General features: G+C 41.0%; 42 protein-coding genes and 1 pseudogene (1 of these 43 running past the window's edge). 34 read left to right on the top strand and 9 right to left on the bottom strand.

The annotated features are described in order from the left end of the window. The 4 genes from I6E11_RS05880 to I6E11_RS05895 form a co-directional block, all read right to left on the bottom strand. Positions 1-1,498, bottom strand: a 1,498-nt coding sequence (locus tag I6E11_RS05880) for a DUF5114 domain-containing protein (RefSeq protein ID WP_235336972.1), incomplete at its 3' end; no start/stop codon positions are given. Positions 1,499-1,593: 95 nt separating this feature from the next. Continuing rightward, on the bottom strand, positions 1,594-3,198 hold the full coding sequence (locus I6E11_RS05885; RefSeq protein ID WP_235336973.1) for a RagB/SusD family nutrient uptake outer membrane protein: 1,605 nt from the start codon (positions 3,196-3,198) through the stop codon (positions 1,594-1,596). Positions 3,199-3,378: 180 nt separating this feature from the next. Next, the gene (locus I6E11_RS05890; protein WP_235336975.1) at positions 3,379-6,339 is read right to left on the bottom strand and encodes a SusC/RagA family TonB-linked outer membrane protein; all 2,961 of its coding nucleotides are present in this window, start codon (positions 6,337-6,339) and stop codon (positions 3,379-3,381) included. 133 nt (positions 6,340-6,472) lie between these two features. Beyond that, a complete protein-coding gene (locus tag I6E11_RS05895; RefSeq protein WP_235336976.1) occupies positions 6,473-10,351 on the bottom strand; it encodes a hybrid sensor histidine kinase/response regulator transcription factor in 3,879 nt (1,292 codons plus the stop codon). 190 nt (positions 10,352-10,541) lie between these two features. On the opposite strand from I6E11_RS05895, the gene I6E11_RS05900 reads away from it, so the two are divergent. Next, the gene (locus tag I6E11_RS05900; protein ID WP_235336977.1) at positions 10,542-11,075 is read left to right on the top strand and encodes a hypothetical protein; all 534 of its coding nucleotides are present in this window, start codon (positions 10,542-10,544) and stop codon (positions 11,073-11,075) included. A gap of 124 nt (positions 11,076-11,199) precedes the next feature. Here the strand turns inward: I6E11_RS05900 and I6E11_RS05905 are convergent, their stop codons facing one another. Beyond that, entirely contained in the window at positions 11,200-13,308 is a 2,109-nt protein-coding gene (locus tag I6E11_RS05905; RefSeq protein WP_235336978.1) for an HRDC domain-containing protein, read from the bottom strand. Between the two features lie 300 nt (positions 13,309-13,608). Between I6E11_RS05905 and I6E11_RS05910 the strand changes: the two genes are divergently transcribed. From I6E11_RS05910 to I6E11_RS05990, 18 genes and pseudogenes are all read left to right on the top strand, one after another. Beyond that, the gene (locus tag I6E11_RS05910) at positions 13,609-14,742 is read left to right on the top strand and encodes an N-acetyltransferase (protein ID WP_235336979.1); all 1,134 of its coding nucleotides are present in this window, start codon (positions 13,609-13,611) and stop codon (positions 14,740-14,742) included. Positions 14,743-14,835: 93 nt separating this feature from the next. Continuing rightward, positions 14,836-16,776, top strand: coding sequence for a DNA topoisomerase IV subunit B (locus tag I6E11_RS05915; protein WP_235336982.1), 1,941 nt, complete (start codon positions 14,836-14,838; stop codon positions 16,774-16,776). A 5-nt stretch (positions 16,777-16,781) separates the two neighbouring features. Beyond that, complete coding sequence (gene coaD, locus I6E11_RS05920) at positions 16,782-17,240, top strand: pantetheine-phosphate adenylyltransferase (RefSeq protein ID WP_235336983.1); 459 nt, start codon at positions 16,782-16,784, stop codon at positions 17,238-17,240. Between the two features lie 121 nt (positions 17,241-17,361). Further along, positions 17,362-18,924 (top strand): S41 family peptidase, encoded by a 1,563-nt coding sequence (locus I6E11_RS05925; protein WP_235336984.1) that lies wholly within the window; start codon positions 17,362-17,364, stop codon positions 18,922-18,924. Positions 18,925-19,168: 244 nt separating this feature from the next. Then, positions 19,169-19,858, top strand: coding sequence for a succinate dehydrogenase/fumarate reductase cytochrome b subunit (locus I6E11_RS05930; RefSeq protein ID WP_235336985.1), 690 nt, complete (start codon positions 19,169-19,171; stop codon positions 19,856-19,858). 34 nt (positions 19,859-19,892) lie between these two features. Beyond that, positions 19,893-21,875, top strand: coding sequence for a fumarate reductase/succinate dehydrogenase flavoprotein subunit (locus tag I6E11_RS05935; RefSeq protein WP_235336986.1), 1,983 nt, complete (start codon positions 19,893-19,895; stop codon positions 21,873-21,875). Between the two features lie 65 nt (positions 21,876-21,940). Next, on the top strand, positions 21,941-22,306 hold the full coding sequence (locus I6E11_RS05940; protein WP_235336987.1) for a four helix bundle protein: 366 nt from the start codon (positions 21,941-21,943) through the stop codon (positions 22,304-22,306). A 44-nt stretch (positions 22,307-22,350) separates the two neighbouring features. Further along, positions 22,351-23,106 carry a succinate dehydrogenase/fumarate reductase iron-sulfur subunit gene (locus I6E11_RS05945; protein ID WP_235336988.1) on the top strand — a complete coding sequence of 252 codons (756 nt, stop codon included), beginning with the start codon at positions 22,351-22,353 and terminating at the stop codon, positions 23,104-23,106. 484 nt (positions 23,107-23,590) lie between these two features. After that, on the top strand, positions 23,591-25,216 hold the full coding sequence (locus I6E11_RS05950; RefSeq protein ID WP_235336990.1) for a helix-turn-helix domain-containing protein: 1,626 nt from the start codon (positions 23,591-23,593) through the stop codon (positions 25,214-25,216). Positions 25,217-25,451: 235 nt separating this feature from the next. Beyond that, on the top strand, positions 25,452-26,582 hold the full coding sequence (locus I6E11_RS05955) for a DUF3575 domain-containing protein (protein WP_235336992.1): 1,131 nt from the start codon (positions 25,452-25,454) through the stop codon (positions 26,580-26,582). Further along, complete coding sequence (locus I6E11_RS05960; protein ID WP_235336995.1) at positions 26,579-27,595, top strand: DUF5119 domain-containing protein; 1,017 nt, start codon at positions 26,579-26,581, stop codon at positions 27,593-27,595. The genes I6E11_RS05955 and I6E11_RS05960 overlap by 4 nt, the downstream gene beginning before the upstream one ends. 50 nt (positions 27,596-27,645) lie before the next feature. Continuing rightward, positions 27,646-28,641, top strand: a complete 996-nt coding sequence (locus I6E11_RS05965) for a fimbrillin family protein (RefSeq protein WP_235336998.1) — start codon at positions 27,646-27,648, stop codon at positions 28,639-28,641. 93 nt (positions 28,642-28,734) lie between these two features. Beyond that, the gene (locus I6E11_RS05970) at positions 28,735-29,748 is read left to right on the top strand and encodes a fimbrillin family protein (RefSeq protein WP_235337000.1); all 1,014 of its coding nucleotides are present in this window, start codon (positions 28,735-28,737) and stop codon (positions 29,746-29,748) included. 12 nt (positions 29,749-29,760) lie between these two features. After that, entirely contained in the window at positions 29,761-32,022 is a 2,262-nt protein-coding gene (locus I6E11_RS05975; protein ID WP_235337003.1) for a DUF4906 domain-containing protein, read from the top strand. Between the two features lie 483 nt (positions 32,023-32,505). Continuing rightward, positions 32,506-32,598, top strand: a pseudogene (locus I6E11_RS15045) (Rpn family recombination-promoting nuclease/putative transposase); the annotation flags it as partial. Positions 32,599-32,654: 56 nt separating this feature from the next. Then, complete coding sequence (locus I6E11_RS05980) at positions 32,655-33,041, top strand: HEPN domain-containing protein (RefSeq protein WP_235337005.1); 387 nt, start codon at positions 32,655-32,657, stop codon at positions 33,039-33,041. Beyond that, positions 33,020-33,316 (top strand): nucleotidyltransferase domain-containing protein, encoded by a 297-nt coding sequence (locus I6E11_RS05985; protein WP_235337007.1) that lies wholly within the window; start codon positions 33,020-33,022, stop codon positions 33,314-33,316. The genes I6E11_RS05980 and I6E11_RS05985 overlap by 22 nt, the downstream gene beginning before the upstream one ends. Then, positions 33,313-34,200, top strand: coding sequence for an Rpn family recombination-promoting nuclease/putative transposase (locus I6E11_RS05990; RefSeq protein WP_235337008.1), 888 nt, complete (start codon positions 33,313-33,315; stop codon positions 34,198-34,200). The genes I6E11_RS05985 and I6E11_RS05990 overlap by 4 nt, the downstream gene beginning before the upstream one ends. Positions 34,201-34,226: 26 nt before the next feature. Here I6E11_RS05990 and dprA read toward each other — a convergent pair whose 3' ends face one another. Together dprA and I6E11_RS06000 are read right to left on the bottom strand one after the other, a co-directional pair. Further along, positions 34,227-35,342 carry a DNA-processing protein DprA gene (dprA, locus tag I6E11_RS05995; protein ID WP_235337009.1) on the bottom strand — a complete coding sequence of 372 codons (1,116 nt, stop codon included), beginning with the start codon at positions 35,340-35,342 and terminating at the stop codon, positions 34,227-34,229. A 7-nt stretch (positions 35,343-35,349) separates the two neighbouring features. After that, positions 35,350-35,754, bottom strand: coding sequence for an acyl-CoA thioesterase (locus I6E11_RS06000; protein ID WP_235337010.1), 405 nt, complete (start codon positions 35,752-35,754; stop codon positions 35,350-35,352). Positions 35,755-35,915: 161 nt separating this feature from the next. On the opposite strand from I6E11_RS06000, the gene I6E11_RS06005 reads away from it, so the two are divergent. Next, positions 35,916-36,857 carry a tRNA-dihydrouridine synthase family protein gene (locus tag I6E11_RS06005; protein WP_235337011.1) on the top strand — a complete coding sequence of 314 codons (942 nt, stop codon included), beginning with the start codon at positions 35,916-35,918 and terminating at the stop codon, positions 36,855-36,857. A gap of 118 nt (positions 36,858-36,975) precedes the next feature. Here I6E11_RS06005 and I6E11_RS06010 read toward each other — a convergent pair whose 3' ends face one another. Beyond that, positions 36,976-38,238 (bottom strand): DUF2851 family protein, encoded by a 1,263-nt coding sequence (locus I6E11_RS06010; protein WP_235337012.1) that lies wholly within the window; start codon positions 38,236-38,238, stop codon positions 36,976-36,978. An 82-nt stretch (positions 38,239-38,320) separates the two neighbouring features. On the opposite strand from I6E11_RS06010, the gene dapB reads away from it, so the two are divergent. The 10 genes from dapB to secDF all read left to right on the top strand — a co-directional run bounded on the left by dapB (position 38,321) and on the right by secDF (position 51,684). Then, entirely contained in the window at positions 38,321-39,076 is a 756-nt protein-coding gene (dapB, locus tag I6E11_RS06015) for a 4-hydroxy-tetrahydrodipicolinate reductase (RefSeq protein ID WP_235337013.1), read from the top strand. A 122-nt stretch (positions 39,077-39,198) separates the two neighbouring features. Next, positions 39,199-40,623: a signal peptidase I gene (gene lepB, locus I6E11_RS06020; protein ID WP_235337015.1), complete on the top strand. Its 1,425-nt coding sequence runs from the start codon at positions 39,199-39,201 to the stop codon at positions 40,621-40,623. A 145-nt stretch (positions 40,624-40,768) separates the two neighbouring features. Further along, a complete protein-coding gene (gene lepB, locus I6E11_RS06025; protein ID WP_235337018.1) occupies positions 40,769-41,677 on the top strand; it encodes a signal peptidase I in 909 nt (302 codons plus the stop codon). Between the two features lie 9 nt (positions 41,678-41,686). Continuing rightward, positions 41,687-42,328, top strand: coding sequence for a WbqC family protein (locus I6E11_RS06030; RefSeq protein WP_235337020.1), 642 nt, complete (start codon positions 41,687-41,689; stop codon positions 42,326-42,328). A gap of 425 nt (positions 42,329-42,753) precedes the next feature. After that, complete coding sequence (locus tag I6E11_RS06035) at positions 42,754-43,371, top strand: HU family DNA-binding protein (protein ID WP_235337022.1); 618 nt, start codon at positions 42,754-42,756, stop codon at positions 43,369-43,371. A 398-nt stretch (positions 43,372-43,769) separates the two neighbouring features. After that, positions 43,770-44,447, top strand: a complete 678-nt coding sequence (locus I6E11_RS06040) for a rhomboid family intramembrane serine protease (protein WP_235337025.1) — start codon at positions 43,770-43,772, stop codon at positions 44,445-44,447. Continuing rightward, on the top strand, positions 44,422-45,315 hold the full coding sequence (locus I6E11_RS06045) for a rhomboid family protein (RefSeq protein WP_235337028.1): 894 nt from the start codon (positions 44,422-44,424) through the stop codon (positions 45,313-45,315). The genes I6E11_RS06040 and I6E11_RS06045 overlap by 26 nt, the downstream gene beginning before the upstream one ends. Next, positions 45,312-46,385, top strand: a complete 1,074-nt coding sequence (locus I6E11_RS06050; RefSeq protein ID WP_235337030.1) for an endonuclease/exonuclease/phosphatase family protein — start codon at positions 45,312-45,314, stop codon at positions 46,383-46,385. Before I6E11_RS06045 ends, I6E11_RS06050 begins: the two co-directional genes overlap by 4 nt. A gap of 53 nt (positions 46,386-46,438) precedes the next feature. After that, positions 46,439-48,532: a M3 family metallopeptidase gene (locus I6E11_RS06055; RefSeq protein ID WP_235337033.1), complete on the top strand. Its 2,094-nt coding sequence runs from the start codon at positions 46,439-46,441 to the stop codon at positions 48,530-48,532. Between the two features lie 176 nt (positions 48,533-48,708). Further along, positions 48,709-51,684 (top strand): protein translocase subunit SecDF, encoded by a 2,976-nt coding sequence (secDF, locus tag I6E11_RS06060; protein WP_235337036.1) that lies wholly within the window; start codon positions 48,709-48,711, stop codon positions 51,682-51,684. Between the two features lie 290 nt (positions 51,685-51,974). Here secDF and I6E11_RS06065 read toward each other — a convergent pair whose 3' ends face one another. Continuing rightward, positions 51,975-54,032, bottom strand: a complete 2,058-nt coding sequence (locus tag I6E11_RS06065; protein WP_235337038.1) for an HD family phosphohydrolase — start codon at positions 54,030-54,032, stop codon at positions 51,975-51,977. A gap of 85 nt (positions 54,033-54,117) precedes the next feature. Between I6E11_RS06065 and gltX the strand changes: the two genes are divergently transcribed. The 4 genes in view from gltX to I6E11_RS06085 are tightly spaced (at most 50 nt apart) and all read left to right on the top strand, a layout consistent with a single transcriptional unit that may run on beyond the window. Next, positions 54,118-55,644: a glutamate--tRNA ligase gene (gltX, locus tag I6E11_RS06070; protein WP_235337039.1), complete on the top strand. Its 1,527-nt coding sequence runs from the start codon at positions 54,118-54,120 to the stop codon at positions 55,642-55,644. Positions 55,645-55,651: 7 nt separating this feature from the next. Continuing rightward, positions 55,652-56,518 carry a lysophospholipid acyltransferase family protein gene (locus I6E11_RS06075; RefSeq protein WP_235337040.1) on the top strand — a complete coding sequence of 289 codons (867 nt, stop codon included), beginning with the start codon at positions 55,652-55,654 and terminating at the stop codon, positions 56,516-56,518. Between the two features lie 50 nt (positions 56,519-56,568). Further along, positions 56,569-57,561: a stealth family protein gene (locus I6E11_RS06080; protein ID WP_235337041.1), complete on the top strand. Its 993-nt coding sequence runs from the start codon at positions 56,569-56,571 to the stop codon at positions 57,559-57,561. Positions 57,562-57,587: 26 nt separating this feature from the next. Further along, positions 57,588-57,671: the 5' portion of a glycosyltransferase family 92 protein gene (locus I6E11_RS06085; protein ID WP_235337044.1), read on the top strand. It continues 789 nt past the right edge of the window; the window shows 84 of its 873 coding nt (coding positions 1-84); the start codon lies at positions 57,588-57,590; its stop codon lies off the right edge, out of view.

Below are 57,671 nucleotides of genomic sequence, written 5' to 3' on the forward strand. Positions count from 1 at the left end.
GTTCAGGATAGTAAACCATATATACTTTTTCAGGATAATTCACATCTGTTCCAGAATTTTCGTCTGTTACTTGTGAGTTTATATTATAGCTCCAACTTAATTCTTTCAAATTTACAGTTATTGTAACATTTATGCTTGTAACATTGTCTTCAGCATCATTAAAGTAGAACTTATTAAGAGAATTATTACTTATTGCCAATTTGGAATTATCACTTGCGTCTGCTCTATACCATATTCCATCTGCTATAAATTCAAATCCGTAATAATCATTCTTCTGATAAGGTCCATCATAAGTACCCTCATATATTCCATTCTCAGAGTCAATTCTTTGGAGTAGTATCATACTTTCCATTGATGTACCATTCCATCTTTGCATATCTATTGTTGCAGGATATGAGGACGGAATATCTGTAGCATCATTAGTAGCTGTTATATATGGTAATTCTTCAGGAACATTCATATATAGTATTATGGAATTTTCACCTTGTTCTACATGCAGGGTTATATTATCTGATGTTTTTCCAAATACTAATCCATCATTGGAGTTTGCAAAACCGAATGTATCTGATATTCCTTCGGTACTACCGGTAGTAGCATTGAAAATTCTTGATGTTCCACTAAGAGTAATATTAATATCTTTAGAAGAATCTGATGTATAATTACATATCCAACGGTTATTTTCAATGTCAAAAGACATATCATCTTGTATGTCACCATTTATAGTTATTGTCGATAATAATGTAGCACTCCATTCTTCGGCTTGTGTATCAATTACTGTATAATAACATCCTGCTATATCCGGGAACCAGAAATTCCATTGATTTGAAGGATCAGAAGAAATCACAAAAGCCTTCTCACTATCTGCAATGTTTCCCCAAATAGAACCATCTCCTTCTTTTAACCAGAAGTTCTTGTCAGCTATTTTAATACCCAAGAAGCCTCTGTATATACCATCTGCGTTTTCAGAATATAATGTCTTTCCGTTTTCTGTCTTATCTGCGGCAAGAAGTACTCCCGTATTCATATCCATAACATACGGCGTAACATCAACTTTCACCACATTGCTGTAAGCATAAGGAATATTCTCGCCTGTTGCGCTACCAAGGCGGAAGAATACATTATTTACTTCACCAACTTTTGCTCCAAGGCCGTTTACTATTGAATTGAGTTCGCCACCTTTATAAGCTATTGAGTTTGAGGTTGTTTCATCCTTATATATTTGTCCGGAGAAATCTTCTGACAATGAAATCTCCATATAGTTTTTAGCTTTGGCAGCTGTACCTACAGTTGTATCGTTTATCTGTACGTCCTGTCCTTTCCATGCAAATGAAAGAACTACTTTCTGTGATGTTTCAATAGATAATACTACATTATCTGTGGTGGCAATAAGTTCATCTGAACCTAAACTCTGGAGATAAATCTTCTCTCCGTCCTTCTCGCAAGATATTAATGCAAGGATTGATGCGAGGGTTAGTAATATTTTATTTAAAGTTTTCATGTAATTGAGTTTTTAAGTTTTTGAGTTCTATAGTTTTTAAGTTTATTGGGTTAAGTATCTATTAACTGATAAACTTACCTACTTATAAACTAATATTAATACTCTTCATTCTTCAGATTTGGATTGGCTGTAAGTTCTGCCGACGGAATAGGATAGTAATTGTATTTACTTTCAACAGATGTTCCATCACTTACACCACCCTTGAACTCCCACAAATAGTCAGCGGTAGTAAAGAGGTTGAAGCGTATAAGGTCTGTACGTCTGGTGCATTCCCAGTAAAGCTCACGTGCACGTTCGTCAAGGAAGAAGCGGAAGTTATTTCCTGTGAGAACTGTTTCCGCTACATTTTGGCTGTTATCACCAAAGGCACGTTCTCTCAAAGCATTTACATATCCTACAGCAGTAGCCATATCTCCGTTTCCGCCACGAGCGGTAGCCTCAGCATACATCAGATATACATCTGCCAGCCTGAATAACGGATAGTCTGTATTTACACCTCCTATATCTGTATTTGAGGCAGCTTCTCCATTGTCGTTCAGATTTGTCCATTTTTCAACAAGCCATCCGGTAGAAGCATCTTCCAGAGAGGTTACTTCTTGTGTCTGTCCGTCTTTATAGAAACATCTTCTGCTGTCACCGTCCTCAAACAGGTTTGAAACAGCCTGACATATTCTCATTGACCCCCATCCTTTAGTCACTCCATAATCAGCAGGATTCTGTGTGGCTGATGTTTGGCTAATAGCACCACATACCATATATGTTGATGAACCCCAGGAAATGGTGGTATTTGCATCTACAGGAAGAGTAAAAATAATTTCATTAGTACGCAGATGGTTGTCTGCATTGAAAAGTCTTCTGTAACAATCTATAGTATAGTCATTATTTACATCAACTTCCAGTGAATATCCTTGACCTATAGCACTCTGGCATGCTGCAACACATTCGTTATATCTTGGTTCACCAATATAAGTCTGGGCATTCAGATATAGTTTTGCAAGCAGTGTATATGCAGCACCTTTCGATGCACGACCATAAGGACATTCGTCTTTGCTCAGAAGGTCATTTTCTATCGCTTTAAGTTCAGATTCGATATATCCGAACATATCCTTTGCCATATAGCGTGGAGGAATGTAGCTTCCCACAGGGTCGTTTTCTGTTACGAAAGGAATGTTTCTGAACAAGTCCATTGCATGATAGTAGAAAAGGGCACGCATGAAACGGGCTTCTGCACGATAATGTACTATTTCGTTGCGTTCGCTTTCTGTGAAACCGTTTATCTTTTCGTCTGTCGCATTACGCAGAAATTCGTTGCAGAGAGCAATGTTATAGTATATACGATAATACATGTCGGCTACCCAAGGATTGTTGGCATCCCATGAAAGGTTGCTTATATCGGCCAGATTATCACCACTGAGCCATGTATATGCCACTTCATCTGTTCCTACTTCCTGAAGATTGAAATAGCAACGTATATAATCATGTCCGTAATTGCTTGAAAGGTCAAGGTTACCGTCTTTTCCTTGTCCTGTTGTTACCATTGATGTATATATCTTACCAAGTACGCTTTTATAGTTCTGCAGGTTGGTATATACACTTTCCGAAGTAATTTCTTCATGTGGATACTGGTCAAGGTCACCTACGCAAGATGTAGCAAACATTGCGGCAGTACACATTGACAATATGTAGATATATTTTTTCATGAGTTTATGAGTTTATAAGTTTAACTTCGTTGACCGTTGGTTGTTAGTTTTTTTAAGTTACAAGTTGACGAGTTGACAAGTTGACGAGGTTTCCTATTTCCTAGTTTCTAGTCCCTGATATCTAAAACCTTGTTTCCTTGTAACTGAAACCTTGTCAACTAATAAATCGCCTTGTCAACTTTAGAAATTAAGACCAATGTTTAAAGAGAATGTTCTTGGACGAGGATAGAACGTATTGTCCATTCCGTTCGGTACTTCCGGGTCCACTCCGCTGTATTTTGTTATGCAGAATACGTTCTGTACCATTGCACTGACATTCAAATTGCAGGTATTGAATATCTTTCCGAAATTATACCCCAAAGTAAGGTTATCCATTTTCAGGAACGATGCATTCTCTACATAATAGTCAGACAAATGCTGGCGTGTCTGGAAACCTGTTTCAAGATAACTTGCCGACAGATTGTTGAGCTGTGCAGCATTGTAGCTCATTGTTTCCATAGCTCCGGTGTTCATAGCCATTCCGTTATATACATAGTTGCCTATGTTGGCTCTGAAACTCATTCCGAGATTCCAGTTCTTCCAGTTGAGCGATGTGCTCAGTCCCATGATATAGTCTGGTGCCGGAGAGTGATAACGGTATAAGTCGTCTGAGTTTATCACACCGTCCTTGTTGAGGTCCGCATATGCTCCTTCGATAGGCTTTCCTGTCTTTTCATCGTAAAGTTGTTTGTAAACGTAGAACATGTAAGGTTCATATCCTTCAGTAAGTGTCTGGAACTGATATCCGTCTATTGAAGGACCTACAGGAGTGTTTGTCACTTCCCCTCCTTCGACGATAGAAAGATTCTTAACCTTCATTTTCTGCCATGTCATGTTGAAACTGATATCCCAGCTGAAGTCCTTTGTCTTTATAGGAGTGGCATTCAGTGAGAATTCTATACCCTGGCTGTCAACATTACCTACGTTTGTTGTGATAGTCTTGTCGAATGTAGAACCTGCTGCTGCCGGAACAGTGGCGATAAGGTCTTTAGTCTGACGTGTATAATAGTCGAAACTACCTGTGATACGGTCTTCAAGGAATCCGAAATCGAAACCATAGTTCCATGAAGTTGTAGTTTCCCATTTCAGGTCTGATACATACGATTCAGGACGATAAGTATAAATATATTCATCTCCCATTATAGCCTGTGCGCCGTCCTGGCTCAGTGTATATACCGGAAGATAGTTATAGTTGCCTATACCGTCCTGCTGTCCTGTAACACCATAGCTGGCACGCAGTTTCAATGTGCTCAGCACATTCTGGTTCTTCATGAACTCTTCTTCTGAGATTCTCCATCCCAGAGCTACAGAAGGGAATGTACCCCATCTCTGTTCTTTTGCAAAACGTGAAGTGGCATCACGGCGTACAGTAGCTGTGAGCATATATTTTGAGCCGAATGAATAATTCAAACGTCCATAGTATGACAGAAGAACGTGTCTTTCGTCTGTAGCCTTATACGAAGTCTGTATTTCGCCTGCCGCATTCATGCTTGCCGAAGCCGGATTTACAGATTTCCAGTACTGATAGTCGTAACCTACAGTCGCGTCGAAACTGCTGTTCAGCGACTCTACCATCTTGTTATAGTTGGCATAGATTGTAAGAAGTCTGTTTTCATTCTTCTGCGGGCCGTACGGATAGTAGTAACCGCCTGTAGTATAATATTGTGCAGCTTCAGGATTAACATAGTCTGAACCTTCACCCTGCGCATAGTCGTAACCTAATGTAGCATGTAGTTTCAATTCCGGAAGGAAATGCATACGATAGTCAACATCGAAGTTACCTATGAAACGTATGACCTTACTGTGCGCATCGCGCTGTTCCAATAATCCGAGAGGGTTCAATACACCACCTGTTACAGGCTTACCGTCGCTTGCAAGTCCTTCGGTATATCCACCGAATGCGTCATTTCCGGAATAAACCGGTATGGTAGGATTCATGGTAGAAGCTCCCCATATTGCACTGGTGTTTGCAAACTGGTTCTTGTTCATTGATGCCTTGGCATTGATATTGAATTTCAGATGGTCGTCAAAGAATGACGGCGACAATGACAAGCTACCTGTTACTCTGTTTGCGTTGTCAGTCTTGAGCAGACCGTCCTGATTGTAATATCCTACAGAAACACGTACAGGAAGGTTAGGAAGAACCTTGCCGGACAGACTAAGATTATTATCAGTACCGAATGCATTATGATAAATATAGCCGTTCCAGTCAGTTCTTTCAGAGCCCAACAAAGCCTGTTGTGCAGCTGTTCCCTGAGTCTTTACTACATTTACGAATTCGTCATAACTCAGCATATCGGCCATGCGTGTGCGTGTCTGGATAGAGTTTGTTGTGCTGAATGTCACTTTAAGCTTGTCTGATGTTCCTTTCTTTGTAGTAATAATAATGACACCGTTCGATGCACGCGAACCATAGATGGCTGTAGAAGAAGCATCCTTGAGGATTGTCATGCTTTCAATGTCGTTAGGATTGATGAGGCTAAGGAAATTTCCGTCATTACCGCTGATACCACCCTGTTCCAAAGGTACACCGTCAAGAACGATAAGAGGATCGTTGCTGGCATTAAGTGAAGCACCTCCACGTACACGTATTGTACTGCCGGCAGTAGGCGAACCGCTGTTTGACATAATCTGTACTCCTGAAATTTTTCCGTTGATAAGCTGCTCAGGAGAACTTACCAGACCAGTGTTGAAATCTTCGCTTGAAACGTTGGTTACAGAACCTGTAAGGTCGCTTTTTCTTTGCGTTCCATATCCTATAACTACTACATCACTAAGCATCTGAGTGTCCGGCACAAGTTTTACACTCATAGTCTTCCTGTCAGAGGACAATACTTGAGTATTATATCCTATATAAGAAAACTGGATATTGCTTCCTTTCGGAACTTCAAGAGTAAACTTCCCGTCAAAGTCAGTGATAGTACCTGTTTTTGTACCTACTGCTAGAACACTTGCTCCGATAAGCGGCTCGTTGTTTTCGTCCAAAACTGTACCTGTGATGATTACATTCCCTGCCTGTTGTGCCAGGATTGTGAAAGTATTTCCGGCGCAGATTACCGAGAGTAATAATACTTTCAGAAAAAATTTAATGTTGCCTTTCATATAAGTATTAATTTTTTGTTATTGCAAAAATATAAAACATAGGAAAAGCAAAGGGAAAAATATTGGACATATAAGGATATAAATCAGACAATCTTATTTTTTGTCCTATTTATATCCTTTTTCAGCCATTATATTACTGTCCGTTGTCCGAAATATACTGCTTTGGAGTTTTCCCGAACACGCTTTGGAAACACTTTGAGAAATAAGACGGGTTTGAATATCCCACCATATACATAACCTCTGCTATTGTAAATTTCTTCTGTTGTAGTAGCATTGCCGCTTTTTTCATTCTTATTGATTTTATGTATTCCACGGGTGACATTCCGGTTAGTTGTTTTATTTTTCTATATATCTGTTTGCTTCCTGTACCGGACAATTCACATAATCCGTTCACATTAAGATTACTGTCAGCCATATGATCTTCTATAATCTTAGTGATGTTTATCAGGAATTTTTCATCAGATGATGTACTTTCCTCCATCTGTTTAGGCGAACCGATAGTTTCTATTCTGGCCTGTGCCTCAAAAGTCTCTTTTTTGTGTATGAGCATTTCTATTTTTCCTATCAATATTTCTGCATTGAAAGGTTTCTGTATGAAAGCATCTATCTGTAACTTTATACTGTTCTTTATTGTTTCTGTATCGTCCTTTGCCGAAAGCATGATTATCGGTATAGTGATAGTAGGCATATTCTTCTTAAGGATTTTGCACATCTCCAGTCCATTCATTACAGGCATCATATAGTCTGTGACTATAAGATCCGGTCTCACAGTCTCTATTATATTCAATCCTTCTTTACCGTTCGAAGCATATATACATCTGTATTTACCGGCCAGTATATGTTTTATCATATTGTATACATCTTTATTATCGTCTACAATAAGTATTACCTGCAGGTGTGAATCTGTATCATTTATATTTTCATTCTTTTCAGATTCTGTACAATTCAATTCCTTGTCGACAGGGAATGTCAGTGTAAAGGTAGTTTCTCCGTTTCCCGACGATACATCCACACTTCCTTTATGCAGTTCTGTGTATGTTTTAACCAGATAAAGTCCTATTCCTGTACCTTCAAAATGGTTCTTTGTGGCCGACGACTGGAAAAATCTCTGGAAAATATACGGCAGTTCATTCTCCGGTATTCCTATTCCATTGTCCGAGACCCTTATGTCCACCTTGCTGTTTTCCTCGCTATAGTCTATTGACACAGATATGTTTCCTTCCGAAGGAGTATATTTTATGGCATTTGTCAGCAGATTGCTCACTATGGATTCCAGTTTTATGACATCCATATCCACAAACAGCTTGTCTGTATTCGATGTAAAGTTCCAGTTATGCCTGTTTACACTTTCTTCATCCCTTAATTTCAGATATATCTCTCGGGTAAACGATACGAGTTCTATTCTGGAGGTTATGAGTATATGCTCACTGTCCTCCATTCTGTTCATTTCTATCAGTTTATGTATCTTGGCATTCAGATTTACCGCATTTCTGTACACTATATCCAGCATTTCCTTCTGTTCCGGGTCCTTTACGTCGAGCAGCAGTTTGCTTACAGGTGTAACTATCATTCCCACAGGACTTTTCAGGTCATGCGAGAGGTTCGACATAAACTTTATCTTTTGTCTGGTCTGTTCCAGTATCTTCTTCTTTTCCAGTTTCTCCAGATGCAGCCTGTTCTTGACAATAAAGAAATTTATTACCCAGCAGACTAATCCTACAGTCAGCAGAAAATATATAACTTTGGCTGCTACAGACAGATACCATGGCGGCAGAATATTTATTGAAGCTATTCTGTATCCGGCATCATCGTTCTCGCTATGTTTGACATATAGCTCAAACTTGCCGTAAGGCATATTATTATAGACTATTATATTTGAATTGCTGTTCACATAATGCCATTCGGAATCTATTTTAGGCATCATATACATGAATCCGCTTCTTTGTGACTCGTTATATCTGAAATCGGAAAACTCAAATACAAGGTTATTCTCCGTATGGTCGAGCGTAAAACTATTGTTCTCTATAATACCTTTCGATATATAGTTGTTGTTGGCGGACAATGCTGTCAGATATATCCGTGGAGCGTAGTCTGTGGTATGTATTATTTCAGGCTCGCAGAAACCTATACCATCATAACTGCCCATATAAACCTTCCCTGCAGGCTTGTCATAATATATACTGCTGAATATCTTATCGTTGATATTTATTCTTTTTATTCCGGCTGTTTGCCTGTTTATATAGTACAGACCTTTGGCAGATGCTACCCATATGTTGTCTTCCACCTCTACCAGATGCAATATATTATTATCCTTCCAGTCCGTATCAATCCTTGTCATGTTTCCGGAGTACGGGTCTATCTTCGATACGCTGATGTTGGTACTTACCCATACCATACCGTCCGAATCGCAAATAAGAAATTCCGGAAACTCGTCATTCTCCGTACATACCGAGTAGTTATATATCTTTTTGTTGTTTCTGCTTATCCTCTGTATCTCTTTAGTGTTATACATCAGGACCCACGCATCTCCGTTTTTGTCTATCAGTGCCTGTTTCACGAACATGCTTTTCAATCCGTTGTCGGTCGAAAAATTCCTGTCTGCAATACATATTCCTGATTCCGAAGCCTTTAATTTGTCCTTGTTTACTACAAACAGCCCTCCCAGGCAACTGCTTATCCAAAGGTTATTGTCATTGTCCTCCGAAATATAATAAGCCCAGTTGGAATTGCATGTATGCGTAGAATCCATAATAGTATAATGCACGAACTGCCTGGACCTTTCGTCATACCGTTCTATGCTGCCGTCTGTGGCAATCCACAGATTCTGCGAGCTGTCCTCGAATATGTGTCTTATTCTGTTATGAGATAACTCCGAACCCTTCTTCCCGACCTTGAACCATCTGCTGTTGGCCGTATCTTTATACCCTTCGGTCATAAGAAGTCCGTCAGTACCACCAAACCAGTTTCTGCCTCTACTGTCCGTAAGAATGGTGTAAAACATATTACCGTCGTTGGTATTGCTCAGCTCCCATACAGGTATGAATGTGTATTGTCTGTTATTGTCGGTAAATGAAATGCCATTATCGGTTCCCAACCATATATTCTGTTTGTTGTCGGTAGTTATACACCATATTATATTGTTAGGTATGGAATTGCTGTTTCTTGAATCGTGCAGATAATGTCTTTGCGTATTTCCATCGGCCGAATAGATATATAGTCCATTGTCTGTTCCGATAAGAAGATTCTTTTCCGAGTCATAGTTCAGCGACTTTATTGAGTTGTCGGCAAAGTATGGCACAAGCTCTGCACTCTGCTTTTGCACATCATAGCAAAACAGATTACCCTCAGTGCCAATCCATATACACTGCCTGCCCTTGTCCTCGAAAAGGACATTTACAAATATGTTCTTCCATTTATTGTCAGACGGGATATTTATAATCCTTACATCATTGTTTTCATCTATACTGCACAATCCATTATAAGTACCTACATACACCGTACCGTTTTCAGACCTTATAATCGAATAGACAGCCTTATGAGGTAGTTTTTCTGAAGGGAATTCATAAACCTCAGCCGTTTCAGTGTTATATCTGAACAATCCGTTCAGCGTACCTATCCACAGTTCGTTGCCGGATATTGCCAGACATCTTATATCCTTAATATTCTCCGTAGCCGGATTATGGTATTTCCCCAATCTCATGTCATATGAAATCAGCCCGTTATCTGTACCTAGGAATATAGAATCGGAAAATATCAGTCCGCAATATATTCTCATCTCATAATTCCCTTTATCCTCTTTGTGTTTAAAAAAAGAATAACCGTCGTAACTGAAAAGACCTTTGTTTGTTCCTACCCATATCATGCCAATAGAATCCTGCATTATGCAGCCTATTACAGATGCATCCGTATTGGTATGCATCCTGTTGAACTGCATATATGGGGATGACTGCCCGTAAAGTGCTGATATAGCAACGGTTATGAATATTATAACTGCGGTAAGGATATTTCTCATCGATATGTGTCTTTATGTATGGATAATAGTTACAAACACAAAAATAGAAAATATATTTCGTATTTCTGCAGTTTACCACTACATTCTGTATGTTTGCCACCATATCAGTCAAGTCTGTTTTCTTAGAACATTTTTATTACTACATTTGTATCAGACAATTAAAAGTTAAACATCTAAATTTTATACGATTATGAAAACAAGATTAATGACATTGGTAGTTATGATAGCTGTTTCTATGGGCAGCTTCAGTGTGATGGCACAGAATACTCAGGATGCACCGGCACAGAAACGTGCAAAGCAGAGACCTACACCGGAACAGATGATGGACAAACATGTGAAGATGATGGAGAAAAAACTTGTGATGGACGATGCAACAGCTGCTAAATTCGCTCCATTATATAAGGAATATCTTCAGGCCATGAAGGATTGCCGTCCAGCTGTGAACAAGGATGTAAAAAAGGCGGAAATGACAGATGCCGAAATAGAAAAAGCTATTCAGGACAGATTTGATGCAAGACAGAAAGCATTGGATGTGCAGAAAAAGTATTTCAAGAAGTTCAAAGAAGTGCTAAATGCAAAACAATTGCAGAAAGTATTCCAACAGCCATGTATGTATGGAAAGATGAAACCTGATATGAGAGGTCATAAAATGATGAAGCGTGGTGATAAACCTGGATGTATGAATCGTCCTCACTGTGACAAGTGTCCTATGCAGGCTAAATAAAATTTTTTCATAATATAACTTAGAAAAAGATCCTGTCAATCAAATATAGTGGTGACAGGATCTTTTCTGATATGAAGGTGCGTTTTCTCCAAAAAAAACATCTGTTTTTGGTGCGTTTTCCCTGTTATCTGTATCTTTCAACTATCTCCATAATATCCTTGCCATATTTCTCCACAGTCTTCTTGCCGATACATTTGACGCGGAGAAGTTCGCGCTCATTCTTGGGAAGTAGGTTAGACAGGCCGATAATGGCTTTCTGCTGGAGCACTGTATATGCCGGCAGTCCTTGGTCGGCAGCCTCTTTTCTGCGCCATTCCACCAGTGCACGATACAGTTCCATATTTCCGATGTCGCTGCTTTCAAACGGAATTTTCTTTTCTGTTTTTTCACGTTTTTTGCCTGCTGTGGCTTTTGTCTCTTCCATACTTAGTATGGCACGTTTGCGAAGAAAATCCTGTAAGTGGAAGCCTTTGTCGTGTACGTGTTCCATAAGAGCGGATTTTATCCTTACGGCATCTGTCAGTTCGTCGAAAGACGTTTCTATCCTTTTTCTGATTTCCTTGTTGTCGGACGTAATGTCTGTACTGTCCAGCAAATCCTGAAGCGGTTTCAGCATTTCAGCGAAGTATTGTGACGCGCTGTATATACGGTCTTGAAGTGATGTGTCAGTTTCGCAATCGGCAGCCTGCGCTGTCATACGGGTATATTGACTCTCGAATTTCATGCTTACTTCCGTTATCGCCTGTTTGAAACGTTCCGCCTCGTTCTTGTACATCTCCAGCTGTTTGGGATATGTCCTGTACAGATGCTCGTCTATCAGACGGATATAATGGTTTAGTGATATTTCCATCTGCCTGAATCCGAAGAGTTGTTTCAGCAGGTCGTTGAAATATGCCCTTTGCATGGCCGTACATTGTTCTATGGTAGGAGTAGACTTTCGTTGTTCGTCAGTGAATGAGTCTATCACTCTGTCGCTTATCACAGCATTGGCGGAGATGGGAGAGCTAAGTATCAGCCCTTCGAGAGTCCGGCACCGGCTTAGTGCCACGTATGCCTGACCGTGGGCAAAGGAAGATGATACGTCTATTATTGCCTTGTCGAATGTAAGTCCCTGGCTTTTGTGAACTGTTATTGCCCATGCGAGTTTCAAAGGATATTGCCTGAATGTGCCTTCCACTTCCTCCACTATCTCTTTTGTTTCCTCGTCCAGACGGTATCGGGCGTTTGCCCATTCGGCTTCTTCAAGGTTTACTTTCGTTCCTGTTTCGTTTACAATGACTTCTATCCCTTCGTTTGAGATGTTACTGATGCGCCCTATTGTTCCGTTTGCGTACCGGTGCATTCCGGATATATCGTTTTTTACGAACATAACCTGCGCGCCTTTCTTCAGTTCCAGTTCCGGATCGGTGGGATAGGAATATTCAGGAAAGTTTCCTTCTATCGTAGCCTTGAACTTATAGCTTCGGGTGGGAAGTTCGTCCAATTTTCTTTGGTTGATTCTCTGTGCCTGTATGTTGTGTGTCGTAAGGCGGATATAACCTTCGTCGTTACCCACGTTAAAATCCGGAATATATCGGCTGTTAAGTGCTTTCAGGTCGTTGCTTGTACATCTGTTTTCCCTTATGGCATTCAGAAGTGAAAGGAAACGCGCGTCGTTCTGCCGGTAAACTTTCTTAAGTTCTATGGTACAGAAAGAAGTTTCTTTGAGCGCATGGCTCGAGAAGAAGTAGGGTGAGTCATAGTATTCCGAAAGCATTTGCCATTCATCGTTTTTTGCTACCGGTGGAAGCTGCTGTATGTCGCCGATGAGCAGAAGCTGTACGCCACCGAAAGGTTTGCTGTTGCGTCTGAACCGGCGAAGAACATCGTCTATGGCATCCAGAAGGTCGGCACGCACCATACTTATCTCGTCTATCACAAGCAGGTCAATGCTCCGCATGATATTAAGTTTCTCTTTCCCAAAACGGAAACGGTATTTGGCATCACCGCCGAATGCTGTACCGGGGATATATGGGGCAAAGGGAAGTTGGAAGAATGAGTGTATGGTCATACCTCCTGCATTGATTGCAGCTATGCCTGTGGGTGCGAGGATAATCATTCTCTTTGGCGATTCTTTTACCAGTGTGCGTAGGAATGTAGTCTTACCTGTTCCTGCCTTACCGGTCAGGAATATGTTGGTACCTGTCTGTGCTATTAGGGTATTGGCGAGTTCAAGTTCCGGGTTTGTATTCATGTGCTATTCGCTTTAATTCAAGTCTATATGGCAAATATAGTTTATTTGTTTCTTCTACCTGTGGTAAAAATGTTTTTTATGCTGTAGAAAAGATATTTTCCTCCTTTTATAATCTGTAAGTGTAACTGTTGTTTAAAGAATTATTAAGCTTATAATATAGAAATAATATATCTTATTTGATAGTTTCATCGTTTCTATTTTAAACTTCGATTGTATATAGAAAACTTACTTTTTACCATAACAATCATGAAATAAGCGCAAAAAATATTAACTTTACGCCGAAATTTCAATTTAACAAAAATGGCCATTATCATTAAGAAAGTCAGGACGAAGAAAGATTTTCACACTTTCATTCGTCTCAATTACGAATTATACAAGAATAACCCTTACTCCGTACCCGATTTGTACGACGACATGGTGAACACCCTCAGCAAGGATAAAAATGCTGCTTTCGAATTTTGTGAAGCTGAATATTTCCTTGCATATAAGGATGATAAGCCTGTGGGACGTGTGGCTGCCATTATTAATAACCGTGCCAATGATACCTGGAACAAGAAAGAGGTACGTTTCGGATGGATTGACTTCGTTGACGACACAGAGGTGTTGAAAGCCCTTATCGATGAAGTAGAGAAATGGGGAAAGGAGAGAGGTATGGAATATGTGGTAGGCCCGCTGGGATTTACCGATATGGACCCGGAAGGTATGCTGGTGGAAGGTTTCGACCAGTTGGGAACAATGTCTACTATCTATAATTATCCGTATTATCCTGAACATATAGAAAAACTTGGTTTCGAGAAGGAAGCCGACTGGGTGGAGTTCAAACTTAAAGTGCCTGAACAACTTCCGGAGAAGTTTGTGCGTATCTCGGAAATAATTCTTCAGAAATATAATCTCAAAATTAAGAAAATTACCCGTAAGGAGCTTAAAGAAAAGAATTATGGTCAGAAGATATTCGACCTGATAAACGAGGCATATGCTCCGCTTTACGGATTTTCGAAGATGACCCAGGGACAGATAGACCAGTATATAAAGATGTATCTGCCTGTGATAGACCTTCGTATGGTGTCGTTGGTGGAAGATGCTGCGGGTGAGCTTGTGGCTGTGGGAATATCAATGCCATCGTTGTCGGAAGCTTTGCAGAAGGCAAAGGGTAAGATGTTGCCTTTCGGTTGGTGGCATCTGCTTAAGGCTTTGTTTATCAAGCGACCAAAGATTCTTGACTTGCTGCTGGTAGGGGTAAAACAGGAATATCAGAGCAAGGGGGTAAATGCCCTGTTGTTTTACGATCTGGTGCCAGTGTACAAGGAAATGGGATTTGAATATGGCGAAAGCAATCCTGAACTGGAAGAGAACAAGAAGGTACAGTCGCAATGGAGTGCGTTCGAATCTGAACAGCACAAGCGCCGCCGTGCTTATAAGAGAAAGATTAATTGATACAGTTGACTAGGGGCTAGATACTAGGAACTAGGTACTAGGGAAACCTGGTCAACTAGTAACTCGTCAACTAGTAACTAAAATAAAAATACAATGGATGAACTGAATCAGAATATTAATGCTTCGGAACCTCAGGTGTCGTATACGGAAGAGAATATCCGCCACTTGAGCGACATGGAACATGTGCGTACCCGTCCGGGTATGTACATCGGACGTCTGGGCGACGGTTCGCAGGCGGAGGACGGTATTTATGTATTGCTCAAGGAAGTGGTGGACAACAGTATCGACGAATTCAAGATGGGGGTAGGAAAGCGTATCGACATCACTCTGGAGGATAATCTCAGAGTGTCCGTACGCGACTATGGCCGTGGTATTCCTTTGGGAAGTCTTGTGGATGCAGTGTCCATGCTGAATACCGGAGGTAAATACGATACCAAGGCTTTCAAGAAAAGTGTGGGACTTAACGGTGTTGGTGCAAAGGCCGTGAACGCCCTCAGTGTGAAGTTTATTGCACGAAGTGTGCGCGACGGACAGATGCGCGAGGCTGTTTTCGAAAGAGGAGAGCTGATAAGCGACACTACTTCGGCCACTGACGAGGATAACGGTACATTTATCTTCTTCGAACCGGACAACACTCTGTTTCTGAACTATCATTTCCGTCCGGAGTTTATCGAAACGATGCTCCGTAACTATACTTATCTGAATACCGGACTGTCTATCTATTACAACGGACGACGTATCGTGAGCCGAAACGGTTTGGAGGATCTTCTGAACGATAATATGACGGCGCAGGGCATCTATCCGATAGTTCACCTCACTGGCGAAGACATCGAAATAGCTTTTACACACAGTCCTCAGTATGGAGAGGAGTATTATTCATTTGTCAACGGACAGCACACCACGCAGGGTGGTACGCATCAGAGTGCGTTCAAGGAACATATAGCCCGCACAATAAAGGAATTCTATGGCAAGAATCTGGAGTTTCAGGACATACGAAACGGCCTGGTGGCTGCCATAGCTATAAACGTGATAGAACCTACATTCGAGAGTCAGACAAAAATCAAACTCGGTTCGCTTACTATGGCTCCTGAAAAAGATACCGATGGCAATCCGTATCCGCTTTCTGGTGTGAGTGTGAATAAGTTTGTTGGCGATTTCATTAAGGAGAATGTAGATAACTATCTTCATAAGCATCCTGATGTGGCAGAAGTGTTGCTGCAGAAGATACAGGAATCGGAGAAAGAGAGAAAAGCCATTGCCGGAGTGACAAAGATAGCCCGCGAAAGAGCGAAGAAGGCTAATCTGCATAACCGTAAGTTGCGCGACTGCCGTATACACCTGAATGATGTGAAATCCGGCAAGAAGGACGAAGAAAAAGACCCGCGTCTGGACAGCGCTATCTTTATCACCGAGGGAGATTCTGCAAGTGGTTCAATAACAAAGAGCCGCGATGTGAATACACAGGCTGTTTTCAGTTTGCGAGGTAAACCGCTCAACTCTTTCGGACTTACCAAGAAGGTGGTTTATGAGAATGAGGAATTCAATCTCCTCCAGGCTGCTCTCAATATCGAGGACGGACTGGACGGACTGAGATATAACAAGGTGATTGTGGCTACCGATGCCGATGTGGACGGTATGCACATACGTCTGCTTATGATAACCTTCTTCCTTCAGTTCTTCCCAGATTTGATAAAGAAAGGTCACGTGTATATACTTCAGACTCCTTTGTTCCGCGTAAGAAACAGAAAGAAAGGTACTTATGTGACACGCTACTGTTACACTGACGAAGAAAGGCTGGCTGCAATAGAAGAACTCGGACCTAATCCGGAAATAACCCGATTCAAAGGATTGGGAGAAATCTCTCCTGATGAGTTCCGCAACTTTATAGGCGAAGATATGCGCCTGGAGCAGGTAACTCTGAGAAAGACTGATGCCGTGAAGGAACTTCTGGAATTCTATATGGGAAAGAACACTATGGAACGACAGAACTTCATTATTGAGAATCTGGTGGTCGAGGAAGATGTAAATTTATAAATGAAATGAAAAAAGCAATATTCCCCGGTACTTTCGATCCGTTTACTATCGGACATTTCTCGGTAGTGAAACGAGCCCTCACCTTTATGGACGAGGTGGTGATAGGTATCGGTATAAATGACAGTAAGCGCACATGGTTTCCTACGGAGAAACGCGTGGAGATGATAAGCCGCCTTTATGCGGACGAACCGAGAATAAAAGTCGCAGCATATTCCGGTCTGACAATAGATTTCGCCCGCGAGTGTGGCGCGCAGTTTATAGTGCGCGGCATACGCACCGTGCGTGATTTTGAATACGAAGAAACCATTGCCGACATTAACCGCAAGATGGCAGGTATAGAAACCATCCTGCTGTTTACCGAGCCGGAACTTACTTCGGTTAGTTCTACCATCGTGCGCGAACTTCTACAATTTGGCAAGGATGTAAGTCCTTTCTTGCCGGAAGGTATGGATTTAGGTGATTAGGTTTCAGTTACAAGTTGACAAGGTTTTGGGTACTAGGAACTAGATACTAGGAAACCTCGTCAACTTGTCAACTAGTACCTAAAAAAACCTCGTCAACTCGTCAACTAGTAACTAAAAAAATATGAAACTGAAACTCTTTTTTACATTATCCTTATTGTTCGGACTAACTTCTATTGTTGGGGCTCAGAATAAGATATTGAATTCTCCTGCCAGAAAACTTCAGTTGGCTGAGTTCGCCATTGCCAATCTCTATGTAGACGATGTGGATGAAGACAAGCTTGTGGAAGATGCCATAATCAAGATGCTTGAGGAACTGGACCCACATTCCACTTATTCTAATCCGGAAGAAGTCAAGAAGCTGAACGAGCCTCTTGTAGGTAATTTCGACGGTATCGGAGTGCAGTTCAATATGGCTACAGATACATTGTTCGTAATACAGCCTGTGTCGGGAGGCCCATCGGAGAAGGTTGGTATTCTGGCTGGCGACCGTATAATAGAGGTGAACGACACTGTGATAGCCGGAGTAAAGATGAGCACAGAGGAAGTTATGCGACGTCTGCGTGGTCCGAAAGGAACTAAAGTAAATCTTAAGATTATGCGTCGCGGTGTGAAGGAGCTGTTGCCTTTTACTGTCAAGCGTGACAGAATACCGGTTTACAGCCTCGATGCTTCGTATATGATGACCAAGACTACCGGATATATACGTATCAGCCGTTTTGCAGCTACTACGGCGGAAGAGTTCGAGGATGCCCTTCATAAACTCCAGAAAGAAGGTATGCGCAATCTTATTCTCGACCTTCAGGGAAACGGAGGAGGTTATCTGAATGCTGCCATCGAGATAGCAAACCATGTGTTGGAGAAAGGCGAACTTATAGTCTATACCGAAGGTAAACGTAATCCGCGTACAGAGTTCAAGGCCCGTGGAAACGGTGATTTCCGCAAAGGGAAACTGGTAGTGCTGGTAGATGAGTTCTCTGCTTCAGCAAGTGAAATTGTAACGGGAGCCATTCAGGATTGGGACAGAGGAACTGTAGTGGGCAGACGTACATTCGGAAAGGGACTTGTGCAAAGACCGATAGACCTTCCTGACGGTTCTATGATACGTCTTACGGTGGCACGCTATTACACTCCTTCGGGCAGATGTATTCAGAAACCGTACGAAAGCATAGAGCAGTACAACAGAGACCTTATAGAGAGGTATAACCGTGGCGAGATGCAGAGTGCAGACAGTATTCATTTCCCGGATTCTCTGAAAACTAAGACTCTGAAGAAAGGACGCATAGTATATGGAGGCGGAGGTATAATGCCTGACTATTTTGTACCTATCGACACTACATATTATACAGACTATTATCTGGCGTTGCGCGACAAGGGAGCTATTGTTCAGCAGAACCTGAAACTGATAGATACTTATCGCAACGAATGGAAAGCGAAATACAAGACATTCGACCGCTTCAACAAACGGTTTGAGGTGACAGACAAGATGCTGGACGACCTGATAGCCCTTGGCAAGACAATGGGAATAGAATATAAGGAAGAGGAATACAAAACTGCCCTCCCGCTTATAAAGACACAGTTGAAAGCACTCATTGCACGCGACCTGTGGGATATGAACGAGTATTTCCAGGTTATAAACTCTATGAACGAAACCGTGCAGAAAGGACTGGAGCTGATTGAAGATTAGATACTAGTTACTAGGTTTCAGATACTAGTCCCTAGTTTCTAGTTTCTAGTCCCTAGTTTCTAGTCCCTAGTTTCGAGTCTCTAGCCCCTAGTTTCTAGTCTCTAGTCTTGTTTCCTCAAATTAAAGAATTATTTCCTTAATTGTTTGTAATAATGATGGAAATAGTCTAACTTTGCCAAGTCAAAATACCTTTAATGGAGACTATTTTAGTTTTAATAATTAAATAATTTAAAATCAATCATTTATGTGGTTAAGTAATTCATCTATTGGTAGGAAAGTGGTGATGAGCGTTACAGGTATCGCCCTTGTCCTGTTTCTGACATTTCACATGGCGATGAACCTTGTTGCATTGTTCTCGGGTGAGGCATACAACATGATTTGCGAATTCCTGGGTGCTAACTGGTACGCATTGGTTGCAACAGTAGGTTTGGCTGCCTTGTTTGTAATTCACATCATTTACGCTTTCTGGTTGACTATCCAGAACCGTGCTGCACGTGGTAACGAACGTTACGCAGTTACAGTTAAGCCAAAGAACGTAGAATGGGCTTCACAGAACATGCTTGTTCTTGGTATCATCGTAATCTTGGGATTGGCACTTCACTTTGTCAATTTCTGGTACAAAATGCAGTTTGCTGAAATCATCGGCGACCCTATGTTAGGTGGTCTTCATGCAACAGACGGTTACGGTTACATCATGCAGACATTCTCTAATCCGGTATTCTTCGTATTATACCTGATTTGGTTGGCAGCTCTCTGGTTCCACCTTACTCACGGATTCTGGAGCTCTATGCAGTCATTGGGTTGGAACAACAAGACTTGGATCAACCGTTGGAAATGCATCTCTAACATCTATTCAACAATCATCGTGTTGGGATTTGCTGTAGTGGCAATCGTATTCTTCCTGAAGAACATGATGGGTTGCGGTGCTTGCTAATTGAAAAGTGTAACTGATTAAATTGAAAAACATTATGACTAAAGTTTTAGATTCTAAGATTCCTGAAGGCCCAATAGCTGAGAAATGGACTAACTATAAAGCTCACCAGAAATTGGTGAACCCGGCTAACAAACGCCGCTTGGATATCATCGTTGTAGGTACAGGTTTGGCAGGTGCTTCTGCTGCCGCTTCACTTGGTGAAATGGGATTCCGTGTATTGAACTTCTGTATCCAGGACTCTCCACGCCGTGCACACTCTATCGCTGCACAGGGTGGTATCAACGCTGCTAAGAACTATCAGAACGACGGTGACTCTGTATATCGTCTTTTCTACGATACAGTGAAAGGTGGTGACTATCGTGCTCGTGAAGCTAACGTTTACCGTCTTGCCGAAGTTTCAAACAATATTATCGACCAGTGCGTGGCACAGGGTGTTCCTTTCGCTCGCGAATACGGTGGTACACTTGCTAACCGTTCTTTCGGTGGTGCACAGGTATCTCGTACTTTCTATGCTAAAGGTCAGACTGGCCAGCAGTTGCTTCTAGGTGCATACTCTGCATTGAGCCGCCAGGTAGGTGTAGGTACAGTTAAATTGTACACTCGCTATGAAATGCTTGACGTGGTTTTGGTTGAAGGCCGTGCTCGCGGTATCATCGCTAAGAACCTCGTAACAGGTAAGCTTGAACGTTTCGCTGCTCACGCAGTAGTTATCGCTACTGGTGGTTACGGTAACACTTACTTCCTTTCTACTAACGCTATGGCATGTAACGTAACAGCTGCTATGTCTTGCTACCGTAAGGGAGCTATGTTTGCTAACCCAGCTTACGTTCAGATCCACCCAACATGTATCCCTGTACACGGTGACAAGCAGTCTAAGCTTACACTGATGTCAGAATCACTTCGTAACGATGGTCGTATCTGGGTTCCTAAGAAACTTGAAGATGCAAAAGCACTCCAGGCCGGAACTAAGAAGGGTAGCGATATCCCAGAAGAAGACCGTGACTACTATTTGGAACGCCGTTATCCAGCATTTGGTAACCTTGTTCCACGTGACGTTGCTTCACGTGCTGCCAAGGAACGTTGCGACCACGGATTCGGTGTTAACAACACAGGTCTTGCCGTATTCCTTGACTTCTCTGAAAGTATCGAACGTCTCGGTCTTGATGTAGTTCTTCAGCGTTACGGTAACCTCTTCGATATGTACGAAGAAATCACAGACGTTAATCCGGGTGAACTTGCAAAAGAAATCAACGGACGCAAATACTACAACCCAATGATGATTTATCCTGCTATCCACTATACAATGGGTGGTATTTGGGTTGACTACGAACTTCAGACTACTATCAAGGGTCTGTTCGCAATCGGTGAATGTAACTTCTCTGACCACGGTGCAAACCGTCTTGGTGCATCTGCATTGATGCAGGGTCTTGCAGACGGTTACTTCGTATTGCCATACACTATCCAGAACTACTTGTCAGACCAGATTACTGTTCCTCGTTTCTCTACAGATCTTCCTGAATTTGCTGAAGCTGAAAAGGCTGTTCAGGCTAAGATTGACCACCTGATGAACATCAAGGGTAAGAAGTCAGTTGACTCAATCCACAAGGAATTGGGCCGCGTAATGTGGGAATATGTAGGTATGGGACGTACTGCAGAAGGCTTGAAAACAGGTTTGGCTCGTCTGAAAGAAATCCGTAAGGAATTCGAAACAGAACTGTTTATCCCTGGAGCTAAAGAAGGTATGAACATCGAGCTTGACAAGGCATTCCGTCTTGACGACTTCATCACAATGGGTCAGCTTATCGCTTACGATGCTTTGAACCGTGAAGAATCTTGCGGTGGTCACTTCCGTGAAGAGCACCAGACAGAAGAAGGTGAAGCTAAGCGTGATGACGAAAACTTCTTCTATGTAGCTTGCTGGGAATACCAGGGTAGCGACGACAAGGCTCCTGTACTTTATAAGGAACCATTGGTTTACGAAGCAATTAAAGTACAGACTCGTAATTACAAATCATAAGTTTAATTAGTTGACAAGGTACTAGTTGACTAGAAACTAGTTGACTAGGTTAAAGAAATGAATATATGAGTAGTCATAAAAGTTTGCTCGTTTGGAATAGAAGTATTGCAATGGTTAAATCTTTGTATTTGATTACTCAGAACTTTCCTTCATGTGAATTATATGGTATCACCTCTCAGATGCGACGTGCTGCCATATCTATCCCTTCAAATATAGCAGAAGGGTATGCTAGGGCACATGACAAAGAGTTATTACATTTTCTTTATATATCATTAGGGTCTGCATCCGAGTTAGAGACTCAATTGATTATCTGTAAAGATATTGGGTATCTTACCGAAGAACAATATGTGGAGCTTGAGATTATGAACAGTGAAATAATGAAAATGCTGACATCACTGATAAATAATAAAAAGAAAACCATAACCTCCTAGTATCTAGTACCTAGTATCTAGTCAACTCAAATAAAAGAAGTAAAATGGATAAAAATATATCATTTACGCTGAAAGTATGGCGTCAGAACGGACCTAAGGATAAAGGTCATTTCGATACATTCCAGATGAAAGACATTCCGGGTGATACTTCATTCCTCGAAATGCTTGATATCTTGAATGAAATGTTGATTGAAGAAGGTAAAGAACCTATAGTATTCGACCACGACTGCCGTGAAGGTATCTGCGGTATGTGCTCATTGTACATCAACGGACACCCACACGGACCTGCAACAGGTGCTACTACTTGCCAGATCTATATGCGTCGTTTCAATGATGGTGATACTATCACAGTAGAACCTTGGCGTTCGGCAGGTTTCCCTGTAATCAAGGACTTGATGGTAGACCGTTCAGCATACGACAAGATTATGCAGGCTGGTGGTTTCGTAAGTGTAAATACAGGTGCTCCACAGGATGCTAACGCAATTCTTATCCCTAAGACAATTGCTGACGAAGCTATGGATGCTGCTACATGTATCGGTTGCGGTGCTTGTGTAGCTGCTTGTAAGAACGGTTCTGCTATGCTTTTCGTTTCTGCAAAAGTTAGCCAGTTGAACCTTCTTCCACAGGGTAAACCAGAAGCTTTGCGTCGTGCTAAAGCTATGTTGTCAAAGATGGATGAACTTGGTTTCGGTAACTGTACAAACACTCGTGCTTGTGAGGCTGAATGTCCTAAATGCGTTTCAATCAGCAATATTGCCCGTTTGAACCGCGACTTCATCAAAGCAAAACTGAAAGACTAATAACAGTCTATATAATAGAATCAAAATCCGGCCTCATTAATTTGAAGCCGGATTTTTTGTATCTTTTGCTCTGACTTAACCTATGTTTAAGACTTTAATTATAATGTGCATAATATGTATAATGTGAAATATTTTTAAATGTATAACTTTTATTGGCTAAATATTTGCATATTATATGTGTATATTATACATTTGTCATGTGATTTTTTTCATAGTATTAGATTTAAGGTTAACAAGGTACGGGGACAAGGCGTTGTCCCCTTTTTTATTTATACAGTTAGTGTTCTGTTTCATAATTAATAATCGCTTTTTACTTATCTACTAATGTGATAGTTAAAATGCTCGTTTCAGTGTTAACGATGGTTAATACGTGGGGGGGGGGTAAATGGACTTTCAATATATTTGTTCTTACGAAACAAATGGTATTAAATCAACTATTATAATATTTGTTTCGTAAGAACAAGAAAGATTTTTAGCGGTAAATATGAAACTGATTATTTCTATAATATTTATGCTCTTATCCTCTTCGATATGGGCTATAAGCGAAGTTTCAGGAATATTACAGCTTCGTGATATAAATGTAATGCCAGAGAAATTGTTGCAAAGACTTGACAGCCTGGATAAGAATAAGTTGGAATCCGATTATAAGATTCAATATCTTCGTAGTTATGCATATTATTCATTGTCCAGGTTTAGTGTGGCGTACGAATATGCATTGTCTGCTTTCAAGGATGAAGATATAAGGAAAGATACGGCAGTATTCGACCGTACTTTGATTCTTCTTGGCGAGAATGCAATATTCTCGTATAGAATAGAAGATGCTTGCAAGATTGTTTCCAACGGTTTGCAATATGCATATAATCGTTCGGACTCTAACCTTATAGCCAATATGTTATTTATGGAGGGATTGCTTTACAGGAAAGTGGATAATCTGAAGAAAAGCTATGAGTATTTTGATAAAGCCATTAGAATTTTGAGTAAAAATTCTGACTCAGGTTCCCGATTGAGAATATCTCAAATTAAAGGTTTCTTGTGTGAAGCATATATCTCGGACAACATGCTGGATGAAGCGTGGAATGTGGCTTTGAAGAGAGGCTCTTTGTTGAAGCTACTTCGTGAGGAAGGGGAATCACATATGCTCGTCGACAAGCAGGAAGCCGATTTTTATAGTAAAGTGGCATTCCTGGCACATAAGCAAGGGCGTTACATAGTAGCAAACGAATACTATGAAAAATTTCTTACGACAGATTTTTCGAAAACAAATTTAGGATTACTAGATATCAACGATTATCTGTTGGAGATAGGTAAATATCGGGATGTGATAGAAAACAACAAACGTTTTTTCCTTGGTGTAGATTTGGATGATGCAATATCAGTGGTTTATCAAAGAGCCCTGCTTCAAAGTGCAAGAGCATATCAGGGAGAAGGGATGTATGAATCTGCCTATAAAGCATTGAGTAAGTTATCCGAGATAAAGGAAAGGCATCGTCTGGATATAAACCGTCAGTTGGTGTTAAATAGAGCAGATACTACAGAGCTTTTGCAATATAAATTGGATTTGCATAAGGCTCAGCATGAGTTGGAAAGCCGGCAGAAGCTTATAGTTCTGTTTATAGCATTGATACTTATAATGCTGGTGTTGCTGTTATGGCTGCTATACGAACGTAGGACACTTAATAAGAAAAATAAGAAGATTTCGTCATTGCTAGTCGAGCTGAGTGATGCCCGCAGTAGTGCTGATGGTGTAAACTCGGAGGATGATACAGAATCAGATCCTGACTATAAGATATTCCTGAGGTTTGATGAAAAGGTAAGAGAAGAGCACCTTTATCTGAAATATCAGTTGCAAAGGGATGATTTTGCCCGTATAATGGGGGTAGACAGAAACCGTTTTGCAGCTATAATCAAAGAGTATACCTGTGGTGGAAATCTTAATTCATATCTTAATGATATGCGTCTTGAGCATTCCATTTATCTTTTCAAGAATTACCCGGAAATGTCAATACAGGAGATAGGCGATGCAAGTGCTCTTCCTAGCTCTACTACTTTCTATAGGCTGTTCAAAGAAAAATTCGGTTTAAGTCCAAAAGCTTTTAGGGAGCAGTTGTAACTATTGATTCCCCAAAAAATATTTTGATATTCCCAAAAAGTCAATCTACTCTTTAACAACTTGTGATAGAGTGGATTGACTTTCCATATTATATATGACAAACTGAAAACACATTTTGACTAATCGGGAATTTGTAAATATTACAGTTTTGTTTTAGCTTTATTAAATTTGCACTGAAAAAAGGTAGAAGAACCTTGAGATGTTTTTAGGTAATAAGCTGTAATAAGTAATAGTCATGAAATTTTTTTTCAGGAAACACCCGGTCTTATTGCTGTTGTTTATACTCTTCTATAATATAACTGCATTTGCTATGGGTGATGGAAAAGTTTCTTCAGATTCCATGATTGTTTTCAGATTTATCCCAAACGACTTGATGTTCTACGATTCAAAGAGACTTGGTTTCAGGGAGTCTCTGTTCCGTTCGTTGGACTTGATAAACAATCATAAAGAAGATATAGAAGCAGGTAAGGCTGTGGTTGTGATACATGGATACTGTACCTCATTCCCTTCATATGCGGCAAACAGATATGCTGCCAAGAATCGCAGTAACCAGGTTAAATCGTATTTTATCACCAACTACTGGATGAAAGAGCAATTCTATAAGACCCGCAATCATGTAGAGGCATACAAAGGCCAGAAGGATATAGTGGCTGTGGTGGGTATAGAATATCTTCCCGGATATGAGCCGAAAAGAGAAGAGCCAAAATTCGAACCGCTGGTTTCGGATAGCAGTATTCCAGTATACGGAATCCCTGCCGATATTATGCCGTCAGAACTGCCGGTAGCATGGGTTGTTCCTCAGAGGATGGAATCTGTAGACGAGGAACGTCCTTCATGGATTAAACTCCCTATTATCCTTAAATCAAATCTTATATACGATGCAATGCTTGCCCCATCGTTGGAAATAGAATATGTGATAAACGACCGCTGGTCGGCCGGAGTGGAAACTTCTATAGCATGGTGGCACAACGTCAAGAAACCTTGGTATTATCAGATTGCCACACTTATCCCCGAGGTGCGTTACAGAATAGATGCACGCAGACCGGGACATTATCACACAGTAGGATTGTTCGGTGGAGCCGGTTGGTATGACCTGCAGTATAAAAAGACAGGCTATCAGGGTGAACTCTGGATGGCAGGAGCAAGCTATTCATATTCATTTCCAATCAATAAATTGCTGGGATTTGAGGCAGGAGTCGGAATGGGTTTCATGAGTGCCAAATACGAGGAATATTTTCCGCAGGACGGACACTTTGCATATATGCAGACCACGCGTACAAACTTTTTCGGTCCGCTACGCCTTAAGTTTGCTTTGGTATTTGATTTAAACAAGTATTTCAAATCAATGAAAGGAGGTGCAAGATGATACGCCCGGACAGAATATTATTATTATGCCTCTTCGCCGTATCATTGTTGTCGGGATGCAGGAAAGAATTATGCTATAATCATGAAGAACATTCGCTGACGGTGAAATTCAATGCCGTCGCATCATGGATGTGTGAATGGGAGGTAGCCGGATTTAAGGATTGGAGTACCGAATGGAATCCTGCATGGCCTAGAGAATACGATGAGTTTCGTCCGGATCCGGCAGAAGGAATCAGGGCTGTAGTCTATACCGGCGATAAGGCTGTAGAATACAATATTGGCACTGAAGGCGGCAGGGTACAGATGTCGGAAGGTACACACTCTATACTGTTCTATAATAACGATACGGAGTATATCGTGTTCGACCAACTTAACTCCTCCGGAACAGCTTCGGCAACTACGAGAACACGTACACGCAGCGGTTTCAAAGCCTTGCACGAAGGCGAACGAACCATTACACCGCCTGACATTCTCTATAGTGAATATATAGAGGAGTATGTAGCCGAGAAAACGCTGGAACCGATAGATATTCCGATAACGATGCATCCGCTTACATTCAAATATCTGGTGCGTTACCGCTTCAAGTCCGGTCAGAAATATCTGCTGCGGGCACAAGGAGCATTAGCGGGAATGGCAGAGAAAGTATATCTGCAGGACGGGCATACAGACGGAACAGCCTCTACTATATTGTTTGACTGCAAGGTAGACGATTTGGGTTGTACAGCCACAATACAGTCGTTCGGTGTACCCGATTACTCCGTTACCGAAGGATATACAACAGACCAGAGCGATAAACGTTACACCCTCACGCTGGAAGTACAGTTAAAGAACGGAAAGAAACTTGATTTCGAGTTCGATGTAACAGATGAGGTGAAAGCACAACCACGCGGAGGAATCCTCCAAGTGACGGACATTGAGATAAGCGATGAGGACGGACAGCAAGGTTCCGGAGGATTCGACCCCGACGTAGACGACTGGGGGGATGAAATAGAGATTCCGCTACCAATAGGTTGATAAATGATAATGTGAAATAAAAATTTGTATAACATTTAATATTAAAAATTATGAAGAGAAATCTATTATTTTGTGGAGTAGCAGCTTTGGCATTTGCAAGCTGTACTCAGAATGAAGTTCTCAATGTAAACGAGAACAGGGCAATTGGGTTTGATGCATTCGTGGGAAAGGCTACTAAAGCAGGTGAAGTTGTACAAGCAAGTTTCAGTAAGTTTGCCGTATATGGTTCATATACGACTGACAATTCAAATTGGACACCTGTATATCAGAATGTAACAGTTAATGGTACTAATAACTCTAATTGGACGCCAGAGAAGCAAGCTTATTGGCAATCAGGAGCAGACTATAGTTTCTGTGCTTATTCTAATGGGAATGATGTTTTGGCAGATAATAAAGTTACTTTTGATGCTGCAACGACAAAACTTTCTTTTACTAATTATGAAGCAGGAGAAAATGATTTAGTAGTAGCTTCGAATAGTACAATTAGAAGTGTAAATCCATCTAGTCAAGGTGAAGTCCAGCTAAGTTTTAAACATATGCTTTCTAAGGTGAAGTTTACATTTAAAACTGATGCTAGTGATAACTATACTATGAAAGTAAATTCTCTGAAAATTAGTAATGCTATAAAAACAGGTAGCTGTGATTATACAAACGGTACAATTGGAGATTGGACTGGTAGTGCTGATGGAGAATATATTTATACAGTTACTGGTTTAACTGATTTTGCGGCAACATCTGGGGCTCCATTTGAAACAGTAATGTATTTAATTCCTCAAGCTAATGCTTCTTTAGAAGCAACAATATCGGTTAATGTCACTGATGGTGGTGCATTGGATAAGACAAAAACTTTTAATGTTCCATTAAAATATACACCAGCAACGGTTGATGGAAAAGGTACAGCTGATAAATGGACAGAAGGATATGTTTATAATTATATTGCGACAATAAATCCTGATGATGTAACAGATGAAGTAAATGAAATAACATTTACTACTGAAGTTGGTACTTGGACTGAATCAAATGACCAGAATTGGCCGGCTAATTAATATTATAGAAAGTCTAACTACTATAGGTTATGAGGGGTTGAATGTTCCCCTCATAGCCACAATCTAGCAAACAACTTATAAAAACGACTAAGAATGAAAGTAATCCTACGTATAATATTCGGAATATTGGGTGGTGTGGTTATGACATCATGCGTAAGCACTGTCAGTGAGCCGGAAACATCGCACACTCCAATACAATTCGGGACATCCGTTAGTCGCGCTGCCGTGAATACAGCAGACGACCTGTCCTCGTTTTCCGTGTGGGGCGGCTATGAGAATGTGAGCTTGTTCGATGGAACGGAAGTGAGCAAAACATCAGACGGTTGGACATACGAGGGAGGAACCAGATATTGGGTTCCTGGTAAGACTTTCAATTTTTATGCAGTTTATCCTTCAGGTAAAGCTACATCTGAAGATTCAGGTCAAACATTGAAGGTTTCTGACTTTCAATGTCCTCGTAGCTTTGAGGAACTTTCGGAAGTTACGGATCTTATGACAGCATATAATAGTGTTAATGCAACAGTAAATCAGGGACCTGTAGACCTTATGTTTAAGCATGCTCTAACACGAGTAAATCTTGCTGTGAAACTGGCAGATGATATACCAGCCGGTTACAAAGTAGATATCCTTTTCTTGAATTTTGGAGCATTTACTAAAGGAAATATGACATTGTCCCTGAATACACAATCACCAATCCCGGAATGGACTGTAGATAATACATCGTTTCAGGTATTCTCTTTCTCTGGTACAGGTGGAACGCTTGTGAATCATACTGATATAACAGCGAGTGGCGGACAGAATGTTTCAGTAGATATAACTCCGGAGGAGTATGATATGTATTTTATTCCTCAGACAATCCAGGAAAAGGGGCAGAATATGAAAATAAGATATGTTCTTAAGAATGATAAACCGGAGACGGATCCGGGATATAGATATATTGAAAACGAAATAGAAATTCCATTATATAATGCTTCTATAACGAAATGGAACCCCGGTGATTATATTACATACACTGTAACAATAAGCAGGTATAATGTCACAGTAGTATTGAATGTGGGAGACTGGGAAGATGGAAACTTAGGAAATGAGAATATTGATTTTGAATAAAAAATATAGGTTATGAGACTTAAAGATATTTTCGTTTATTGGGCACTTATTATTATGGGAACATCGTTGTTCACTTCATGTAATTATGAAGGAATTGATGATGTAGCCGGTGTAACAGATGGCGATATGGTGTATTTGGGAATTAGTCTTCCGGATGCAGAAAATATAGAAGTTACGCGTGCTGCAGCCACAGATATAGAAAAAGTGATATATACTGTCCGTGTTTTGGTATTTGATGCTGGTGGCAATTGTTTTTATAATCAGCAGATATATGACGGATATAGTCAAAAGGAATCGTATAAGACAAGTCAGGCTTTGGGAATACCTAAACAGACAGGTGATAACTATAAGAACTGTACTGTTTGGGTCGTGGCAAATGTCGGTAAGCAGACAGGAGTATCAGGTGGTTCGTTTGATTTCTCAAAAGTAGCTAACATCGATGATATGAATGAAATGTACGGATACCTTGTTTTGCAAGAGAAAAAGTTGCGTGACTGCCTTCCGATGACAGGAAGTGCTACAGTGGATATGACTGTCCCAACCTCTGTAGGTAGTCCTGTGGCTATTACAATGGAACGTATTTTGGCAAAAGTGTCTTTCACAATAAATACAAGCTCTGATTTGGAGTTTTATTTTAATAACTGGTCTGTAGAAAGTTTGCCAAGATATACGTATGTGATATCACAGGGCGATGACTTGACAGTGAAACCATCGGGAGGATCTTTTGAACTGTATTATCCTGGAAATACTACTGAAAAGGATCTTGTAACTAAGCAAGTAGGTCATTGGCTTGATGAGTTACCAGCTGAAAAAAAATCATTTGGTTTTTATATGTATGAAAATCGTAGGGGAGGTCGTTTGGAAACTCCTAATATAAATAATCTTTATGGAGATTCAGATAGCTATCCTGCTGGAATTAAAACCATGACTGACGGTAGTGGAGCAAGTGGAATTAATCCAAATTTCAAGACTTTATATGCTCCGGATAATGCTTCTTTCCTTATTATTATAGGAGTGATACGTAACAAAACGACTTTGAATTTAACATCGTTTACGTATAAGATAGCTCTTGGAGCGAATAACTATAACGATTATAATATCGAACGTAATCATAATTACGTGTATAATATAAATATCAACGGAGTGACTCATGATGATGTTACTGTGGATGTCAATGCCTTTGATTCACGGGTGCATAAGGACTATGCTTTGCAAATAACTGCACGTGCCAGTGAAAAAATGGATGCTCATTATGATAAACGATATATAGAAATAACAGCTTCTACAGGTGAACTGAAATTGCAATTTTATAATACAATGGAAGATGCCCAAATTGATCGCACTCCTATTACTACAAAAGATTGGATTGCATTGTCTGAATTGAACACTTATAATATAGATATAGACAAAAACGAAAGTACTTCAAAAAAGTTCAATATGTCATCCGATCTTGAACATCTAAGATTATATATCTATGCAAGAGAGAATAACACTACATCACCACGTTCTGTTGTGTTAAAAATTACTCATACTCCACCATCGGATGATAGTGGTATAGAACAGGAATCAGTACATCGTTATTATACATATACACAAGCAGGGCTTATAGAGGTAAATGGACTGTATGTGGAAAGTTATGAGGAGTATGGTATGGATTTAGACCCAAGTTCTGATGAGTTACCAAGTGCTCAGGGATTACAGTGGGGATGGCATGGTACGGAGATAGGTGCTTATTCTACTTCAGACGGTTTGAACAATACTAAAACTATTGTAACAATGAGTGGAAATCCTGGAAGTTTCACTAATGGCTCATTATACAATGATTATGCAGCACGATATTGTTATTATAAAAACAAACGAGATGCTTCTGGAAATGTGATTGAGGAGGAAGCAAAATGGTATCTTCCTCCGATTGATGAATTAAAGCCATTGACAAATTCAGAAATTTCAGCTTCATGGGAACCTGTATCAATGATTGGTAGACCGTATTGGAGTTCTAGTGTGCCGACAAAAGAAAGTCTGACTAGTTCAAAACCTTGGTGGGCTTATATCCCTGCAATAGGTAGTTGGTTATGGGATAGATATACAAGAGAATATATAGGAGAAGGTAAAACTTACGAATATAGAAATGTATCAAAAAGCGCAATCAATGGTGATATAGAAGAAACTTTAGTAAGAATTTATGATGGTGGATGGTGGTCTGACCCTGTTGATGCTTCATTTTTTACAGTCAGAGATGCAAAAAAATATGTTCGTGCAGTACGTAAAAAATAATAATGAATGTTTATGCATTATATTGTTGACTCAATAATTGAAAATGATGTTAATTCTCATTCAGAAAGTAAATTTATTTAACCCAAGTTTCGGATTTAGAATTCATCCTTTAATTTAGTCATAATTAAGGCTTTGCTTATTTCTGTTTCACAGAAATAAATCAGACAATCATAACTATGCGTATAAAAGCTTAGATATTTCTGTCGTTTGACAGCTGTCAAATAATCATTTGATACGTGTCGGACAATCGTTTGACAGATGTCGGATAATCGTTTGACACGTGTCAAACGATAAGTATTTCTGCCTATTTGCATCCCACTTTCCATACACTTGTGGTTTTTAAACAGTGTTTAGATGCTGTTTAGATGATTTCTGTGGTAAATCAGAAACTTAAGTTATTTCATTGTCTGTAGGAGATTCTTTTCATGTTTTTTGTATTTCAGCCATTTTGCACTACTTTTGTAAAAACAGCATTTTGTCATTATGAAATACCTTGATTCAAAAGCCGATTTGACATTCAAGAAGGTGCTCGGTGAGCACCCTGACCTTGTGACAAGTCTTCTTAATGCTTTGCTTGTAAATCAAACTAATTTCATTTATCTTTGCGAAATAGCGTAAAAAGTGCAGTAAATATGGAAAATAAGGTTATTTATTGGGTTGAGATGTCTGATTATGATATGGATACGGCTGATGCAATGTTGGTAACAGGTAGATATCTGTATGTCGGCTTTATGTGTCATCAGGTAATAGAAAAGATCTTAAAGGCTTATTGGACAGCGCATTTGTTGGAGCCTCCATTGAAAATACATTCTTTATCCAGACTGGCAGAGAAAACAGAACTTGACAAGATTATGTCTGAAGAACAGTTGGATTTTATTGATTGTCTTGAACCTTTAAATATCGAAGCGCGTTATCCTTCATACAAGGAACGTTTATTCAGAAGTCTTACGAAAGAATATTGTGTGGATTTATTGAAACAAACCAAAGAATTACAATTATGGATAAAGAGCAGGCTATAGAAATTGCAAGAAGATACAAAAAACTGGTGGCAGAAAAATTGCCCCTTAAGGCTCTCTATATATACGGCTCGTATAGTAAAGGTACTTATCACGAAAATAGTGACATAGATATAGCTGTAGTGGTAGAAAAATTAAGTGACAATTATTTTGAAGACACTCCTATCTTATGGAAATTAAGAAGGAAAATAAGTAATCTTATAGAACCTGTTCTTTTGATTGAGGATAACAATAATCCTTTGTATTGTGATATAATGAAAACAGGCACATTGATATGAAATACCTTGACCCAAAAGCCGATTTGACATTCAAGAAGGTGTTCGGTGAGCACCCCGATCTTGTGACAAGTCTTCTCAACGCTCTTCTCCCTTTCGAGAGGGATGACGAGAAGATAGTGAGCGTGGAGTATCTTCCGGCAGAGCTTGTTCCGGAAACTCCACTGAAGAAGAACAGCATAGTGGATGTGCGCTGCAAGGATGCGGCAGGACGCATATTTATAGTTGAGATGCAGATGATATGGTCGCCTGCATTCATGAGCCGTGTCCTGTTCAATGCTTCGAAGGCATACGTCAGGCAGCTTGGCGATGGCAGCGACTATAAGCTCCTGCAGCCGGTTTATTCGTTTAATCTGGTGAACGATGTGTTTCTTCCATATGTGGAGGGATACTATCATGACTACAGGATAGTGCACATGGAGCATACGGAGAAGGTGATAGAGGGTTTGCGTTTCGTTTTTGTGGAGCTCCCGAAGTTTAAACCTCAGACTTTCAGCGAGAAGAAGATGCATGTGCTCTGGCTGCGCTATCTTACTGAGATAGGGGAAAAGACTTATAATGTGCCTCAGGACCTGATGGACGTTCCGGAGATAAAGAAGGCTGTGGACCAGCTGGAACAGGGTGCCTTCAATGAGGCTCAGCTTCAGGGTTATGATGACTTCTGGGATGCTGTGAGGGTTGAAAAGACTCTGTTGTCTGATGCTTTGGATGAGGGGCTGAGAAGAGGTCTTCAGCAGGGTCTTCAGCAGGGTCTTGAGCAGGGTGTTGAACAAGGTCGCACAAAGGAACGTCTTGAGATAGCGCGAAATTTTAAAGAATCCGGCATACCTGTTGATATAATATCAAAGAATACCGGTCTTAGTGTAGACGAGATAAATTCTTTGTGATACTTATGAGGAGGTTTTTAACTTCCTCATACTATCTTATAAACCCCACCTGCCAAAGCACGGACCATTCCTTTCATCTCCATCTCGAACAGTATACCTGTCATCTTGTTTATAGGGATATTGGTGTTGACAACAATAGTATTTATCTGAAGTCCATCAGGATTCTTTCCCAATTCCGACATTACGAGTTCTTCCTCCGGAGTGAGGTCGGGGAACAGTTGGCGCTGTATGCCTTCGCGCGGACCGGATGTAGGGGTGTAATCCCAGTTCATGGCTTTTACCAGTTCCTCTGCGCTTTGCAGTAGGGTTGCTCTGTTGCTGCGGATAAGGGCATTGCAGCCTATAGAGAATTCATCGCCTATACGACCAGGGAATGCAAAGCAGTCGCGGTTATAACTTTCGGCTATGTCGGCTGTAATCAGTGCGCCGCCTTTTGCGGCCGATTCCACTACTATCGTGGCATCGCTCATTCCGGCTACTATCCTGTTGCGCTTTATGAAGTTCTGTCTGTCGGGGTTTGTTCCGCTTGGGTATTCTGTCAGCAGTCCGCCATGATTGAGCATCTCGGCTGCCGTGCGTCGGTGTACTGCCGGATAGATTCTGTCCAGGCCGTGCGCCAGTACGCCCACTGTATCCATGCCATACTGAAGTGCTGCACGGTGCGCGTTTATGTCGATGCCGTATGCCAGTCCGCTTACTATCAGGACGTCGGGCATTATCTCATGCAATTCGTTGATAAACCGTTGGCAGATGTCCTTGCCGTATTCTGTGGCATGGCGTGTTCCTACCATGTTGATTATATGCAGGCTGTTCAGATTGGCTGTACCTCTGTAGAATAGCAGAAGTGGGGCATCATCGCATTCGCGCAGGCGGGACGGATAGTCCTCATCGTTCAGTGTGAGACAGCGTATATTGTTTTTCTCTGCAAAACGCATTTCTGCTTCACACAGGTGCAGCACGTCGCAATTTATGATTGCATCGATTACTTTCTGTGATACGTCCGGCACAATGTCTTTGAGGTTTTTGGCATTGCTGAATATTGTTGTTGCAGAACCGGCAGCTTCCATAAGACGGTGTGCACCTATCAGACCGAGTCCGGGCAGGCGTGTGAGTGCCATTGTGTAAAGCAGTTCTTCGTTCATGGTGGTGTTATTCGCTGAAATATGGTGAGAAGATGGTGTTGAATACTTCGCTGTCGCCCAGACGACCGTTTATCACGCATACGGTTTCTACTGTGGCTTTGATGACAGGCTTCATGTCCGGCAGACGGAAGATGTCCTGATAGAACACGTATTTTATGCCTTCCTTCTTGATGTATAGCTTTGAAACGAATTCGTCGCCACTCTTCAGCGGTGTCTTGAAAGCCATGTTCAGTCTTGCCACTACGGGGTCTATGCCTTCGTCGTGAAGGCGTGCGAAACTTACTCCCAGGGATGAGAGGAATTCGTGACGGGTGTGCTCGATGTAGTGCTGGTAGTTGGCATTATTTACTATGCCTTGCAGGTCGCATTCATAGTCGCGTACCTTCATTTGCAGTTCGAAGATGTATTTCATTTTGAGTTTTAAAATTAGTTACTAGTTGACGAGTTACTAGTTGACTAGGCTTCCTAGTATCTGGTTCCTAGTTTCTAGTTTCTTAATCTATAATTACAAACTTACGGAAAAATCCTCTTATATCTATCGTTGCAAGGAATATTCTTCATATTTTTGCATCTATGGATAAGGAATTTAAGATTTTTGCAGCTCCGTTGCAGGGTTTTACGGAGGCTGCATGGCGTGTGGCACATAATGAAGTGTTTGGCGGAGTGGATGCATATTTCACTCCTTTCATAAGATATGAAAAGGGCGGATTGCGCAATAAGGACAGGCGCGAGGTGTTGCCTGAGAATAATCGTGGCATAAAGTTGATACCTCAGATTATGGCTTCCGAGCCTGATGAGATGAAGGCTTTGGCGGATTTTATCGTTTCTTTAGGATATAAAGAGATTGACCTTAATATGGGGTGTCCTTTCCCGCTGATAGCGAACAGGGGGAAGGGTAGCGGCATATTGCAATATCCTGAGAAGGTGGCTGCGCTTATGGAGTGCATCAATGCTTATGCGGCTGACGGTGTGAGTTTCAGCGTGAAGATGAGGCTGGGACAGGTGTCTGGCGATGAATGGAAGGAGATTTTGCCTGCTATAAATGCATCGGAGGTGAAAATGGTTACTCTTCACCCTCGTATCGGCAAGCAGCAGTATAAGGGTGAGGTGGATATGGAGGCTTTTGCAGAGTTCTATAATGGATGTCGCAAGCCGTTGGTGTATAATGGCGATTTGTGTAGTGTGGCAGATATAAACAGGGTTGTTGAGAAGTTTCCCGATTTATATGGTGTGATGATAGGTCGCGGACTGCTTGCCGACGGAGCTTTGGCTGCTGGATATAAATCCGGTTTGGAACTTAAGCAGGACGAACTGTATGCCAAGGTACGCCGTATGCACTCTCTGATGTATCAAAGATATTCGGAAACAATCGAGGGTGGCGATGCACAGCTTCTTCTAAAGATGAAATCCATGTGGGAATACTGGCTTCCTGAACTCGACAAGAAGAAAAGAAAAGCCATTCACAAGGCAAATAAGCTGTCGGTCTATCTGAATGAAGTGGAGGGAGTTAGGTAACAAGTAAACAAGTTGACAAGGTCCTTTTTAGATACTAGTTGACTAGGTCTCCTAGTATCTAGTCCCTAGTATCTAGCCCCTAGTCCCTAGTATCTAGTATCTGATTCCTGAAACCTTTTCAACTTTTCTTCAAATATTCAAATCCGATGCGGCAGTACAGGCATTTCTTCGGGTCGCAATAATTCTTTTTAAGCTGTATCAGGGCCTGACTGTCGCCTGCGTGTGCTGCTTCAAGTCCGCATTCCTTCCACATTCGTGTGATGAAGTTGTTTTCCGGTTTCAGTGTCTCCAGCATTTCTGAGGCACGTGCCGTAAGACGGTTTATTCCTCTGTGCTTTCCGTAGGCATAGAGGAACGGTATCACGGTGTTGATAATCAGAAGATTGACGGATGATGTGCTGAGCTTCTTTTTTAGGGGAGTGGATACTTCGCCAAAGGTGTAGTGCGTAATCCAGTATTCCGAGGTATCTGTTTCCAGCATCGGTCTAAGTTGTTCTATTGTTTCAGCCTCGAGAATCTTTGACAGCAGTCCTTGCGATGTGTGATACAGTTTAGCCAATTGTGCTATCCTTACATGAGGAAAGTTACCGGGACGCATGCGCAGCAGTTTCCAGCGGCAGCTGTCCGAGGTGGTGAAACCGAACTTGTGTTTCAGATATGTGTACTCTTTCAGCAATTTGTCTGTATACTCGTCGTATGCCGCATCAAGCAGACCTGACTGTCCGAAGAAGATGGCTTCTATCTGGAACAGACTGTCACGATGCTTGTCTACAGCCCTTAACGGAATGGTCTGTGCCCACAGTTCGAAGGCTTCGCTGTTGGTTCCGAAACCGAAGTTGCGTGCCAGGGTGATGAAGAATACGTCTTCCCAATTGTTGTTGTATTTTCCCATCAGTCTCGTTATGCGTTCTGTCTTTTCCTCGAAACGCTCTATCTGGAGTGTGTTCAGCCAACTGTGCAACAAGACTTTGGATAGCGACGGAATTATCCTGTAGCATGCAGGATAGTGTGAGGTGCGTATAAGTTCGTTGTAGCTGTCCACTAGATATGAGGGGTAGTGTAACTTCATCTGTGGAATCTTTTCGCCGTTCGGTCTACATGGCTCGTAGTCTATATCGGATGCTATGTGGAGGATTACATTGTCGTAATCGGAATTAGTGTCATGGTGATGTAATTTCCAGTCGGAAGCTTTAATGTGTATCTCTATGTTTCCCACCCATAGCATTCCGCCTATCTTGATTTTGGCATTGAAGAAGTCCGGACCTGCGTTGTTATTCCACAGTCCCGGGTCGATAACTTCAACTTCCATACCGTCTGTAGTACGTAATGGCTTAAGCGGGAAAAGTTTGTGTTTCCATACGTAATGTAATAGTTGTTCCATTCTGATTAAGAGTAAATATTGCCTAAATGTAATGATTTATAATGAAAAGCATTATCTTTGTGGGGAAAATAAATCGAAAAATATGAAGATAGCATTAATCGGATATGGAAAGATGGGCAAAGAGATAGAAAAGATTGCCCTTTCGCGTGGACATGAGATAGTAAGCATCATAGATATAAACAATACTCAGGATTTCGAGTCGGAAGCGTTCCGCTCGGCTGATGTGGCGATAGAGTTTACAGCTCCTTCTGTGGCTTACAACAACTGCTTGTCGGCATTCAGGAATGGTGTAAAGGTTGTTTCCGGTAGTACAGGCTGGATGAGTGAGCATGGCGACGAAATGCGCCGCTTGTGTGCCGAAGAAGGTGCAACTCTGTTCTGGTCGTCAAACTTCAGTCTTGGTGTGGCTATATTCTCTGCTGTAAATAAGTATCTGGCCCGCATAATGAATAATTTCCCGGGATATGATGTCTCAATGGTAGAGACTCATCACATTCACAAGCTTGATGCTCCAAGTGGTACTGCCATTACTTTGGCAGAAGGTATCCTGGAGAATCTTGACCGCAAGGACAAATGGGTGATGGGAACACTTACTGCACCGGACGGAACAGTGACCGGTACAACTGAATGTGCTGCAAACGAAATGCCTGTGAGCGCAATCCGTCGCGATGAGGTACCGGGTATTCACACAATAACATACGAATCGGAAGCCGATTCTATCATCATTACTCACGATGCGAAGAACCGTAAAGGATTCGCTCTTGGTGCTGTGCTTGCAGCTGAATATACAGCAGAGCATACAGGATTCTTAGGTATGAATGATTTGTTTAATTTTTAATTTTCAGTTGACAAGGCTTCAGAAATCAGATACTAGATACTAGGGACTAGATACTAGGAGACCTAGTCAACTAGTATCTAGTCAACTAGTATCTAAAAAACTTAAAAACTTAAAAACTCAAAATGATACAGGCATCACGCAAACAATGGATAAAGTTTGCCATAGCAATGGTTCTTTATCTGGCATTTATAATCTGGCTGAAAAGCTGGCTTGGCATAATTGCCATACCGTTTATCTTCGATGTTTATATAACCAAGAAAATACCTTGGACATGGTGGAAGAAATCTAAAAATCCTCTTGTCGTAACTGTGATGAGCTGGGTGGATGCCATCGTGTTCGCATTGGTTGCAGTATATTTCGTAAATCTGTATTTCTTCCAGAACTACGTTATTCCTTCTTCTTCGCTAGAGAAATCGTTGCTTGTAGGCGATTATCTGTTCGTAAGCAAGATGAGCTATGGAGCAAGAATCCCGCAGACTCCGCTTCATATGCCGCTCACTCAGCATACTCTTCCGGTGTTCAATTGCAAGTCGTATCTGGAATGGCCTAAATGGGACTATAAGCGAGTGGAGGCTCTCGGTCATGTGCAGCTTAATGATATCGTGGTGTTCAACTTCCCGGCAGGAGACACTGTGGCTACAGCCTTGCCGGCAGAGGACATCTACCGCATAAGCTATCAGGCAGGAAAGGAACTTTCCAAGCCTATCGACATGTCTACACTCACTCCGCTGCAGCAGCGCGATGTGTATGACTATTATTATGCTGTAGGCCGAAGATATATTGATGAAAACAAGTCTATGTTCGGTGAAGTAGTGAGCCGTCCTGTAGACAGACGCGAGAATTACGTGAAACGCTGTGTGGGACTTCCGGGGCAGACTCTTGAAATCAAGAACAAGATTATTTATCTTGACGGCAAGGCAAACAAGGAGCCTGACAATGTGCAATACAGGTATTTCGTACAGACTACACGCCAGCTTCCTGACGAGCTGTGCAAGGAACTTGGAATAAGTCAGGAAGACCTTATGGCTTACTATCCGCAGGAGTCTGTATATAACATCCCGCTTACGGAGAAAGCCAAGGCTGCCCTGCTTGCACGCAAGGACCTTGTGAAGTCAATAACAGATGTTCCGGGTGATGATGCGGGAGGATTGTATCCTGTAAACAAATTCACCGGATGGACTACAGACAACTACGGACCAGTATGGATCCCTAAGAAAGGTGAGACCATAGAACTGACAATAGACAATCTTCCTATATATGAACGCCCGATACATGTTTACGAAGGTAACGAGCTGGAAGTGAAGGATGGCAAAATCTATATCAACGGTGAGGAAACAAACAAATATACTTTCCGTATGGATTATTACTGGATGATGGGAGACAACCGTCATAACTCTGCCGATTCACGTTTCTGGGGATTTGTTCCTGAGGACCATATCGTGGGTAAGCCTATCTTCATCTGGTTGTCGCTCGACAAGGATAGAGGATGGTTTGATGGAAAAATACGTTGGAACAGACTATTTAAATTCGTGGATAATATAAAGTAAGTTTTTATTTCAGTTGACGAGGCTTCAGTTACAAGGGAACAAGGTTCTAGATACCAGGAACTAGATACTAGGGAACCTAGTCAATTAGTATCTGGTCAACTAGTACCTAAAAAAACTAGTCAACTTGTTACCTGATAAACTTAAAATGAAACCCTGGCTGACATATATCAGAGTCATAGTCATAGCCGTGTTGGTGGTGATTATAGTCAGAACCCTGTTTGTCACATCATGTTTTATACCTTCTTCAGGCATGGAGAATACACTTTACAGAGGAGAAGGAGTCCTGGTGGGCAAATGGAGTTACGGCTGGCGTGTGCCTCTGCAGTCGGTGTTCGGCTATAAAAGGTTGCTTCCTTCCGACGTCAGACAGGGTGATATAGTGGTTTTCAATAATCCGATGCCAGCTGATACGTCATTGTCGGTGGACAGAAGGGAACTGTATATCAGCAGGTGCATAGGAACACCGGGTGATACTCTGATGCTCAACAGCCAGCTTATGGCAGAGGAAACTGATGTGTTTAGTCCGGATGCCAAGGCTCTGTACTCTTATCCGTCCGACAAGGAAGAGGCAATGGACAGTGTGCTTCGTTCTTTGGGAATAACAGGCAATCAATTGGCAGGATATACCCCGGAGGGCAATTACATAAGGAGTTTCAGCTATTATGAGCATTATCTCATCACCCAAAGGCTTGACAGAATGCTAAGGCTTGTACCCCTTTACCCGAAAAATAGCTACAAGGCATCTCCTTTCGTGGTTCCGCAGAAAGGGACTCCGGTAAAGATATATCCGTGGAATGCAGCTTTGATAGGTAATATGATAACTTTTCATGAGAAACGTGATGCTTTTCTGAAGGGTGATACGGTGTACGTTGACGGCAAGCCGGTGAAAGAATATACATTCTCGCAGGATTACTTTTGGATGGTGTCCAATGATCCTGTAAACATTAACGATTCGCGACTGTTCGGTTTTGTGCCGGAAAATCATATTATAGGCAAGGCTTTGAGAATATGGTATCCTTCGAAGAAGGGGCGGTTCATGAAAAAAATTCAGTAAACACAGAAGATGGAAAGTAAAGATATTATCCTTGGGTCGGCATATCTGGCTCCGGTTTCATATTTTGCAGCATTGTATTCATGCAGGAAAGCTTATATTGAAAGATATGACCATTACATGAAACAGACATACCGCAACAGGTGTGTGATAGCTTCGGCTGACGGTCCTCTTGCTCTGACCATACCTGTGGAGAAATCGGCGGAAGGCAAGTGTGCCATGAAGGATATCAGGGTGTCGGAACATGGCAACTGGCGTCATGTGCACCGCAATGCGTTTGTGGCTGCATACAAGCAAAGTCCTTTCTTCGATTATTATGCCGACGAGTTCAATGCCTTCTTCGACAGGAAATATGAGTTCCTTTACGATTTCAATATGGAGCTGACACAGTGGCTGTGCGAGCAGATTGACATTCAACCCGAACTTGTTCCTACAACGGAGTATATGGATGACGGTGAAGGTATCATCGACCTGCGTGAGGCTATACATCCGAAGAAATCTGCAGAAGATTCAAATTCATTCTGCCGTCCGCTTCCGTACTATCAGGTATTTGACTCCCGTCACGGATTCCTGCCGGATTTAAGCATTGTGGATTTGCTCTTCAATATGGGGCCGGAAAGTCTTCTGGTGTTGAGGGATTGTGTGAAGCAATAAATCTGTTTTACACTCTAAATGTTGCTTCACTATTCGGCTTTATACATTCCGCCCACTTTCATATCTTTCACAGTGCAGTGGAATGGGGGATTGTTTATATTGGAATTACTTCCTTTAATTATTTAAGCAGATGCTATGGGTTATGAATGTTGTCTTTCTTGAAAAAAACTTAACAAAAGTTGCAGATGGGTGACTTGGACCTCCTATTTAGAAAAACAGACTGATTTTCATTACCTTTGTGAATACTACCTATGCTCTAAGACTTGCTGCCTGATGCATAGGTGTTGTCCTCTGCCGACAGTTGTCGGTCGAATTGCCGACACGTGTCGGTAGATTTGCTGACACGTGTCAGTAGCACAGCTGACAGCTGTCAGCAGAGGAATGAGAATGGACGTTTCAAATCATACAATTAAAAATCATAGGCCATGGATGCAATCGAATATGACTTCTACGAGAATCCGGGAAAGAGTTCCGAGTTTCAAAAATCAAAATATCACATTAGAATCTGTAACAGGCAGACTGTCGATACGGATGGGATAGTGAGGAATATCAGCAGAAAGTGTACACTCACACCGACAGATATTCATGCGGTGATTGTAGCCTTTCAGGATGAAATCGCCTTCCAGTTGCGTCAGGGTAAGATTGTACGCCTTGACGGACTGTGTCAGTTCGATATAAGTCTTGCTCCATCATCAGGAGTGTGTACAGGTCAGGAAACCGGTCCGGATATTGTGCTTAAATCTGTGAATATCAATCCAGACAAGAAACTGACAGATACGGTACGCGATACTCTTTGCAGGAGAGTGAAGTCGATAGGTAATCATTCTGATGATATATCCGAGCAGGATATCATAAGCAGAATGACGGAATATTTCAAGACTCATAGGACAATCACTCGCATACAAATGCAGGACCTTTGTTCCATGACGCGCTATATGGCAAACCAGTACATCAACCGCTTCCTGAGTGATGGCAGGCTGGAGAATATCGGATATAAGAACCATCCGGTGTATGTGGCTGTACCTGGTAATTTCGGGGTATAGTTTATTACGGTGAGTGCAATATGAGAAATAGATTTTTTGACTGCACACTATAATATATTGCTTTCTGTAAAAAGCAGATTCTGCATAAAAACGCTTTCCGCAGAAAGCATTTCTGCCCAAATATGTAAAAAACTCTAACACTTTTCATTATAAAGGAATATAATGTTACTTTTGCAAGTAATTTTTTAAGTTTCTCATTGATTTAAATGGCGTTTAAATGACATTTAAACGGTATTTAAATACTGATGAAGCATATTGCGTTTTTTCACTGAACGCTCACTGAACGCCTGATGAACACTTACTGATACCGTTCGTTTAATGTTCACTTGCCGTTCATTAGCCGTTCACCGGAAAAACAGAAGGTTTAATTTGCGAGGTACAAATAAAAGGTTTAGAATATGAACAACAACATTCCACCGATAACGAAAAATCTGCTTATCATCAATGTGCTGTGTTTCTTCGGCGCAATTGTGGCAGAAAGATATGGTATAGATGCAGACAAGATTTTGAGTTTGCATTTCTTTATGGCATCCGATTTTAATATAGGACAGCTGGTGACATATATGTTTATGCACGCAGGATTTACCCATATTTTCTTCAATATGTTTGCCCTGTGGATGTTCGGGCGTGTGCTTGAGCAGGTCTGGGGACCTAAAAAATTCCTTATCTACTATATGGTATGTGGTATAGGAGCAGGACTGATACAGGAACTTGTTCAGTTCATCCAATACGAAACAGTGCTTTCAAACTACGATAGTGTAAAAACAGGTTTCGGCATTATTCCTATGGAAGAATACCTTAATATGATGCGCACTGTAGGCGCTTCCGGTGCTATTTATGGTATTCTGCTTGCATTTGGTATGCTTTTCCCTAACAGCCAGATGTTCGTTTTCCCACTCCCTTTTCCTATCAAAGCAAAGTTTTTTGTGATATTCTATGCGTTAATAGAACTTCTTATGGGAATGTCGGCAAACGATAATGTAGCCCATTTTGCACACTTGGGAGGTATGTTGTTCGGTTTGATTCTTATTTTATATTGGAGGAAGAAAAATGGCAACGGGCAGATTTACTACTGATTTGGGGAATAATTTCTTCGGAAGGAATATAGTGGGACGACTGATATTTATAAATTGTATCGTCTTTGTATTCGTGGAGCTTATAAGCATATTCCTTATGCTTTTCAATGTCCCTTATAATCCTATAGCAGAGGCTCTGAGCCTCCATGCCTGGATTCCTACATTCATCGTGCAGCCATGGACGATAATAACATATATGTTTATGCATGGAGGATTGTTGCATATTCTGTTCAATATGTTGTGGCTATACTGGTTTGGAAATCTTTTTCTGAATTATTTCTCATCGAAACATCTCAGAGGATTGTATATACTTGGAGGACTTTGCGGAGGAATCCTATATATAATATCTTATAACGTATTCCCTTATTTCGAACTGGCAAGGATGAATGCTGTAATGGTAGGTGCCTCTGCTTCGGTGCTTGCCATAGTTGTGGCAACGGCTGTCAGGGAACCTGAGTTTCCGGTACAGTTTATGTTCATAGGAACTGTCAGACTGAAATATGTGGCATTGTTTATGGTGCTTTTCGATTTGCTGTTTATGACTTCCAGCAATGCAGGTGGACATATTGCCCATCTGGGTGGCGCGGCAGCAGGTTTCTGGTTTTCTATGGGGTTGGCAAGAGGAACTGATGCCACAAAATGGATTAATGCTGTTATGGACTTTTTTATACGTGGATTCAAGTTCCCGAAACGTAAACCTAAAATGAAGGTTCATTATGGCAAACATCAGGAACAGTATGACTATAATGCCCGCAAAAAGGCAGATGAGGACGAGATAAACCGTATACTTGAGAAATTGAGAAAGTCCGGTTATGGAAGTCTTTCGGAAGACGAGAAGAAGAAACTTTTTGATGCCAGCAGAAGATGAAGTTTATAAGATATACATTCAAATTCATTTTCCTGATTATAAATCTTGTTGTAGGTATAGGTTTCCTGATATGTGCCTATAGTCCTATGATTTCTCCTGTGCAGCATCCTATATGGGCGTGTGCAGGGCTTTTTATCCCTATATTTATTATTCTTAACTTGTGTTTCGTAGCGTTTTGGGCATTTACGAAGTGGAAAATGCTTGTTGTTCCTATAGCTTTTTTTCTTTTGGGATGGAATTCGCTCATGTCGTATTGTCCGATAAATCTTTCTGCAGAAAATTCCAAAGGTGGTGAAACTCTGGATTTATTGACGTATAATGTAATGCAGATGCAGCGAAAGAAGGCAGATGACGGAAGTTATACAAATCAGATATTGGAATATATCAAAGAGAGTGGGGCCGATATTGTGTGCCTTCAGGAATACCCTCCGAATAATAAACAGATAAAGAATTCCTTACTTGAGGTTTACCCTTATATGAGAATGTGTAAGGTGAATAAAGGTAATACTGTGGCGTGCTATTCCAAATATCCGGTTAAACTGATAGAGGAAATAAAGGTTAAGAGTAGTTTTAACGGTAGTGCAGCTTTCAGAGTAGAGTATAAGGACAAGGATATTCCGCTTATAGTGAATCATTTGGAATCCAACAAACTGGATGCTCACGATAAGGAGGTCTATACGGATATGCTTAAGGCGCCCGACGAGGAAAAGGTGAAGAGCGGAAGCAAGTATCTATTGAAAAAACTGGCAGAAGCAATGGCTATACGCGGACCTCAGGCTGATGTCATTTCGGAATATATAGAGAAGGAGTATACTCCGTATATGATAGTTTGTGGCGATTTTAATGATACTCCTGTGTCGTACGTGCACAACAAAATCTCAGAGAAACTGCACGATGCTTATATTGAGGCGGGCAACGGACCGGGAATAACTTACAATAGGAACTTTCTGTATTTCAGAATAGATCATATCATGGTGGGCGATGCTTATAGGATATTGGATTGCCGTGTGGATAACTCGATAGATGCTTCGGATCATTATCCGTTGAGGTGCAAATTGGAAATAAAATGAACCTTGTCAACTCGTCACCTAAAAAACTTACAAACTCAAAAACTCACAAACATATGAAACAAGTAATGATGGCTTTGGCTTTAGGCGGCATGGTATGTGCATGCGGCCAGAAACAGGCGGATACAGTAAATCCGTTTATGACAGAGTTCCAGACACCATATGGAACTCCGGACTTTAACAACATCAAGTTGGAACATTATGAACCGGCTTTCCTGAAAGGTATCGAACAGCAGAATGCCGAAATTAAGGCAATCGTTGAAAATCCTGCAAAACCTACATTCGAGAACACTATTGTAGCACTGGATAACAGTGGCGAGATTTTGTCAAGAGTGGCAGGTGTGTTCTATGCTCTTACAGAGGCTGATACCAACGACGGACTTATGGCTCTGGAAGAGAAGATGGCTCCGCTATTGTCGGCTCATAATGATAATATCTATCTTAACATAGATTTGTATCAGCGTGTGGCTGATGTTCACGAACAGGAGGCTAATGGAGAAATCCAGCTTACTACCGAGCAGCACTATCTGCTGGACAAGTACTATAAGAGATTCGTATCGTCCGGAGCATCACTTGATGCGGAAAGCCAGGAAAAACTTCGTGAGATAAACAGAAAGCTGTCTACTCTTGCAATAGAGTTCGGCAATCATGTGTTGGCCGAAAATAATGCTTTCCAGTTGGTTATCGACAATGAAGCCGACCTTGCCGGTCTTCCTGAATCGGTAATAGCCGGTGCTGCAACTGAGGCTAAGGCTAACGGAATGGACGGAAAGTGGCTTTTCACTCTTCAGGCTTCAAGCAGAACCCCATTCCTTCAGTATGCCCAGAACCGCGAGCTGAGAAAGAAAATGTATCTGGCATATACAAACATGGGTAACAACGGCGATGCCAACGACAACAAGGAGGTATTGAAGCAGATACTTACTTTCCGTCTTGAAAAGGCTAAACTGATGGGATTCGACAACTATGCACAGTACGTCCTTCAGAACAATATGGCGAAGACTCCTGAAAATGTGATGAACTTCCTGAACGAGCTTTGGAAATATTCTATAAAGAATGCCAAGATTGAGGCTGCCGAACTGCAGAAGATTATGGATAAGGAAGGTAAAGGAGAGAAACTTGAGGCATGGGACTGGTGGTATTATGCAGAAAAGCTTCGTCAGGAAAAATATAACCTGAATGAGGATGAAATCAAGCCATACTTCAGCCAGGACGATGTAAGAAACGGACTCTTCTATGTCGTAAACAAACTGTATGGAATCACTCTTACAAAGGTTGACTCTATCTCTGTATATAATAAGGACGTAGAAACTTATATTGTAAATGATGCCGACGGTTCATTCCTCGGTGTGTTCTATTCAGACTATATGCCACGCGCAAGCAAGAGAAGCGGTGCATGGATGAGCAATTTCCGCGAACAGAAAGAGGGAGTGCGTCCTATAATATATAATGTAGGCAGCTTCACAAAACCTGTGGGTGATGTTCCTTCATTGCTTTCTATTGATGAGGCTCGTACTATGTTCCACGAATTCGGACATGCTCTTCACGGAATGCTTTCGCAGTGTAAGTATTACGGTGTTTCGGGTACATCCGTAGCACGCGACTTCGTGGAACTTCCGTCTCAGATTATGGAACACTGGACTGTCGCTCCTGAAGTAATGAAAGTTTATGCCAAGCACTATCAGACAAGAGAAACTATCTCTGACGAACTTATTGCCAAGATAGAAAACCAGGCTCTGTTCAACAGTGGTTTCATGACTACAGAACTTCTTGCTGCTGCTATCCTTGATATGGAATTCCATCTGCTTACTTCTACAGAAGGACTTGACGTTATAGCATACGAAAAGCAGGTTATGGATAAGCTTGGGCTGATTTCTCAGATTGCTCCACGCTATCGTGCAACTTATTTTAACCACATCATAGGCGGATATGCAGCAGGATATTATGCTTATCTGTGGGCAGAAAGGCTCGATGCCGATGCTTTCAATGCATTCGAAGAAAAAGGTTTGTTCGACCAGACTACAGCAACAGCCTTCCGCAAGAATATTCTTGAAAAGGGTGGCTCGGACGATCCTATGAAACTTTACGTGGCTTTCCGCGGACAGGAGCCAAGCATTGAACCTATGCTGAAAAACAGAGGATTAAAGTAAAATCAGTTTAATAACATATTATAAAAAGGTCGCAAAATAACGTTTTTGCGACCTTTTTTGTTCATATTTAGCAAAATATCAGCATTCTTTCAGCTATAAACAGAAAAAAAAGCTATATTTGCAACCTTGAAAAAACGTATCTAATTAAAAAGTAAAATAAAATAAATTAAACTATCATGCAAAACAAAGGATTTGTAAAAGTCTTTGCGTTATTATTGACTCTTGCATGTGCTTTTTATCTTTCGTTCTCGTTCGTGACTCGTCATCACATGAAACTCGCAGAACAGGATCCGAAGGGTGCTGCACATTACCTTGATTCTATGCAGAATGAAAAGGTTTGGTTGGGAGTTTATTCGCTTAAAGACTGCCGTGAGATGGAGATTGGTTTAGGTCTTGACCTGAAAGGTGGTATGAACGTCATTCTTGAAGTGTCTGTTCCTGACGTAGTAAAAACACTTGCCGACAACAAGACAGATGAGGCTTTCAACGCTGCTGTGGCTGAAGCTGCAAAACAGCAGATAACAAGTCAGGAAGACTTTATCACATTGTTCGTAAGAGAGTACAAGAAACAGGCTCCTGAAGGCAAATTGGCTGAAATCTTCGCAACTCAGCAATTGAAAGATAAGGTTAATACACGTAGCACTGATGCAGAAGTAGAAGCTGTTCTTCGCGAAGAAGTTAAGGCTGCTGTTGAAAACTCATACAACGTATTGCGTACTCGTATTGACCGTTTCGGTGTAGTTCAGCCAAACATTCAGAATCTTGAAGGAAAGATGGGACGTATCATGGTTGAACTTCCTGGTATCAAGGAACCTGAACGTGTGAGAAAACTTCTTCAAGGTTCTGCAAATCTTGAGTTTTGGGAAACATACGAAGCAAAAGACATCGTTCCGGTATTGGCATCTGCCGACAGCCGTGCACGCGATATCCTTTCTGTAGCTGAAGCTGCTGATTCTGTAGAGGTTAAGGCTGAAACAGCTGCACCTGCTATTTCTGCTAAAGACAGCCTTACTGCTGCTTTGAAGGGTGAAACAGCCGAAGCTAAGGTTGATATGGAACAGTTGAAAAAGGAACATCCTTTGTTGTCTGTTCTTCAGTTGAACCAGAGCGGTGTGGGCTGTATCGTAGGTTATGCTGATTATAACGACACTATCCAGATTAATAAGGTATTGAACATGAAGGAAGTGAAGGATATCCTTCCTCGTGACTTGAAACTTATGTGGGGTGTTAAAGCTTCGGATATGGACAAGACAGGCCGTATCTTCGAACTTTATGCCATCAAGTCTACTCAGCGTAACGGACGTGCTCCACTTGAAGGTGACGTTATCGTAAATGCACGCGATGAGTTTGACCAGTTCAACAAGCCATGTGTAAGCATGTCAATGAACACTGAAGGCTCTCGCCGCTGGGCTGTTCTTACAAAACAGAATATTGGTCGTGAAATAGCTATCGTACTTGACGGATACGTTTACAGTGCTCCACGTGTAAACGGTGAAATCACTGGCGGTAACTCACAGATTACAGGTAACTTTACTCCAGAAGTTACAAAAGACTTGGCCAACGTGTTGAAGTCTGGTAAGATGCCGGCACCTGCACGTATCGTACAGGAAGACATTGTAGGTCCTTCTCTTGGTCAGGAATCTATCAACCAGGGTATTATGTCATTTATCGTAGCCTTGATTGTTCTTATGGTTTACATGTGTGTAATGTACGGTTTCATCCCAGGTATGATTGCCAACCTTGCATTGTTTGTAAACTTCTTCTTCACACTTGGTATCTTGACTTCATTCCACGCTGCACTTACTATGTCTGGTATCGCCGGTATGGTATTGTCACTTGGTATGGCTGTGGATGCTAACGTGCTTATCTATGAACGTACTAAAGAAGAGCTTCGCGCTGGTAAGGGTACTCGTCAGGCATTGTCTGAAGGTTACTCAAATGCGTTCTCGGCTATCTTCGACTCTAACTTGACTTCTATCATCACAGGTATCATCCTGTTCAACTTCGGTACCGGTCCTATCCGTGGTTTCGCCACTACATTGATTATCGGTATCCTCTGCTCGTTCTTCACTGCAGTGTTCCTGACTCGTGTTGTTTACGAACACTATATGAATAAAGACAAGTGGTTGAACCTTACATTCACAACAGGTATCTCTAAGAACCTGATGCAGAATGTTCATTACAACTTCATGGGTATTACTAAGAGATCATTCACTATCTGGGGTATCGCAATTGCAGTTTGTATCGTATCATTCTTTGTTCGTGGTCTTGCACAGAGTATCGACTTTACAGGTGGACGTAACTTCGTGGTTCAGTTCGAACAGGTTGTTCAGCCTGAAACAGTTCGTAATCTTCTGCAGCCAAAAGTTGGTGATGCAAACGTACAGGCTATTGCCCTAGGTACTGACGGTAAGACTATCCGTGTGACTACCAACTACCGTATCGAAGAAGATTCTCCAACTATCGACGCAGAAATCGAAGCATTCCTTTATGAATCTTTGAAAGAAGGTAACTTGCTTGGTGAAGGTACAACTCTTGAAATATTCATCGACCGCGATAACCGTGCCGGAGGTTCTATCATCAGTTCTCAGAAGGTAGGTCCTAGTGTGGCTGACGATATCAAGACTTCTGCTATTTGGTCTGTAGCTTTGGCTATTATAGCAATCGGTCTGTATATCCTCATCCGATTCAACAATATCGCATTCAGTATCGGTGCTACTGTTGCTTTGGCAATAGATACATTGCTGATTATCGGTGCTTATTCATTGTTCCACGGAATTCTGCCATTCTCACTTGAAATTGACCAGACATTCATCGGAGCAATTCTGACAGCTATCGGTTACTCTATCAACGATAAGGTGGTTATCTTCGACCGTGTGCGTGAGTTCTTCGGACTCTATCCACAGCGTAACCGTATGCAGTTGTTCAATGACTCACTGAATACAACACTTAGCCGTACAATCAATACTTCACTCAGTACACTTATCGTATTGTTGAGTATCCTGATTCTTGGTGGTGACAGCATCCGCAGCTTCGCGTTTGCAATGATCCTTGGTGTTGTAATCGGTACATTGTCTTCATTGTTCGTGGCTTCTCCTGTAGCTTATCTTACTATGGGTAACAAGTTGCCGAAAGGTGAAAAGAAAGCTTAATACATAGGTTGATATATAAACAAAAATCCCGGCCAATAAGGTCGGGATTTTTGTTTATTGTTATAAATGGAATTTATAGACAAATAACTGAATGAAACGGTCTTGAATAAGTCTCAGTGAATGAATTTGTCCGAGTAGGCTATATATCCATTCTGATTTTCCATGCTTGTTGTACATTTGCTTCGATATTGCAGGAAGAAGGTATATTGAAGTGACTCGTCCCTAAAAGCATATTAAGCTCTCTGCCAAGCATTAACTTGCCAATCTTGGTAAGGTTGTTGTGTTTGTGATTACTTTTTCAGTTCCGGATAACTGATACGTGTATGATACATAGTTTTCAGTTTTTCCTTGAATACACTTTTCACAGTTGCAATATCCTTGAAGGTAATAGGGCATTCTTTGAAGTATCCTTCTTGTACTTGTGAGTCTATTATTTTTTCAACCAGGGCAGAAATGCTTTCTTCAGTATATTCTGACAGACTGCGTGATGCAGCCTCTACCGAGTCAGCCATCATAAGTATGGCCTGTTCCTTGGTTGCAGGATTAGGTCCTGGATATTGGAATGCCGTTTTGTCCACTTCTTCATCGGGATGTTCATTCTGGTATGAAATATAAAAGTATTTTGTCAGTCCATTCCCGTGATGAGTTCTTATGAAATCTTTTATTACCGACGGAAGATTATGCTTGTCGGCAAGTTTCAGTCCGTCTGTTATGTGGCTTATCACTATCTGGGCACTCTGTTTGTAGTTTAGCTGGTCGTGAGGATTCACACCCGACTGGTTTTCTGTAAAGAAAGCAGGGTTCATCATTTTCCCAATGTCATGATACATGGCACCGGTACGTACCAACTGACTGTTTGCTCCAATCCTGTTTGCCGCGGCAGCGGTAAGATTGGCAAGCTGAAGAGAATGCTGGAATGTTCCAGGTGCAATCTCTGACATTTCGCGCATCAGTTTTGTATTTATGTTAGATAGCTCCACTAATGTTACATTTGATGTAAATCCGAAAATCTTCTCAAGTATAAACAGTAGTGGGTATGTGAATAGCAGAAGAAGTCCGTTTATAATGAAATTCATATATACATACGTGCTGAGTTGTGCTATTTCGCTCACGTGTACCAGGTCAAGTGCAAGATACAACAAGGAATATGTTACTGTAACTATAAATGCGCTATACAACAACTGTGAGCGTTGTGATAGCTCTCTCAAACTGTATATGGCAGCCATACCTGCAACAGCCTGCAACAATATAAACTCATGAGGAGTTCTCAGTGCTATTGAAGTGATAAGAATTGTAATGATGTGTGCCATGAAAGCAGTGCGCGAGTCAAGAAATATTTTTATCAGCATCGGAATCATGGCGAATGGTACTATATAAACGCTTAGAAAAGCATGCTCTACCATTAGGAATGCTATGACCGGAAATACTGTTATGATACTGAAAAGAAGATATAGTTTGCCTTTAACTTTATAGAAATCTTGACGGAATATTTCCAAGTAGACCATGAATAATGCAATCATGATTGAAACATACAGGATTTGTCCGAAAAGAGTCAGGCGTTTTTCTGATACAGTTTCACTCCTGTTGTTCCATTCTTTCTGCATAGATTTAAGTATGTCAAATTTCTTCTGGTCTATAATTTCCCCACGGTCTATAATCTTCTGACCGTTCATGACAAAACCTGTAGCCCAGGATATGTTAGAAAGAAGTTCCTGTTTGGCCGTCATTGATTTCTCCGAATCATATGACAGATTTGGAGTAAGGTAGTCATTCAGATTGCATTGCTGAAGCAATACTTTGTTAAAGTGTATTGTGTCAGAGTTAATAAGCTTTTCGTAGGCTTCCTTTATCGTATATAGTTCGTTTATATTTTTTTGAACAGCAGTGTTTTGCGAAATAGCCTGAATCGTAGTTATTCCCTCATTCTTTAACTGCTCAAGGTCAATGGGTGATATAATACCCGTTTCGTATATTTTTTCCAGAGTCTTTTCGATATATCTACGATAATTGGCGTAATCCTTTATTATCAGTGTTTTGTCATTATAGTCTTTTTTTAGTTTTCCAATCATGTCTGATTGAACATCATTATTAAACTGGAAATAAGGAGTATAATATCTCAGGAGACTGTCTTGTTCTGCCTTTACCTGCTCTTCTCCTTTGTATATGGGAAAGTCAAAAGAAGCTTGAAGAAGTCCGTATTTCCACGGCTTGTTAAGTTCAAACTGATAGTTGAACTTACCCTCTTTAGGCATAAAATAAACAATGATAATTACGGTGACTATAAAAATGGCACATTTGTATAGCAGTTGTTTGTATGAAAATGTATTGTTTTTCTGGAAAGTTTTCATAATCAAATTATATTTTGAGTGCAAAATAAGCAAAAAACGGGAAAATTAGATTACTTTTGCATAACATTTTTATTTGAAAATCAATATGTCAGAAAGAAAAGTAAGAGTTCGTTTTGCACCTAGCCCTACAGGTGCGTTGCATATCGGCGGTGTACGTACTGCTTTGTACAATTATCTCTTTGCTCGTCAGCATGGTGGAGATCTTATTTTCCGTATAGAGGATACTGACTCAAACCGTTTCGTCCCCGGTGCGGAAGAGTATATTATCGAATCATTCAAATGGTTGGGTATCAACTTCGATGAAGGTGTAAGCTTTGGTGGAAACTACGGACCGTACCGCCAGTCGGAACGTCGTGATATATATAAAAAATACGTTCAGGTTCTGCTTGATAATGGTAAAGCATATATAGCTTTCGATACTCCTGAGGAACTTGATGCCAAGAGAAAGGAAATCCCTAATTTCCAGTATGATGCCTCTACACGTCTTTCAATGCGTAACTCATTGTCGATGAGTAAGGAAGAAGTGGATGCTCTTATCGCAGAAGGTAAACAGTATGTGGTACGTTTTAAGATTGAACCAAACGAAGATGTACACGTAAACGATATTATCCGTGGTGACGTAGTTATCAATTCATCTATCCTTGACGATAAGGTGTTGTACAAGTCGGCAGACGAACTTCCTACATATCATCTGGCAAATATAGTAGACGACCATCTGATGGAAGTGACTCACGTAATCCGCGGTGAGGAATGGTTGCCTTCCGCTCCGCTTCACGTACTTCTTTACAGAGCATTCGGATGGGCAGACACTATGCCTGAATTTGCTCATTTGCCTTTGCTCCTTAAACCGGACGGAAACGGTAAGTTGAGTAAGCGTGACGGCGACCGTCTTGGTTTCCCTGTATTCCCATTGGAATGGCACGATCCTAAAACAGGTGAAGTTTCTTCCGGTTACCGTGAATCTGGTTATCTTCCTGAAGCTGTTATCAATTTCTTGGCCCTGTTAGGCTGGAATCCGGGTAATGATCAGGAAATCATGTCCTTGGACGAGCTGGTTAAATTGTTCGACCTGCACCGTTGCAGCAAGGCAGGAGCTAAGTTCGATTACGAAAAAGCTCGCTGGTTTAACCATGAATATATCCTGAAGAAAGATGATGCAGAAATAGCAGAGCTCTTCAAGCCAGTATTATCGGCACACGGAGTAGATGCATCAGCTTATAGCGATGCTTATCTTACTTCTGTAGTTTCATTGGTTAAGAGTCGTGTAAACTTCGTGAAGGAATTGTGGGAACAGTCTCGTTTCTTCTTCGTGGCTCCTGATACATATGCTGAAAAAGATATTAAGAAACGTTGGAAAGAAGACACTCCACGCATCATGACGGAACTGATAGAAGTTCTTCGTGGTATTGAAGACTTCAGCTCAAAACCATCGGAAGATATTGTTATTGGCTGGATAACAGAAAAGGAATATCATATGGGTAATGTTATGAATGCTTTCCGTCTTGCTGTGGTTGGTGAGTGTAAAGGACCTCATATGTTTGATATTACCGAGCTTCTTGGCAAGGAAGAGACTATCAAACGTATAGAAAAAGCAATTAACGCAATAAAGTAATATAAATATGACATATCACCTGCTCTCTTTTTTCATGAAGCTGTTGGCTGTTTTGCCTTTCAGTGTGCTGTATTTTTTATCGGACTGTATTTTTTATCTGATATATTATCTAGTCCGGTACAGACGTGCTATCGTACGTAAAAACCTGACGGAATCTTTCCCTGAAAAAAGTGAGCAGGAGATTATCTATATAGAAAAGAAATTTTATAGGTTCTTTACAGATAATATATTTGAAAGCTTTAAAATGGCGACAATCTCTCCCAAAGGAATAAGTCGTCGGATAAAGTTTACAAATGTGGATGTTGTAAATTCAATCTTAAGTGAGGGGAAATCAATATCTTTATATTTGGGCCATTACGGGAATTGGGAATGGGTGTCGTCTATGCCTTTACATTTGAAAGAAGGCGTGGTGGCTGCTCAGATATATCATAAACTTCATAATGATGATATGAACAGGCTTATTCTCAATAATCGTGGACGTATGGGGGCTGTTAGTATCGAAATGTATAAAACGGCGAGATATATAAATGAGCTGGCTAGCCAAAATAAGGTTTCTATTATAGGTTTCATTGCAGATCAGTCACCGAGGAAGAAAGATTCGCGTTATTTCATTCCATTCTTGAATCATAATGTTCCAGTACTTACCGGAACCGAAAAAATTACAAAACATTATGGCTTCGAAGCTTTCTTTATTAGAATGAAGCGTGTAAAAAGAGGGTTTTATGAGGTAGAGTTTGTAAAAATGCATGATAATCCAAAATCATTGCCTGATTTTGAGCTTACATCTATTTACTTTAGTCTGTTAGAAAATATGATTAAGACTGCTCCTGAACTCTATTTGTGGACGCACAATCGTTTTAAACATGCAATATAATTGTGTTGAAATAATGTAAAGTAAAATCAAGAGAAAAGAGTAATAAAATTATGGATATAGATTTTGTAGTCACATGGGTTGATATGGATGACCCAAAATGGCAGGCCGAATTTGCCAAATACTCCGGCAAAAAGGAGAATACCAAGAACGGAGTGTCCAAAGCAAGATTCCGGGACTATGGGTTCTTGAAATACTGGTTTAGAGGAGTTGAGAAGTTTACTCCATGGGTGCGCAAAATACATTTCGTTACTAGCGGACAAAAACCTGAATGGCTTGACGGGAATAATCCTAAAATTAACCTTGTCAATCATAAAGACTATATTCCGGAACAGTTTCTTCCTACATATAACTCAGTAGTCATAGAGCGATATATTCATCGAATACCTGATTTGGCTGAACATTTTGTCTATTTCAATGATGATTTCTATATTATAAGTCCTACGGGAAAAGAACGTTTTTTCCGTAATGGTTTGCCATGTGATATTGCAGTTTTCCAATATAATCCTTCATGGTCTCAATGGTATCGGAGAATAAAGAATAATTTGAAGATAATAAACCGTTGTTTTGATAAGAAGGAAGTTATGGAACACAATCATGACAAGTGGTTCCATCCTGGTTACGGCTCACGTGCACGTTGGAATTATATACTTAAGCCTTATGGTAAGTTTATTACTTTACGTACCCCTCATAATGCACAACCGTATCTGAAGAGTACTTTTGAGGAAGTTTGGGCTGTGGCGGAAAAGGAACTTACAGAAACTTCCGTCAATAAGTTTCGTGCATTAAATGACTATACACCTGAACTGTTTAGAACATGGCAGATATGTCGGGGTAATTTTGAGCCATATAATACATATAATGACACAAAAATGTTTCCTCTTATGGTAAGGCCAAAACAGGCTATAAAAGCTATTTATAACCAATCATATAAATTAATATGCCTGAATGATAATGTACATATTCGTAATTATGAACAGGTTATGGAGAATATAAAGAATGCTTTTGAATCAATCCTTCCTGAAAAATCAAGTTTTGAACTGTAAATATTCTAATCTCAATTCTTATCCCGATGAATAAAGTATTTGCTGAAATAATAGCAGGAGTTATTCCTCATAAAATGACACGTAACAGGTGGCGTGGAATCCTTCGATAT

Origin of the sequence: Bacteroides caecigallinarum, from assembly GCF_021531075.1 — a bacterium.
GTDB classification, from domain to species: domain Bacteria; phylum Bacteroidota; class Bacteroidia; order Bacteroidales; family Bacteroidaceae; genus Phocaeicola; species Phocaeicola caecigallinarum_B.

Bases quoted from the DNA above. Each gene is read 5' to 3' on its own strand.
- I6E11_RS06005 (WP_235337011.1), top strand. From the start codon at position 35,916: ATGGATAAGGAATTTAAGATTTTTGCAGCTCCGTTGCAGGGTTTTACG.
- I6E11_RS05980 (WP_235337005.1), top strand. From the start codon at position 32,655: ATGGAAAATAAGGTTATTTATTGGGTTGAGATGTCTGATTATGATATG.
- gltX (WP_235337039.1), top strand. From the start codon at position 54,118: ATGTCAGAAAGAAAAGTAAGAGTTCGTTTTGCACCTAGCCCTACAGGT.
- I6E11_RS05960 (WP_235336995.1), top strand. From the start codon at position 26,579: ATGATACGCCCGGACAGAATATTATTATTATGCCTCTTCGCCGTATCA.
- I6E11_RS06065 (WP_235337038.1), bottom strand. From the start codon at position 54,032: ATGAAAACTTTCCAGAAAAACAATACATTTTCATACAAACAACTGCTA.
- I6E11_RS05910 (WP_235336979.1), top strand. From the start codon at position 13,609: ATGGCCATTATCATTAAGAAAGTCAGGACGAAGAAAGATTTTCACACT.
- I6E11_RS06010 (WP_235337012.1), bottom strand. From the start codon at position 38,238: ATGGAACAACTATTACATTACGTATGGAAACACAAACTTTTCCCGCTT.
- I6E11_RS05990 (WP_235337008.1), top strand. From the start codon at position 33,313: ATGAAATACCTTGACCCAAAAGCCGATTTGACATTCAAGAAGGTGTTC.
- I6E11_RS05970 (WP_235337000.1), top strand. From the start codon at position 28,735: ATGAAAGTAATCCTACGTATAATATTCGGAATATTGGGTGGTGTGGTT.
- lepB (WP_235337015.1), top strand. From the start codon at position 39,199: ATGATACAGGCATCACGCAAACAATGGATAAAGTTTGCCATAGCAATG.
- I6E11_RS06000 (WP_235337010.1), bottom strand. From the start codon at position 35,754: ATGAAATACATCTTCGAACTGCAAATGAAGGTACGCGACTATGAATGC.
- I6E11_RS05900 (WP_235336977.1), top strand. From the start codon at position 10,542: ATGAAAACAAGATTAATGACATTGGTAGTTATGATAGCTGTTTCTATG.
- lepB (WP_235337018.1), top strand. From the start codon at position 40,769: ATGAAACCCTGGCTGACATATATCAGAGTCATAGTCATAGCCGTGTTG.
- I6E11_RS05935 (WP_235336986.1), top strand. From the start codon at position 19,893: ATGACTAAAGTTTTAGATTCTAAGATTCCTGAAGGCCCAATAGCTGAG.
- I6E11_RS06075 (WP_235337040.1), top strand. From the start codon at position 55,652: ATGACATATCACCTGCTCTCTTTTTTCATGAAGCTGTTGGCTGTTTTG.
- I6E11_RS05930 (WP_235336985.1), top strand. From the start codon at position 19,169: ATGTGGTTAAGTAATTCATCTATTGGTAGGAAAGTGGTGATGAGCGTT.
- secDF (WP_235337036.1), top strand. From the start codon at position 48,709: ATGCAAAACAAAGGATTTGTAAAAGTCTTTGCGTTATTATTGACTCTT.
- I6E11_RS06030 (WP_235337020.1), top strand. From the start codon at position 41,687: ATGGAAAGTAAAGATATTATCCTTGGGTCGGCATATCTGGCTCCGGTT.
- I6E11_RS05905 (WP_235336978.1), bottom strand. From the start codon at position 13,308: ATGAATACAAACCCGGAACTTGAACTCGCCAATACCCTAATAGCACAG.
- I6E11_RS05975 (WP_235337003.1), top strand. From the start codon at position 29,761: ATGAGACTTAAAGATATTTTCGTTTATTGGGCACTTATTATTATGGGA.
- I6E11_RS06035 (WP_235337022.1), top strand. From the start codon at position 42,754: ATGGATGCAATCGAATATGACTTCTACGAGAATCCGGGAAAGAGTTCC.
- I6E11_RS05895 (WP_235336976.1), bottom strand. From the start codon at position 10,351: ATGAGAAATATCCTTACCGCAGTTATAATATTCATAACCGTTGCTATA.
- I6E11_RS05950 (WP_235336990.1), top strand. From the start codon at position 23,591: ATGAAACTGATTATTTCTATAATATTTATGCTCTTATCCTCTTCGATA.
- I6E11_RS05890 (WP_235336975.1), bottom strand. From the start codon at position 6,339: ATGAAAGGCAACATTAAATTTTTTCTGAAAGTATTATTACTCTCGGTA.
- coaD (WP_235336983.1), top strand. From the start codon at position 16,782: ATGAAAAAAGCAATATTCCCCGGTACTTTCGATCCGTTTACTATCGGA.
- I6E11_RS05915 (WP_235336982.1), top strand. From the start codon at position 14,836: ATGGATGAACTGAATCAGAATATTAATGCTTCGGAACCTCAGGTGTCG.
- I6E11_RS05940 (WP_235336987.1), top strand. From the start codon at position 21,941: ATGAGTAGTCATAAAAGTTTGCTCGTTTGGAATAGAAGTATTGCAATG.
- I6E11_RS05925 (WP_235336984.1), top strand. From the start codon at position 17,362: ATGAAACTGAAACTCTTTTTTACATTATCCTTATTGTTCGGACTAACT.
- I6E11_RS06080 (WP_235337041.1), top strand. From the start codon at position 56,569: ATGGATATAGATTTTGTAGTCACATGGGTTGATATGGATGACCCAAAA.
- I6E11_RS06050 (WP_235337030.1), top strand. From the start codon at position 45,312: ATGAAGTTTATAAGATATACATTCAAATTCATTTTCCTGATTATAAAT.
- dprA (WP_235337009.1), bottom strand. From the start codon at position 35,342: ATGAACGAAGAACTGCTTTACACAATGGCACTCACACGCCTGCCCGGA.
- I6E11_RS05985 (WP_235337007.1), top strand. From the start codon at position 33,020: ATGGATAAAGAGCAGGCTATAGAAATTGCAAGAAGATACAAAAAACTG.
- I6E11_RS06040 (WP_235337025.1), top strand. From the start codon at position 43,770: ATGAACAACAACATTCCACCGATAACGAAAAATCTGCTTATCATCAAT.
- I6E11_RS06045 (WP_235337028.1), top strand. From the start codon at position 44,422: ATGGCAACGGGCAGATTTACTACTGATTTGGGGAATAATTTCTTCGGA.
- I6E11_RS05955 (WP_235336992.1), top strand. From the start codon at position 25,452: ATGAAATTTTTTTTCAGGAAACACCCGGTCTTATTGCTGTTGTTTATA.
- I6E11_RS05945 (WP_235336988.1), top strand. From the start codon at position 22,351: ATGGATAAAAATATATCATTTACGCTGAAAGTATGGCGTCAGAACGGA.
- dapB (WP_235337013.1), top strand. From the start codon at position 38,321: ATGAAGATAGCATTAATCGGATATGGAAAGATGGGCAAAGAGATAGAA.
- I6E11_RS05885 (WP_235336973.1), bottom strand. From the start codon at position 3,198: ATGAAAAAATATATCTACATATTGTCAATGTGTACTGCCGCAATGTTT.
- I6E11_RS06055 (WP_235337033.1), top strand. From the start codon at position 46,439: ATGAAACAAGTAATGATGGCTTTGGCTTTAGGCGGCATGGTATGTGCA.
- I6E11_RS05965 (WP_235336998.1), top strand. From the start codon at position 27,646: ATGAAGAGAAATCTATTATTTTGTGGAGTAGCAGCTTTGGCATTTGCA.